The organism is Citrobacter sp. Cpo030 (assembly GCF_030333005.1).
Classification (GTDB): domain Bacteria; phylum Pseudomonadota; class Gammaproteobacteria; order Enterobacterales; family Enterobacteriaceae; genus Citrobacter; species Citrobacter portucalensis.
In genome coordinates this window covers 1-49,976 of record NZ_JAOWGT010000059.1, presented here as the reverse complement: position 1 = coordinate 49,976, position 49,976 = coordinate 1, and the positions used below count along the sequence as shown (strand labels likewise).

Annotated in this window: 38 protein-coding genes and 1 pseudogene; 25 read left to right on the top strand and 14 right to left on the bottom strand. The window is 49.6% G+C overall.

Annotated features, from left to right (window positions below; all coding sequences use genetic code 11):
• Nucleotides 1-81 precede the first annotated feature (81 nt).
• The 11 genes and pseudogenes from OGY37_RS11220 to OGY37_RS11170 form a co-directional block, all read left to right on the top strand.
• A pseudogene (locus OGY37_RS11220) lies at nt 82-1,203 on the top strand (undecaprenyl-phosphate glucose phosphotransferase); the annotation flags it as partial.
• Nucleotides 1,193-2,479 (top strand): outer membrane beta-barrel protein, encoded by a 1,287-nt coding sequence (locus tag OGY37_RS11215; protein WP_125112809.1) that lies wholly within the window; start codon nt 1,193-1,195, stop codon nt 2,477-2,479. The pseudogene OGY37_RS11220 and the gene OGY37_RS11215, both read left to right, overlap by 11 nt.
• A 1-nt stretch (nt 2,480) precedes the next feature.
• Nucleotides 2,481-3,038 carry a polysaccharide biosynthesis/export family protein gene (locus OGY37_RS11210; RefSeq protein WP_003826038.1) on the top strand — a complete coding sequence of 186 codons (558 nt, stop codon included), beginning with the start codon at nt 2,481-2,483 and terminating at the stop codon, nt 3,036-3,038.
• 2 nt (nt 3,039-3,040) lie between these two features.
• Entirely contained in the window at nt 3,041-5,170 is a 2,130-nt protein-coding gene (locus OGY37_RS11205; RefSeq protein WP_286620812.1) for a GumC family protein, read from the top strand.
• A complete protein-coding gene (locus OGY37_RS11200) occupies nt 5,167-6,378 on the top strand; it encodes a lipopolysaccharide biosynthesis protein (RefSeq protein ID WP_149608164.1) in 1,212 nt (403 codons plus the stop codon). The genes OGY37_RS11205 and OGY37_RS11200 overlap by 4 nt, the downstream gene beginning before the upstream one ends.
• Nucleotides 6,375-7,745 (top strand): hypothetical protein, encoded by a 1,371-nt coding sequence (locus OGY37_RS11195; RefSeq protein ID WP_003826045.1) that lies wholly within the window; start codon nt 6,375-6,377, stop codon nt 7,743-7,745. Before OGY37_RS11200 ends, OGY37_RS11195 begins: the two co-directional genes overlap by 4 nt.
• A gap of 4 nt (nt 7,746-7,749) precedes the next feature.
• Complete coding sequence (locus tag OGY37_RS11190; RefSeq protein ID WP_103285669.1) at nt 7,750-8,739, top strand: glycosyltransferase family 2 protein; 990 nt, start codon at nt 7,750-7,752, stop codon at nt 8,737-8,739.
• A 14-nt stretch (nt 8,740-8,753) separates the two neighbouring features.
• Nucleotides 8,754-9,965: a glycosyltransferase family 4 protein gene (locus tag OGY37_RS11185; protein ID WP_125112805.1), complete on the top strand. Its 1,212-nt coding sequence runs from the start codon at nt 8,754-8,756 to the stop codon at nt 9,963-9,965.
• 1 nt (nt 9,966) lies between these two features.
• Nucleotides 9,967-11,079: a glycosyltransferase family 4 protein gene (locus OGY37_RS11180; RefSeq protein ID WP_286620810.1), complete on the top strand. Its 1,113-nt coding sequence runs from the start codon at nt 9,967-9,969 to the stop codon at nt 11,077-11,079.
• Nucleotides 11,080-11,081: 2 nt separating this feature from the next.
• On the top strand, nt 11,082-11,489 hold the full coding sequence (locus OGY37_RS11175; protein ID WP_003826052.1) for a hypothetical protein: 408 nt from the start codon (nt 11,082-11,084) through the stop codon (nt 11,487-11,489).
• Nucleotides 11,490-11,520: 31 nt separating this feature from the next.
• A complete protein-coding gene (locus tag OGY37_RS11170) occupies nt 11,521-12,912 on the top strand; it encodes a DUF4832 domain-containing protein (RefSeq protein ID WP_286620808.1) in 1,392 nt (463 codons plus the stop codon).
• 46 nt (nt 12,913-12,958) lie between these two features.
• On the opposite strand, the gene galE is transcribed toward OGY37_RS11170, so the two are convergent.
• From galE to OGY37_RS11135, 7 genes are all read right to left on the bottom strand, one after another.
• On the bottom strand, nt 12,959-13,975 hold the full coding sequence (gene galE / locus OGY37_RS11165; protein ID WP_284969070.1) for a UDP-glucose 4-epimerase GalE: 1,017 nt from the start codon (nt 13,973-13,975) through the stop codon (nt 12,959-12,961).
• Between the two features lie 67 nt (nt 13,976-14,042).
• A complete protein-coding gene (locus OGY37_RS11160) occupies nt 14,043-14,981 on the bottom strand; it encodes a glucosamine inositolphosphorylceramide transferase family protein (RefSeq protein WP_284969071.1) in 939 nt (312 codons plus the stop codon).
• 207 nt (nt 14,982-15,188) lie between these two features.
• Nucleotides 15,189-15,824, bottom strand: coding sequence for a carbonic anhydrase (locus tag OGY37_RS11155; protein ID WP_003826059.1), 636 nt, complete (start codon nt 15,822-15,824; stop codon nt 15,189-15,191).
• A gap of 154 nt (nt 15,825-15,978) precedes the next feature.
• Nucleotides 15,979-17,151 carry a MalY/PatB family protein gene (locus OGY37_RS11150; protein ID WP_149334859.1) on the bottom strand — a complete coding sequence of 391 codons (1,173 nt, stop codon included), beginning with the start codon at nt 17,149-17,151 and terminating at the stop codon, nt 15,979-15,981.
• Nucleotides 17,152-17,274: 123 nt separating this feature from the next.
• Nucleotides 17,275-18,735 carry a Na+/H+ antiporter NhaC gene (nhaC, locus tag OGY37_RS11145; protein WP_286620805.1) on the bottom strand — a complete coding sequence of 487 codons (1,461 nt, stop codon included), beginning with the start codon at nt 18,733-18,735 and terminating at the stop codon, nt 17,275-17,277.
• Nucleotides 18,736-18,928: 193 nt separating this feature from the next.
• Entirely contained in the window at nt 18,929-19,867 is a 939-nt protein-coding gene (gene melR, locus OGY37_RS11140) for a transcriptional regulator MelR (protein WP_148361587.1), read from the bottom strand.
• A 362-nt stretch (nt 19,868-20,229) separates the two neighbouring features.
• A complete protein-coding gene (locus OGY37_RS11135; RefSeq protein WP_286620803.1) occupies nt 20,230-21,402 on the bottom strand; it encodes a hypothetical protein in 1,173 nt (390 codons plus the stop codon).
• An 842-nt stretch (nt 21,403-22,244) separates the two neighbouring features.
• On the opposite strand from OGY37_RS11135, the gene evgA reads away from it, so the two are divergent.
• Both evgA and OGY37_RS11125 read left to right on the top strand, forming a co-directional pair.
• Nucleotides 22,245-22,859 (top strand): acid-sensing system DNA-binding response regulator EvgA, encoded by a 615-nt coding sequence (evgA, locus tag OGY37_RS11130; RefSeq protein ID WP_008785570.1) that lies wholly within the window; start codon nt 22,245-22,247, stop codon nt 22,857-22,859.
• A gap of 32 nt (nt 22,860-22,891) precedes the next feature.
• Entirely contained in the window at nt 22,892-26,107 is a 3,216-nt protein-coding gene (locus OGY37_RS11125) for an ATP-binding protein (RefSeq protein ID WP_286620801.1), read from the top strand.
• 74 nt (nt 26,108-26,181) lie between these two features.
• Here OGY37_RS11125 and OGY37_RS11120 read toward each other — a convergent pair whose 3' ends face one another.
• Nucleotides 26,182-26,814, bottom strand: coding sequence for a YfdX family protein (locus OGY37_RS11120; RefSeq protein WP_003826081.1), 633 nt, complete (start codon nt 26,812-26,814; stop codon nt 26,182-26,184).
• Nucleotides 26,815-27,095: 281 nt separating this feature from the next.
• On the opposite strand from OGY37_RS11120, the gene OGY37_RS11115 reads away from it, so the two are divergent.
• Nucleotides 27,096-27,692 carry a DUF308 domain-containing protein gene (locus OGY37_RS11115; protein ID WP_123268131.1) on the top strand — a complete coding sequence of 199 codons (597 nt, stop codon included), beginning with the start codon at nt 27,096-27,098 and terminating at the stop codon, nt 27,690-27,692.
• Nucleotides 27,692-28,039: an HdeA/HdeB family chaperone gene (locus tag OGY37_RS11110; RefSeq protein WP_125112795.1), complete on the top strand. Its 348-nt coding sequence runs from the start codon at nt 27,692-27,694 to the stop codon at nt 28,037-28,039. Before OGY37_RS11115 ends, OGY37_RS11110 begins: the two co-directional genes overlap by 1 nt.
• A gap of 206 nt (nt 28,040-28,245) precedes the next feature.
• On the opposite strand, the gene OGY37_RS11105 is transcribed toward OGY37_RS11110, so the two are convergent.
• From OGY37_RS11105 to OGY37_RS11090, 4 genes are all read right to left on the bottom strand, one after another.
• A complete protein-coding gene (locus tag OGY37_RS11105; RefSeq protein ID WP_198579500.1) occupies nt 28,246-31,362 on the bottom strand; it encodes an efflux RND transporter permease subunit in 3,117 nt (1,038 codons plus the stop codon).
• Between the two features lie 28 nt (nt 31,363-31,390).
• Nucleotides 31,391-32,545: an efflux RND transporter periplasmic adaptor subunit gene (locus OGY37_RS11100; protein ID WP_003826087.1), complete on the bottom strand. Its 1,155-nt coding sequence runs from the start codon at nt 32,543-32,545 to the stop codon at nt 31,391-31,393.
• A 280-nt stretch (nt 32,546-32,825) separates the two neighbouring features.
• The gene (locus tag OGY37_RS11095) at nt 32,826-33,392 is read right to left on the bottom strand and encodes a Slp family lipoprotein (RefSeq protein ID WP_286620796.1); all 567 of its coding nucleotides are present in this window, start codon (nt 33,390-33,392) and stop codon (nt 32,826-32,828) included.
• Between the two features lie 231 nt (nt 33,393-33,623).
• Nucleotides 33,624-34,478, bottom strand: coding sequence for a MurR/RpiR family transcriptional regulator (locus OGY37_RS11090; protein ID WP_003839777.1), 855 nt, complete (start codon nt 34,476-34,478; stop codon nt 33,624-33,626).
• 293 nt (nt 34,479-34,771) lie between these two features.
• On the opposite strand from OGY37_RS11090, the gene OGY37_RS11085 reads away from it, so the two are divergent.
• The 10 genes from OGY37_RS11085 (at nt 34,772) to iolB (ending at nt 48,068) form a co-directional block, all read left to right on the top strand.
• On the top strand, nt 34,772-36,277 hold the full coding sequence (locus tag OGY37_RS11085; RefSeq protein WP_286620793.1) for a CoA-acylating methylmalonate-semialdehyde dehydrogenase: 1,506 nt from the start codon (nt 34,772-34,774) through the stop codon (nt 36,275-36,277).
• Nucleotides 36,278-36,288: 11 nt separating this feature from the next.
• Nucleotides 36,289-38,214: a 3D-(3,5/4)-trihydroxycyclohexane-1,2-dione acylhydrolase (decyclizing) gene (iolD, locus tag OGY37_RS11080; protein WP_286620791.1), complete on the top strand. Its 1,926-nt coding sequence runs from the start codon at nt 36,289-36,291 to the stop codon at nt 38,212-38,214.
• Nucleotides 38,215-38,557: 343 nt separating this feature from the next.
• Nucleotides 38,558-39,544, top strand: a complete 987-nt coding sequence (gene iolG, locus OGY37_RS11075) for an inositol 2-dehydrogenase (RefSeq protein ID WP_275398720.1) — start codon at nt 38,558-38,560, stop codon at nt 39,542-39,544.
• Between the two features lie 38 nt (nt 39,545-39,582).
• Nucleotides 39,583-40,512 carry a sugar ABC transporter substrate-binding protein gene (locus tag OGY37_RS11070; RefSeq protein ID WP_003826099.1) on the top strand — a complete coding sequence of 310 codons (930 nt, stop codon included), beginning with the start codon at nt 39,583-39,585 and terminating at the stop codon, nt 40,510-40,512.
• Between the two features lie 176 nt (nt 40,513-40,688).
• Entirely contained in the window at nt 40,689-42,236 is a 1,548-nt protein-coding gene (locus OGY37_RS11065; RefSeq protein ID WP_003839789.1) for a sugar ABC transporter ATP-binding protein, read from the top strand.
• Nucleotides 42,237-42,247: 11 nt separating this feature from the next.
• Nucleotides 42,248-43,276, top strand: coding sequence for an ABC transporter permease (locus OGY37_RS11060; RefSeq protein ID WP_003826102.1), 1,029 nt, complete (start codon nt 42,248-42,250; stop codon nt 43,274-43,276).
• 8 nt (nt 43,277-43,284) lie between these two features.
• Nucleotides 43,285-44,418, top strand: coding sequence for a Gfo/Idh/MocA family protein (locus OGY37_RS11055; RefSeq protein WP_003826104.1), 1,134 nt, complete (start codon nt 43,285-43,287; stop codon nt 44,416-44,418).
• 12 nt (nt 44,419-44,430) lie between these two features.
• Entirely contained in the window at nt 44,431-46,335 is a 1,905-nt protein-coding gene (locus OGY37_RS11050) for a bifunctional 5-dehydro-2-deoxygluconokinase/5-dehydro-2-deoxyphosphogluconate aldolase (protein WP_286620788.1), read from the top strand.
• A 14-nt stretch (nt 46,336-46,349) separates the two neighbouring features.
• Nucleotides 46,350-47,240: a myo-inosose-2 dehydratase gene (gene iolE / locus OGY37_RS11045; protein ID WP_003826107.1), complete on the top strand. Its 891-nt coding sequence runs from the start codon at nt 46,350-46,352 to the stop codon at nt 47,238-47,240.
• A gap of 9 nt (nt 47,241-47,249) precedes the next feature.
• Nucleotides 47,250-48,068, top strand: a complete 819-nt coding sequence (gene iolB, locus OGY37_RS11040; RefSeq protein WP_200922851.1) for a 5-deoxy-glucuronate isomerase — start codon at nt 47,250-47,252, stop codon at nt 48,066-48,068.
• A gap of 194 nt (nt 48,069-48,262) precedes the next feature.
• On the opposite strand, the gene OGY37_RS11035 is transcribed toward iolB, so the two are convergent.
• Both OGY37_RS11035 and OGY37_RS11030 read right to left on the bottom strand, forming a co-directional pair.
• The gene (locus OGY37_RS11035) at nt 48,263-48,619 is read right to left on the bottom strand and encodes a KPN_00521 family repetitive protein (protein WP_003826111.1); all 357 of its coding nucleotides are present in this window, start codon (nt 48,617-48,619) and stop codon (nt 48,263-48,265) included.
• A 166-nt stretch (nt 48,620-48,785) separates the two neighbouring features.
• Nucleotides 48,786-49,897 (bottom strand): IS3 family transposase gene (locus OGY37_RS11030; protein ID WP_103848104.1). Its coding sequence is split into 2 segments (ribosomal slippage): nt 48,786-49,636 and nt 49,636-49,897, totalling 1,113 coding nucleotides; the frame shifts between segments, so codons are not numbered across the junction.
• Between the last annotated feature and the right edge of the window lie 79 nt (nt 49,898-49,976).

The window sequence follows — 49,976 nt, the reverse complement described above, 5'->3', positions numbered from 1 at the left end:
TAACGCTTACCGCTCATGGGCACCTCTCTTTAAGCCATCTTAAATGACTCTGAGGTGTCTGTTAAACCCGTGGCGATTCAGGCTGAACCTGAGTCACTGGGCTACTTAGACAGACTGCCTTCCCCTTTTTATTCAGCCATTATTTACTGGTACTTCATTCCATTACCTTTTCTTTACTACATTCGTTTTTTTATTTTTAAGTATTCAACGAAAAAGAGTATACGGGTGGCGATTATTGGTCTGACCGACAATGGTCTGGCCGCAGAAACCGCGCTAATGAATGAATACGCCAATATCACATTAGATCTGGCCTTTTATGATGAGCGCGCCTTATCTCGTTGTGGCGATGTCGTTGATAAGGTTAAAAGTCCCTTTCGTGGTCCGGTTATCAATCTGGTCGAGGAAGCCAAGAAGGGAAACATAGACGAAATCTATATTGCTTTACCGATGGTTGCTTTACATCGCATTCGTCACTTTTTGGCCATGATGTCAGACACCACCGTAGATACCTATATTGTCCCTGACTTTTATACCTACAGTAACAACATGTCCAAGTTACGCTCCATCCACAATCTGCAAACTATCGGTATCTTTAGTTCACCTTTTGAGGGGGCTGGCTCGTTTATTAAGCGGGCGGAAGATTTGGTTCTTGGCAGCGTCATTATGGTGATGATTTCCTCCCTGATGCTGGCGATTGCCATTGGTATCAAACTCACGTCCCGTGGGCCTGTTTTTTTCAAACAGGACCGCTATGGCTTGAGCGGGCAAAAAATTAAGGTCTGGAAGTTTCGTTCTATGCGCGTCATGGAGAATTCCGATACGGTTATTCAGGCCACTAAAAACGATCCACGGGTAACCAAATTCGGGAGCTTTTTGCGCCGCACTTCGCTGGATGAACTTCCGCAATTTATTAATGTTTTGCAGGGAAGTATGTCGATTGTCGGTCCCAGACCTCATGCGGTTACGCATAATGAGCAGTACCGCAAACAGGTCGAAAATTACATGATTCGCCATAAAGTTAAGCCAGGGATCACTGGGCTTGCGCAGATCAACGGGTTCCGCGGGGAAATCGATGCGCTTTATAAGATGGAAAAAAGAGTTCAGTACGATATTGAGTACATTCAAAACTGGTCGTTATGGCTGGACATAAAAATTATTATTAAAACTATTTTCAAAGGATTTGTCGGTAAGAATGCATACTAAATTACTCGTTATTACCGGAATCGTGATATCGCAGTCCGCATGGGCTGATTTAACACCGAAATCACACATTGGCTTTGCGGGGATAGACTTCCAGGGCAAGGTCGCTGTGGACTATGGTTATAATGATAACGTGTCTTATCAGCCACATAGCAGCGATGCTATCGGTTCCTCGTTTCAGAGTGCTGCGCCCGTTCTGAGTATGATTGGAGAGCGTGGTCAGGATAAGTATTTGCTGATGTACTCTGGGGATTATCGTAACTACTCAAGCGATTCTGCTGATAACTACAACGATCATTTTTTCCGTTTTAACGGTGCCTGGCGTTATGGGCTCATGCATGGCTTAACCCTCAATCTGGAGGATTCGCTTGGGCATGAATCCCGCGGCCGTGATATCACCGAGGGTTTTCTACCGAGTCAGTTTGAGCAGTATGGGATTAAATCTCCGCTGACGACGAATTTTATCAATAGTGAATTGCGCTACAGCTACGGTGCGCCTGATGGTCGCGGCAAAGCGGAACTGGCGTTGTTATACAAAAAACTGACTTTCGGTAACACCTCTGATGTTCGGGACAGCAGTGAGGACTTCTACAATTATATTCAGGAACAGGAATGGCATGAAAATAGCCTGATAGCGGAAGTTTTTGACCAATACTCATCCAGAACGCGCTTTCGCTATAGCTTTATTACTAACCAGCGTCGCTATGATAACAACTCAGATAAAGACACTAATGAGTATTATTTGCTGTATGGCCTGAAGTCGCAGTTGACGGGGAAAACCAATGTCGACATGAATATTTCATGGCTGTATAAAACATTTGAAAACAACGCAAACTCGCATGATTTTAATGGTCTAAACTGGGACATAAAAGCGGAGTGGAAGCCGTTACAGCAGTCTGTTTTCACGGCCCATTCTGCGCAAAGCATTAAAGACCCATCGGAAGTTGGGGGATATATTTTAGTGACCCAGTATGGCCTTTCTTACCAGCATTTCTGGTTAGGTACTCGTTTTTCTACTTTATTGGACTACTCATTCACTTCGGAAGACTATAAAAAACAGAACAAGGATCGGCATGATAAAGATGGCGTGTTTAGCGTCACCATGAGCTATGACTACACGCCGTCGGTTAATTTTGAGATTAAATATCAGATAGATACATTAAATTCGAATAAGGATACTGACTCGTTTTATATCGGTCCCAACGACAATCAGGAAGTCATTAGAACGTTGGGTTATGATAATTCTATGATTATGCTTAAAGCTAAGGTTCAGATCTAAAATGAAAATAATAGAACTGTGCGCGGTTTTGCTATTCAGTATCCTGTTGGTCGGATGCACAGCGTCCAGCCCGCGATTAATGGACGATCCTGCTACTGTTCAGCAGGATTACCGGCTTGGGGCGGGGGATACGGTCAATATCGCTGTTCATGGTCAACCCGATATGACGATGCGGTTTATTTTGGATAAGAGCGGGGAAATTAATTTCCCGTTTGTTGGTGCTCTTAAATTACAAGATAAAACCGTTGATCAAGTGACTAAAGAATTAACTCAACGCCTGACCGGAGATTATTTTACATCTCCGATGGTGACGGTGAGTATTGCCGAGTTCCGCAAATACTATGTTTCAGGTGAGGTAAAAAGTCCAAATGGCTTCGCCTATGAGCCAGGGCTTACCGTCGAGAAATCTATTGCGCAGGCGGGTGGATTTACAGATCGTGCTGACCGAAAAGATATCAACATTCGCCTGTCAGGGAGCAATCAGTTGCTTGAGAATGTCGATTTAACGCACTCTGTTCATCCTGGGGATGTCGTGATTATTGGCATGGGGTTCTTCTGACGATGAAACTATCAATAGTGGAAAACGGCAAAAAACGAGAAAGCAGTGTCGAATTCTCCCGCTTTGCCAAAGAGCTGAAAAAGAACGCCTGGAAAATCGCGCTGGCCGGTATCGTTGCCGGGGTCGTCGCGTATCCGTTAATCAGCATGATGTCCTCAAAGTATGTTTCAACGGCGACGGTGCTGATTAAGGCGCAGGCTGATAACGTTTCTCCGTTTCCACAGGTTGATGGTTTCGATTCAACACGCAGTGGTTACTACGAAACACAATATGCGTTGATGCATTCACGTATTGTGCTGGAGCAAGCCGTACGTGATATGAAGCTGGATGAAAACCCGGAGTTTACCGGGGAAAAAGCCGGTGCTCAGGGGGCTGATAGCAATGAAAGTCGGCAACTGAGAATGGAGCAAGCGCTGAAAACGTTATCGAAAAACCTGAATGTCATCGGTATTCGCACGACGAACCTGGCTTCCATTACCTATGAATCAACTTCGCCTCAGGTTGCGGCTGATATTGCCAACGGCGTCGCGCAGGCTTTCATCAACTATACGGTGGAGCAGAAACGTCTGAAGGTGGAGAAAGCTCGCGAACTGAATTTTGAAAAAATGGAAGAGATTCAGAAGTCGATAGCTAAGCAAAAAGACGAGATGGACAGCTATCTGAAAAATGCCGGGCTGCTGACCTTCCGCGGTATCGATGGTTTTGAAACCGAGCAGTTAAGTATCGTAACTAATCGCCTGGCCGATGCGACCCAGCGTCGGGTTGCCGCTGAATCCGTCTATAACGAGGTGAACGGGGGAGGTAAGTCCCTTGAGAGTGTTATCTCGCTGCCTTCGGTCTCTAACCACGCTCAGATCCAGGATTTGCGCATCGCGTTGATTCAGGCGCAACGAACGTTGTCCGAACAGCGTAAAGTCTATGGGCCAAAAAATCCCGCCATTTTAAAAGCAGAAGCCGATGTTCAGTCGATCCAAAGCCAGACCGGGCGGGTATTGGGCGAGCTGAAAGTCGGTTTACGTCAGCAATATCTGGCGGCGCTGGCGGACGAAAAAAACTATCAACAGCAAGTGATTGAGCAGAAAGAGATCTTCCAGAAAATGGCGTCAAAACGGGATACCTGGAACAGTCAAAAGCTGTCGTTAGATAAAATGGAAGACCTGTATAAATCGCTTTATCAACGTACTCAGGAGTTGTCGCTGTCCGGCGTGAATGCCGATGCGGTGTTATACGACCCTGCGGTACCCGCGTTAAAACCGGCGAAACCGAATAAATCTTTATTGTTGCTGATGGTGGTCATGCTGGTGGTGGTGTTCAGCATCATGTATTTCATTGTCAAAGCGGCAATGGATAACTCAATCGGTACCCTTAGTCGCATGAAAAAACGGCTCAATGTTGTTCCGCTGGGTGAAATTCGTCGTTTTAGCGGAACCTCAGGGCGCGCACAGGTGCGGGATATGATCATGAAGAACCCGCTTAATGCCGATATTGTGCACGGTATCCGTACCCGGATTATGCTGGATAATCGACCTTTACAGACGCTCGCCGTGGCGTCGACGGAGCACGGTGATGGGCGTTCTTTGTTGGCGAATCTGTTAGCGAACTCTTTTAGTTTCGACCAGAAAACACTGCTTATTGATGCAGATTTCTTTAACACTGGTGGGCTCACATCCGAGCTGGCGTCAGCTACATCCGCAGGCTTAGCGGAACTGCTGCGCGGGGAGACAGAGCTTGAACAGGCGAGGATCAAACTCAGTGATAATCTCGACTTTATTCCACACGGCAAGAACACCATCTCATCTTTACTGATGCTGTCTTCGGAGCATGTTGAACTCTTAATGCGCGAGTTGAAATCGCATTATCAGCGCATCATTATTGATGTTGCTGCCGTGAATCAGAGCCAGGATGTTCAACTGATCAAACGTGCCGTCGATGGCGTTGTTTTCATTGTGAAAGCCGGGGCGGGGTCCGCGGGACAAATCGCCAACGCGCTGGATAAGATCGAGGAAAATAACGGCGTGGTGATTGGTGCGGTGCTCAATGCAGTTGAAGAAAAGGATCTTGAGACACAAGAGGGTCTGCGTTCACTGAACTTCAGTACCGATCAACTGATGGCAACGCCAGGCCGCGTATGAGTCTACTGAAGAGCGCTTCCACAATAGCCGGTTCATCAGTCATCTCGCAGTTGATTGGTGCACTGTCTATTTGGTTGATTTCACACAAGTACGATATGGCTGAAGTGGGGCTTTATGCGCTCAACTACAGCATCGCCGTGGTGGGCGCTCAGGTGTGTACCTTTGCATCACAGCTGTTAATTCCTAAACAGCAGGATGACGAACTGGTGCAGAATGTTGTGTTTTGCCTGATCCAAAGCACGATCATTGCCTTACCGTACGCTGTGCTGACCGCGTGGCTGTTTCACCAGAACATTCTGTTCCTCTATTTACTGACGCTGGCAACGGCGTGGGTTTTAATCTCGGAAAACCTGTCACTACGCACGGCTAACTTTCGTTTTCTGATCTTCCAGCGCATTTCTGTTTCTGTGGTCGTTGTACTTTCCGTCCTTCTTACGCACCATGTACAGCTGTTTTATTGGTCGTGGGCCTGCGCGACGATGGTGCTGACCATAAGCTGTATTTTGCATTCGTTTGATATTCGTTCGGTGGCGGCCAGACATCTGCGACCCGCCAGTAATTGGCATTTTTTCAAACAGAATATTCATCACATTACCAAAGTGGGCAGCGCGGAAGTGCTGGCGATGGCCAGCAGCAATTTACCTATTATGCTGATTAACTTTTGGTTCTCGGCGCTGACGGCGGGTTATTTTTCCGTGGTTAGCCGCTTTTGCCTGGCGCCGGTGGTGATCATCGGGAATGCGGTGCGCAATACTATTTTTTCTAAATGGTCTATCGACTTCAGAAATAATACCTTCAACTATCAGGAGTATACCAGGGTACGTATGCTATTGCTGGTACTAGGGGTTATCTGTACCCTTGGGGTTTTTATTTTCTATCCGATTGTGATGCGCCTTGGTTTTAGCGAAGACTGGATAAACTCCATTGAGACGTCACGCTACATGTTGCCCTATTTATTCCCGGCGCTGGCGATAAGCCCTCTGACGGTGATAGAGCTTATTTTTGGTTCCCATCGCTATTTTCTGCGTATCCAACTGGAACAGCTGGCGATTGTACTCTTCGCTTTTGTTGTGACGCCCTATTTTTATAAAGATTATGCAACGTCGGTCATCTTGTTTTCTTCACTGACATTTATTCGCTACGCCTTCATTTATCTGAAAATGAATAAGCGAGCCAATCTCCTGAAAGACAAGCCGGTGATACTATGACGCTGAATACCGGATACTATTTACAGGTTTATACCTTTGTCACGCTGATCCTGTGTGGCCTGGTGCAATACTTTACCGGCATGCAGTCAGTGCTGTGGATACCTTTTTTCCTGACCCTGTTGATGGTGGGATTATTGGTGATGCAGACGCGTGATGGCTCCTTACATTTGGATGCCCAGGAGACGATTGTCCTGGCGTTGTACTTTTCGTTTCTGGTGCTGGCTGGAGCATCGACGCTGATTCAGGGCGGGATCACAGTCGCGATTGTGGCATTTAAAAACGAAATTGCGCTGTCGCTGGTGATGATCTGTTTGCTGCTGGGCTTTTGCCGGGAATCACAGATTTACCGCGCAACGCGCTATCTGTATTGGGTGTTTTACGCACAGATTCCGGTAATGATTTATCAGGTTTTACTGGTCGTTCCCCAGCGCGTCGCGGTGCGTGGTGAAGATGAGAAATGGGACTCCGTGGTTGGCACGTTTGGCGGTGACCCCATGGGGGGCGGGAATACTGCCGCAATGGGCCTGTTTTGCCTGTTAATTATGTTGTTAAAAGTCTCAGAATATAAGCATGGACTCACCACGTTCAAATCCATGGCGCTGCATATTGTTCTCGGTATCGGGTTATGCATCATTGGTGAAGTAAAGTTTGTCATTCTGCTATCGCCTATATTCCTGGCGTGGGTGTGGCTTTCACCGAGCTACGTCAAAGACGTTAGTAAGGTCAATCTGAAGACGTTATTGGTTATTGTGGCGGGAATGCTGTTGCTTATTAGCCTGTCGATTGTGATCCTCGCGTACTATTATTCTACGGCGTTCGGTGGCGATCCATCGAAAAGCTCGTTAAGTATTTTTATCGACTCCTTAAGCTATATTTTTGATCCGAACTACATTATGTCTACCGGTGAGTTAGGGCGCTTTACGACGTTCCTGTTCTGGTTGAAAAATAACGATCTGTGGGGGCTTTCAGGAACGTTATTTGGCTACGGACTCAATGCAACTAACAGTGGTAGTACGGTGTCGCCGGGCTTTTTGAATATTATCTACAACTTAATTCTTGACTCGACTTCCCTGAGTATGCTGCTGTGGGAAGTGGGGGTGATCGGCACGTTGCTCTTTATTAGTTTATTCATTTATATCCTGAAGGTTTGTCAGCCAAAGCCATTACTGATGCTTGAGCAACTGGACCAGCAGGATCTTCAGTTGTTGAGCTTTGCACCGGCGTTTAACGCTTTTGCGATTAGTTGCTTAATTAGCTTACCTTATAGCCAGATACTGATGATTACACCGATGTTACAATTCCTGTTCTATTTATCACTAGGATCAAGTTTAGTGATTCGTCGAACCGTCCTTCGCTGCGTAGGGTAATTGTATGGACCAAAAACCGTTTATTTCAGTGAGTATTAAAACACTCAATGAATCTAAATGTATTGAGAAGACGATTGACAGTATCCGTAAGCAGCTTATTGATTATCCACACAAAATTATTGTGGCAGATAGTCTGTCAACGGATAACACCCAACAGCTTGCGATCGATAAAGGGGTGACCGTAGTGTCCTTAACTGACCCTGGCGATCGCTGCTGTGGCGTCGGGCACCAGTTAGGTTATCTGTATAGTGAAGGGGAATATCTGCTGCTGATGGACGGCGACATGGAACTGGAAGAGGGCTTTGTGGATCAGGCGGTCGCGTTTTTGCAGGCCGAACCAGAATATGCAGGCGTTGCGGGAACCGTTGAAATGGACGATGCCGTTAACTATGAATTTAAATCGCGTAAGCAACGCATTAATAAAATCTATCCACTCGGGGATAGCGATCATCTGGGTGGCGGTGGGCTGTATCGTCGGTCGGCAATTGAAAAAATTGGTTATCTTACTAACCGTAATTTGCACGCGTATGAAGAGGCTGAACTGGGCCTGCGTTTAATCGAAGCAGGCTATAAACTGCGGCGTCTGGATATTCCTTACTTCAGCCATACGTCACATACGCTGCCGACGTTTAAGATGCTGGCGCGGCGCTGGACCAGCGGTTATTACCAGGCACCGGGTGAGCTTTTGCGTTGTAGTTGGGGGAAGCCCTGGTTTTCCCAGTCATTCAACATCGTGAAGAATGAGGCGGTATTTGCGCTTTACCTTATTCTCTTATTTGTGGCGCTGCTCAGTTTAAATATCAATGTGTTTGCCGTTGCGCTTCTACCATTACTGGCGTTTGCTTTGTTGAAGATTGTGCAAAACCGCTCGTTAACAGATGGGCTGCAAAGCGTTATTAATTTAATCGTACGCTCAGCGGGGCTGATCAAAGGTATTTTTTATCCGGTACGCGATCCGCTGACTCCGCCTAACAGTAAAATCATTCATGAATAACCGGGGCAGGCGCCATGAAAGTATTATTGGTTAACAAGTTTTTTTTCATCAAAGGCGGCGCGGAAACGGTTTATTTTCAAGAGCGCGATATGCTGAAACAGGCCGGAGTGCAGGTTATTGATTTCTCTATGCAGCATGAGAATAATTTCCCCTCGGATTATACGGATTATTTCGTCAGTAATGTGGACTACCACAAAGCGAGCAATCTGCTGGGTGGTATCAAAACGGCGGTTAACTTTATTCATAATTCGCAGGCCTGCAAAAAAATGCTGGCGCTTTTAGAAAAAGAGCGCCCGGATATCGTCCACTTTCACAACATCTACCATCAGTTAACACCGGCGTTGATTAAAGTTGCGCGCAATTTTGGCTGCAAAACGGTGCTGACTGCGCATGACTATAAGATTGTGTGCCCCGCGTATTCCATGCTGCGCGACGGCAAGGTGTGTGATTCCTGTATTACCGGAACGGTTTTCAACGCCTTCAGGTATCGTTGTCAGGAAGGTTCAGCCTCAAAAAGTTTACTGCTCTCCCTGGAGGCAACCTGGCAGTACATTGCACAAAACTATCAGGCACTGGATGTGATTGTTTCACCGAGCGTTTTTTTACGCGGTGTTTTGCTGCGCACGCTGCCAAATTCGCGCATTGATGTCATCGTCAATGGCGTTGATGATAGCCGTCCCCTGGCCGAAGTAAGCGATGAAGGCTATATGCTGTACTTTGGCCGTCTGAGCCGTGAAAAGGGCGTGGCAACGTTGTTGGCAGCGCATAAAAAAATGCGGAACAGAGCGCCGCTGAAAGTTGTGGGGCACGGTCCGTTGCATGATGAATTAGCCGCCAAATACCCTGATGTTGATTTTTTAGGTTATGTGCAACAAGGGGAGGCGCTCGATAAGCTTATTAAGCATGCGCGAGCGGTGATCCTGCCTTCAGAATGCTATGAAAACTGTTCTATGGCGATATTAGAAGCGATGTCCTTAGGCAAACCGGTTATCGGGTCGCGCATCGGCGGTATACCGGAACAAATTCGTGACGGTGTCGAAGGGATTTTATTCGAACCGGGTAATGTGCATGAGTTAGCCAATGCGATGGACGCTCTGGCCGACTCGCCTGAGAAGGCGAGGAATATGGGCTTACAAGGTCGTGCACGGTTGAGTGAAAAATATGCGCTGAGTAAACATATGGATACCCTACAGGCGCTGTATAAAGAACTGCTGAGCAGGCCATAGTATGAGTAAAAAAATAACGGTTTTTGGAACGCGTGGTATTCCCGATGTATTGGGTGGTGTGGAGACACACTGTCAGAATCTTTATCCTGCCATTAAACAGCAGTTCGACGTGGATATTTGCGTGATCGCTCGCTCGCCATATGTAAATTACAAACTATCGGTATATAAAAAAGTCGAAATCTACGCGCTGTGGGCACCCAAAAAGCGCTCGCTGGAAGCTATTGTCCATTCCGTTATAGCGGCGTTTAGGACACGTATCGACCATTCGGATATTGTGCATGTCCATGCTATCGGCCCTGGCCTTGTGATCCCACTCTTACGCGTGATGGGTAAAAAGGTGGTTTTTACCCACCACGGGCCCGATTACGATCGCCAGAAATGGGGATATGTAGCCAAAAAAATATTGTTGCTGGGTGAGCGTTGGGCGGTGAGATATGCCAACGAGGTGATTGTGATTTCTGAAGTTATTAATCAACTGATCCAGAAAAAACACGGTCGCTATGATGCGCATTTAATCCACAATGGCGTGAACGAGCCGCGGTTATTATCACAGCTCACCATCGACAATACGCTCTCCCGCTTTGGGCTGCAGCCGAAAAACTACCTCGTGGTGGTTGGGCGGTTTGTGGAAGAAAAAGGGATGCATGATGCCATCGCCGCTTATCAACACAGTGGTTTGACCATACCGTTAGTACTAATTGGCGATGCGGATCATCCGACCGAATACAGCGTGCGCCTCAAAAAGCTTGCCGCCGACACGCCAGGTGTTGTGATGACTGGTTTTTTACGTGGTGACGAACTTCAGGCGGTGTTTTCGCAGGCTAAATTGTTTGTGATGCCCTCATACCATGAAGGATTGCCCATTGCGCTGCTGGAGGCAATGTCATTTTCTCTTCCGGCCGTCGTCAGTGATATTCCGGCTAACCTTGAAGTTCAACTGCCCGCCGAGGCCTATTTTAAGGTAGGAGATGTAACCGGTCTGGCTGAAAAATTAGGCCAAGGGGCAACAGCCAATAGCGTGGACTATGGTGTATATTTGCAAAACTACAATTGGCATGAAATCGCCAAAAAGACGGTTAACGTCTACCACTCCATTGATAAAGATATAGGTTAATTTTGACCAGTCCTCAAAATCGTCCTCCTGCCATCGAACGGTTTTACGCTCACCTTGATGAGCGGATAGCGGAGGAATTGACCCCTGAACAAAAAGAAGGGGTGGAAAAAGCGCTCCTTGCTACAACCCTGACTTCGCGGCATCAGATCGATATTCGCAGAAGCTTTCCTTTTTTCAGCAAGCGTTATTATCTGGTTTTTTTGTTTGGCAGAGATTTACGCCGCCAGCATCGCCAGGAATCAACCCTGTCGAGAATGTTGCTCACTTTTTTGCTGCTGATTGCCGTGCTATTCGTCACCTGCTGCATATTGCTGACGCTGTATATGATCAAATCCGCGTTAGGTATTGATGTGTTCCAAAATTTTCACGTAGGTATCTGGGACTGGTGGTTAAGTCTGAAAGACCGCTAGCGTTAACAAATTGGTGGAGGACGTCTTTGCGATGAAGCGTAAATGGGTTTGTGCGTTGTTGTGCATGTTTTTCCCGCTGACGGTTATGGCCGCATTGACGACCGTTACCCCCAAAGCATTGACGGGCCCGTTAACCAATCCGGGGATTGGCGTGGCAAGTTTTCATCAGGGATACGGTGAAACGCTGGGGCTGGCGGACTATCCCAATACCGGATTTGAATACGAGCGTTTTTACTGGCGGGATCTGGAGCCAGTCGAAGGCCAGTACAATTTTGCGTTGGTGGATGATGCCTTTAAATACGCGGCGGCACATCGCCCTGCGATGAATGTCGGGCTACGCTTTATGGCTCTGGCAGAGCCGGAAAGCGGTTCGCAAATTCCTGACTGGCTGATTAAAAAAGGCGTGAAAGGAACCTGGACGCCGGATAAAAAGACATTTGCCCCGGATTTAGACGATCCTCTGTTTATTCAATACAGTCAGCGTCTGTTGAACGCATTTGGTAAGCGCTACGATGGTAATGAGAATCTCGCGTTTGTTGATATTGGCATGGTGGGATCGTGGGGAGAATGGCATAACAGCAACTTCCCGAACCTGAAGCCATTACTGGAGCGATACACCACGGCGCAACTGGATCGCTACGTCGCGATGCACTTTTCTGCTTTTCCAGTGACGCCAAAAACCATGCTGATAAGCGGCGGTCAAAGTCTGGCGAATGCGGTGGCGCGTGGGGCAGGATGGCGTGCGGACTGTTGGGGGGACCTGCGCGTATTTTCAGACTCCTGGAACCATATGGCTGATGATTACCCCCAGCGATTGCTGGCTGCACAGCAGAGTTATTCAGGGTTCAACGACGCCTGGAAACGTGCGCCGGTGAGTCTGGAGATCTGCTCGTATATGCAGGACTGGAAGAACACCTTTCACTATACACGTGCTGAAGTGCAGGGGATTTTTGACTGGGCGGTCAAGCAGCACGCCAGTACCATTAACCTGAAATCGAGAACGATACCCAGCGACTATCGACCGATGGTCGACGATGCGCTGACCAAATTGGGCTATCGATTTCGCCTGGCGTCCCTGAGCCATGAGTCCGTGTGGGACAGCGGGCAAACGCTGACATTAAACAGTACCTGGTACAATGAGGGTATCGCACCGATTTATCTGCCTTACATGCTGGCATTCCGGGTCGTAGACAGCGCCAATAAGGCGGTGGCACAGGGGAATTCCGCGGAGGATATTCGCCGCTGGCTCCCCGGTAAGTATCAGGTCAGTTATGCGTTATCTATGCCAGGCCGACTGGCGAAAGGGCAATACGCGATTGAGGTTGCGATGCTGGATAAGTCAGGGGCGGCGAGAATTAACTTTGCCAATGAAGGGAAGCAGAGCAGCGGCTGGTACCGGGTGTCAACAATAACGGTACGCTAGTCAGACACAGCAGCGAGCCTGACCGTCAGGCTCGCTGCTGAGAACATTAAATTTGATACCCATTCGGGTTATTTTTTTGCCAGTTCCAGGTGTCACGCATCATTTCATCAAGGTTGTAGATGGCCTTCCAACCTAGCTCTTTGTATGCCAGCGATGGGTCAGACCAACATTCGGCAATATCTCCGGGTCTTCTGGCGACAAACTGATAGTTTATTTTTGTCTGCGCCGCTTTTTCAAACGCCTCAATCAGATTAATTACGGAATAACCGACACCGGTACCGAGATTAATCACTTTGTAAGCCGCGCCTTTGTTCTGGCAATCCAGCGCGGCTAAATGACCGGTCGCCAGATCCATGACGTGAATATAATCACGCACACCGGTACCATCAGGGGTTGGATAATCATTACCGTACACAGACACGGTTTCCAGCTTACCAATCGCGACCTGGGAGATATACGGAACCAGGTTATTAGGGATACCGTTAGGATCTTCACCAATCCGACCTGATGGATGGGCGCCAACCGGGTTGAAATAGCGCAGACAGGTAATGCGAAAATCGGGTCGTGCACGTGAGAAATCGGCCAGAATTTGTTCGACCATCAACTTAGACGTGCCGTACGGATTCGTGGTACCACCCGTGCGCGATTGCTCGCTCAGCGGTACGCTTTCTGGATTACCATATACCGTGGCAGATGAGCTAAAAATGAAACGATTAACGCCAGCGGCCAGCATCTCATCCAGTAAAACCAGCGTTCCGGTAACGTTGTTTTCATAGTAGGCGAGGGGCTCTTTTATCGACTCTGAAACCGATTTGAGTCCCGCAAAATGAATGACATCGGTGATGTTATGGTCGGCGAAAATGTTTTTTAATGCCTGCCTGTCGAGAACATCGGCGATATAGACAATGGGCTCTCTTCCGGTGAGTTCCGCGACCCTGTCCAGCGAGATTCTGCTGGCGTTCGCCAGATTATCGATGACTACGACATCATCGCCTCTTTCCAGTAGCGTTAACACAGTATGTGAACCAATATAACCTGCACCACCAGTGACAAGAATTGCCATACAGACTCCAGAAAAATGCTATAAACCCGAGCGATTTTCTACCAATGCCACCCGAGAATCCAGTGAATCAGTTATTTTGCCGGGTAAGGTAAGTGTTTCTGTATTTTATCATACATTTATATGCTATTTTTTTAAAGATTGCCAACAGACTGAACTTATTAACTTTTGTATCATAAACAATATAGTTATTTGAGAAGTTCAGCGTGTGGACGCCGTCACTGTGGTTGATCGACGAATTGATTTGTTCGATCAGAGTTTCAGCAAAATTAGTGTCGTTTAGTGTCACTAATTCTTTGATATAGATTGATTTTCCATAAGTTTCAGGCGTGCACTCCTGTGTAAGGAAGTACATTTTATTTTCGACCTGATAGGAGGCACCTGCACCTCGATGATGGGGATTGCTCACCTTCAATGAGGGGGTAATCCGCTGCCATTGTCCATAAATATGATCTGCTGAATGAATAATTATTTCGTTATCCATCGTGGTGGACAACAGATAACAGGTTTCATTAATTGAGATAAATACGTTGTCGGTTAATTGGGTATCAGAGATTAAAACTTTAACTTGCTTCCAGCGTGCAGGGAACTCAATTGACTGAAACAGTATTACCTCTTTTCTTTCTGAAGACTCGGGGATCATGAACAGTTGATCGTTGATATGTATCAGATAAGGGAATGACAAATGACACTGTAAGTCGTCAAAGCCTTCAAGCCTAATATCTTCAAGTTCAACCAGTTCACGGTCAAGAACGCGACATCGTAGCGTGCCTTTTGAGTTGCGAAAGCTAAGAGCTTCATAGAAAACATACAGTTTATCGTCTTTTTCAATCAGAAAAGGATCGGCCTGAAATGTATATTTCTTTTTTAACTGCTGCGCAGTGGATTTGCTTAATATCTCCAGAGTGTTGTCGGGGAATGAGTGTGTACCATTATCCTTAATAAGCATGATGTCCCACGACTCATGATAAAATAACTTATCCATTATTCTTTTTATTTTTGTTTGCATTTGCACCTGATCCTTTTTATCGCCAGCACCATGTATGAACAGCTGTTTGCGACTCAGTGAATGAGCCTGTCGCAATGTTGTATAAATGTGCGAAAACCGATGTGGAACACCAGTGGCTACTTTAAAACTAGTCGCAAGCCCGTTTTTTGTCCACTAACAGAAATAGGGAGAGGAGATGTCCAGAGCATCCTTGCTCCAGTGGGGGAATTACTCGAAATGCACCTGCGGGTTATCTGCAAGGGAAACGTAGGTTTTGCTGTTTTTATCCAGGGTACGGATTTCACCGCTTTCGATGTCATACACCCAACCGTGCAGACGAAGCGCATTATTGCGCAGCCCAACCGCGACACAAGGATGCGTTTTAATGTTGTTAAGCTGTGCGATAACGTTCTCTTCCACCATGGCATTAACTTTATCGATTGGGTTATCCCAGGTTTTTTTATCGACCACGGCTTTCGCGGCATCGGCATAGTGCAGCCAGTGAGCGACAGCGGGCATCGGATCCAGGGGCTGGCTATCGGCAATGGCTTTCATCGCGCCACAATTGGAGTGACCGCAGATGACGATATCCGTTACGCCAAGTGCGACAACCGCGTATTCGATGGTTGCGGATACACCACCCGGTTCCGGACCAAATGACGGTACGATATTACCGGCGTTGCGGATAACGAAAAGCTGTCCTGGATCTTGCTGAGTAACGAGTTCTGGTACCAGGCGGCTATCGGAACAGGAGATGAAAAGTGCCTTAGGATTCTGGCTGGATGCCAGGCTGCGGAAGAGTTCCTTGCGTTGAGGGAAAATCTCTTTTTGGAAGTTGAGGAAGCCCTCGATGATATGTTGCATAGCAGTGTCTCTTGTCTCTGTTTAAGCAGGTTATGATGAAGATCACACTTTCCAGTTTAACACCAGCCGACAGAAGGGAAAGACTTTATAGCAGTTCAGCAACATCTTTGGATAATTTTGCCCCACCGTGGCAGGGCAAATCGTGTGATGTACGCTATGCGTTTTGCCATTTCTGGTATGCCGCTTTTAGCCGGTTCATCGCTTCTACCAGTACCGGGCGTGGGCAGCCAACGTTGAGTCTCATGTGCCCCTCTCCACCGGGACCATATTGCGCCCCAGGTGACAGGCCAAGCCTGGCGTCATGCACAAAAAAAGCGCTTAGCTGCTCATCGCTGAGATCCATTTTTTCCGCATTCAGAAACAGAAGATACGACGCGCCGCCATACACAATGGAAATCAAGGGACAGTACTTTTCGATTTCACTTTTTACAAACGCTACATTGTCGGCCAGATAGGCCAATAATTTCTGGTGCCAGTCGGCGCAATGGGTAAAGGCGCTGTAAATGGCCGCCTGCTGCAATGAATGGGTCTCTGCAAGGTAGCAGTTATCCAGAAAGTGGTAGAACTGATGGCGTAATTCATCATTCTTAATAATGGCGATTCCACCCTGGATCGCCGCCGTATTGAAGGTCTTGCTGATGGAAGTAAGCACGATTGACCGACTATCTGGCGCTTCATCAACAGTAAAAAACGGCAAATGGCGCTTTCCTGGAAGGGTTAAATCACTGTGCACTTCATCAGACAGAATGATGACGCCAGCCTGCTGGCAATAGTGGCTTATTTTTTCCAACGTTTCCCGCGACCACACCATTCCACCTGGATTATGCGGTGAAGGGAACAAAAACATTTTGCACTGCTTGAGTTTCTCGCTGAAATCATGCCAGTCAAATTCATAGTGCCCGTTTTTCTCAATGAGGCGCGTCTGAATCAAATTCCTGCCGCTGGTGTTTACCAGATTAGGATAGGGATCATAGATTGGCGTACAGGTTAAAATATTATCGTCTGGACGGGTAAGCGCCATTAAAGAGAGTACGATAGTTTTTATAACACCGGGAATAAAATGTAACCAGTGTGCCTTGATATCGGCATCATACTGTTGTGCATACCAATGAATAACAGATTCTTTCCATTGTGGATAATCCAGGTTATAGCCTTGCACAGGCTGCGATACCACCGAACGCAGCGTGCTCATGATTGGCTCTGGTGTCGCAAAATCCATATCTGCAATCCACAGCGGTAATACATCGGTGGTACCGTACATCTGTTGTAATTGCCCGTATTTGCGACAATTAACATCCCTTGTGACAATATCATCAAACAAAGACATTGTTGACTCCTGGAAAGTCTCTGAAAATAGTATAAGCAACGCAAAAGCGAAGAATGTTTATGTATATCTAATGGATATATTTAATTTACCCTGGTGATAGCTAAGATTTAGCTATTTAGTAGTTTATGATTTTTGCTCAACCATATTCTCAGTGGCTTCATTGGGCTCATATTTAGCAATGCCAATACCGGTTGCCGCCCACAGTAGGGCAAAGATGACGCCGCTGTAACAGAGGATTGCCCAGGGCAAATAATCAAGCGTGGCAACGCCCAGCATAGTGGCGCAATAAACGCCTGAGGCAGACCAGGGGATAATCGGTTCGACAACGGTTCCGGCATCTTCAGTGGTTCGCGAGAGGTTTTTTGCCGCAAGACCTCGTTTTTTGTACTCCTCTTTAAAGGCATCACCGCACAGCAGCAACGGTAAGGTCCCATTTGCCGTGCAGGCACAGATGGTAAATGTCGTCACAATCGTGGTAGCCACCAGGCGGAATGTGGATTTAACGCCTTTTGTCAGCGCGTTTATCACGGTGTGCAGAGAGCCTGTCGCACTCATTGCCCCGGCAAAGCTAAAGGCGCTGAAAACGGTAACGAAGCTGCTAAACATTGAAATAGCGCCGCCTCGCTCCAGTAAGCGGGAAACATCGGAAGACAGTGTCGGCAGATTATCTCCGGTAAGCATTGCGAGCTTAAAGCCACTGACAACGGATTCGCCGACAGAGGATGCCGTGAATTGCTGAAAGACTAACGCCAAAATCATTGAGACTATCGTAGATAAAAAGAGCATCGGAATGGGCGGTCTTTTTGACAGTGAGCCATATAAAACGATGATCGGCGGGAGTAGCAGCAGAATATTAAAGTGATAAATCTGACCAATAGAATTCATCAAGTTGGTAATGTTTTCTGGCGCGCTGGACGAGGCATCAATGCCCATGCCCATATAGCTGTAAACGACGCAGCAAATAATAAAACCCGGGCCGGTAGTCCACAGCAGGTGGCCGATATGCGTGTACAGGTTTACCCCGGCAGCCAGTGCAGCCATGTTGGTTGAATCAGAAACCGGTGAGAGCTTATCACCAAACCAGCAGCCTGAAACAATAGCACCAGCGGCAATAGGCAGCGAGACATTCAGACCAATCGCTACGCCAATCATGGCAATACCAACGGTCCCGATAGAACCCCAGGAGGTACCGGTGCATACTGAGATCAGTGCTCCCAGCATAAATGCCGAGATATAGAAATACTGCGGGTTAATCCACTTCAGACCATAATAAATCATCATTGGAATAGTGCCTGACACCATCCATGCGCCAATTAAGAAACCGATACTGGCGACGATTAAAATGACCGGCAGCGCTTCAGATATTTTATTACAAATAGATTGTAGAATGTCATCCCACGTATAGCCGTGAGCGATGGCGATAAACGAGGCGGTTGCCGTTCCCATCAGGATCATGGGCTCAGCACGAATATTGAAGATAAAATATCCGACACTAATCCCGCCCAGCATGACTACCATGGGTAAAACTGACCAAAAGAAAGACAATGGCTTTCTGTTGTTGGCGGTGCAGTTATTTAATTCCATAATTCCATCCCAATCGTTAATGGTTGAACACGTCAAATAAATACCTGCTACAGGTCACTCATGTCTGAGTGACATAGTTGCCAGAGCTCATGGCTGAACCCTATTTTATTAACTGCTGCAGATTATATTTTTTGACCTGCTATTCTGGTGCTTATATTTTAGTAGTAAGGTAAGAGAACGTTTGGCGAATAAATTACCCCTCGGTATAAGGTGAATGATTCCGGCGTTGTTGACTCAGTTTGCGATACTGCTGCGGCGGCATGCCGACGTATTTATGGAACGAGCTGTAAAATCGACTGCTGGAGCGAAAACCTGCAATTGTAGCGATATCCAGAATTGTTTTATCCGTATCGCTGAGTAAAGCCCGAACATGGTTGATGCGCATCGCGGTAATATACTGTTTCATCGTCAGTTGCATCACCCGATGAAAAATACCCATCGCATAATTGGGATTGAGCTTAACGTGTTCGGCAATAGCATCAACCGTAAGCTGTTTGTCGCAGTTGGCGGCAATAAACTCCAGCATCTGGCTGACGTAAAACTGTGAATGTCTTGAAATACTGTTTTTCTGGGTGCGCGACGTTTTGTTACCCAGTACCGGCCGCCAGCCAGCGAGGCTAAAGCGCTTGAGCATTAGCGCGATTTCATCAATGGCTAACTGGCGAATTTGTTCGTTATCGCTATTGAGTTCATTCTGCCAACGCTGCACTTCAAACGCGCTCAGCTGCTGCGAAGCCAACGAAGTAATCACCATCCCGTGGGTCACGTGATTAATCAGTTCCCTGTCCAGCGGCCAGGACAAAAACAGATGCATCGGTAAGTTGAAGATAGCCATCTGTTTACAGTGCCCGGCATCCGTGAGTTGGTGGGGAGTACAGGCCCAGAACAAGGTGATAAAACCCTGTTTGCTCTTCACCACTTCGTCATTAAAAAGATACTCCACATCACCATCAAATGGTACGTTCACCTCAACCTGGCCATGCCAGTGGCTGTAGGTCATGGCCAGCGGCGCCCGTAGTTCGACATCCATACGCTGATACTCTGAATAGAGCGCCAGCGGACTTCGCGACTTTTTCTCATAGCTGCGACACATATGTGGGTCGAGCGGCAGCTGCGGGGTACTTTTTGCCATTATGGTTGGGTTCCTGGATAGTGATTCCGGCCATGGGGTAACGCCAAAGCATGAACATAGCTTAACCGAAAAAAAACGTCGTTTTCTCTCCATTTTCGCGAAATTATTCCCAAAAACTCAGATCCTGTGCCTGTCACTTGCCAATCTGAGATATCGGGAATGGTGAGCTTTAATCTTAAAAGCGCTCAATCATAAGGGACGTTGCTGTACCTGACGGGGGTTGCGCGGCCATTGTCGTTTTTCTACCGTCAGCGGCGGTGAGCAGGTAAGGGGGAAGATGGCTGTCTCTTGTGGCTCTGCTGTTCCAGAGCCACATTAAGGATGACGGAAATAAGTGATTTAGAGCCTATCCCATTAGGCTCTTAGTGGAAACTCAGGAATCGGTTGGAAAGAAATGCAGAGGATCTTTTAATCGTTTTCTCTAAGGAAAACAGTATAGGATTTTGTAAACTACAAAAATGAGATGTTTTGTTATCTCTTTTATCTATAACAGGAAAGGGGTAAAAAACCTTATTTTTAGGGAAGCATTCTGTATAAATGCTCATATGGTTTAATACTTCGCTGTTCAATGGTTTGGCCTTGTTACATATCTCGTTGGCGAATGCACTGCATTTGCTGCAATTACAACGACATGCAGAATAGTCAGTCGAGATGAGGGAATCATTATTGCCAATATTAAATCCTAACTTTCCTCGCCGGATATAAGCATCCATTATTCCACTGGCTTCATATTTTAGCAGTAATCCCTCCCGTTCACTCCGCGTTAAAGATGGCGATAATATATAACTCAGCAACAAGGTGGTTCTTTCATTTATGGATGGATATATATTTAACTTGTTGATCTGTTTCGTCTTAATGATGAAATAGGACGCGATGACAAAGCCAAGGCATCGAGCGGTGCTCATCTGCAGATCCCAGTTGTCTTTTTGTACGGTATATTCGTATGTTACAGGCATGAGTGAATGTTCGTACGCTAAAAAGTCGGCAATAAACTCCATGGTCCTGATATACGGAAGTTGGTTGCCATTCATCTTGATGTATTGATGTTGGTAACACATCAAATGAACCAATTCATGAAAGAAAACAAAGTTCATAAAAGATCGGGCGGTGTTAAGAGAAACCTCTACTGAATGTATGTCAACGCGATTGGCTATAATGCATAGTGCTGTATCGGCTAAGGCTGTGTGTTTAAATATGGAGGCAAGATCGAGACTGATGTTTAAGTTGTATACTCCCGCAACAATAATTACCCATGAATAGAATCTGTGATTAATTGCAATATATGCAATATCTTCGTGGATAACTATCTGGATTAATGGTTCATTTTCGTTAACAAAACCCCATACGGTTTTGTTCACCGGGATGAGTGAGTCTTTACCCAGCCATGCTTCGATCATCAAATCCAGCTCAGTAAATGAGTACCATGTAATATCGGTATCAATATCTTCAGGTGAACACCAGGATTGATAAGGCCATGCGTCAGGCATTGTGTCAGGGAATACAACATTGTTTAATGATTCTCGTATTTGATTCATTTTGCTATACGCCATCAATCAATTGCTTTGCTTACTACCAGAAGCGAAACGTAAGTTGCTGTTCTGGTAACCTATTTTTCTCCTTAGAATGTGAAAGTGGTGCTTTTAACGTTGGCCGGTTTTTCTTCCCGCCAGGTTGTGCCAGTGTACGATCCCTCTGTGTTTACAGTTTCTCCAAAATTCAGGTTAGTAAAATTGTTATCACCCGAAAGTATGAAAAAATGCGCTATCTTATTTTTTTAGCAGCGCATCGATGTAACCTGGAAATTTGAAAGTGCGCTGTTTCTGCTTTATTTAAGCATAAAGACAAGTGTAGGATAATTTCATATAGAAATAAAATTAACAAAAAACGGTCGTAGGCAACGTATTGAAAAATAATATTTGTTTGTAATGTAAAGTTGCTGGCATAGAAATATGCATGGGAATGTTCAACGTAAGCGGCTATTTGATGGCGGCTTTCCACTATGCCACCCTAACGGAATGTTCGTCAGATGAGGGGCATTTTCCGTATTTTTACGGTTCTAATGATTACTACGCTATTGATATTAATAACTTTGTTAAGAATGAACCCTAATAAATGAAAGGCCTGTCCTACATGTGTAGGAATTTTCCTTTACGTTGTGTTAATGATTTGATATTCACAAAGGTTCAAAGTTTAATTTTTGTAAATCAAAATGTTATTTTTATGATTTATTCATTCGAATTATGAAAAAATAATAAAATATACGCGTGGCTATGCTAGAATTTTCCTCTTAAAGTCTTGCGTTTATAAAACATAATATTGAAGACTCATCTGCTCTATAGCCATCGCCTCTCTTTATTTATCGGGATTCTTATACGCAATGAACGCGATAATCGTTGACGATCACCCATTGGCTCGCATTGCCATCCGCAACTTACTCGATACCAATGGTATCGCTGTGACCACCGAACTCGACAGTGGGGATCAAGTGGTTCAAACCGTTGAAAAAACCAAACCGGAGCTGTTGATTATCGATGTGGATATTCCGGGTATCAGTGGCATCGAAGTGCTGGAGCAGCTGAGAAAGCGGCACTATGCTGGTGTAATCATTATCATTTCAGCCAAAAATGAATTTTTTTACGGCAAACGTAGCGCCGAATACGGTGCCAACGGATTTGTGAGTAAAAAAGAAGGTATGAATAATATTCTTGCCGCAATCGAAGCAGCAAAAAATGGCTATAGCTATTTTCCCTTTTCCCTTGAGCATTTTACTGGTTCATCCGTCAGCGAGCAGGATAAGCTTGATACGTTGTCGAACCAGGAAATGAGAGTATTGCGTTATATCCTTAATGGCATGGATTACAGCACAATTGCCAGCAAAATGAATATCAGTAATAAAACGGTAAGTACCTATAAAAGCCGGTTGATGGAAAAATTAGATTGTTCATCATTAATGGAAATTTATGATTATGCGCAGAGAAATAAAATAGGATAGAGTAATGCTGGAACGCTTTTTTATTTTTTTTGATGGTCATCTTTACCATCGGGTTGTCTACGGGTGTAAGCTCAGCTCGGCAAGTTGAGCTAAAAAGTAACTATAATACCTCAGTGCAAAATATCGGCTTGAACAGGGAAGAAACAAACTGGTTAGCGCATAAAAAAACCTTGGTTGTTGGCACCTGGTTACCGGAAGTCTCCCCCATTGTTTATCAAAATAGCGGTGAATATTATCGGGGCGTCAACGCGGATTACCTTGCGTTAATGCAAAAGAACCTCAATCTAAAAATCATTATAAAGCAGTATGATAATGAGCAAGAGGCGCAGGCCGCGCTCGCCAATAACGATGTTGATACGCTGATAACCCAACTGTCACGACGCCAGGATGTTGGCGGAAATCTGTTGCGCACTTCGGCATTGCTGACCACATGGCCGACGCTTGTAACATCGCTAAAAAACACTCTGCTGCCGCTGACCACGAACCATCAGGTTAGCGTCGCGTGTGTGCGGGATTGCCCTTTTCTCGATGTTATCCAGGGGGCTTTTCCTGAGGCTAAAGTCTCATTTTATGACGACGAGTATCAGGCTATGGCGTCGGTAGTGAATGGCGATAACCAATATTATATTGGTAACAATATCACCAGCAGTCATTGTATCTCTCGATACTTCTCACAATCACTGGTTATTACGCACTACTTTGATAAGCAAGAACAATATAATTATTTTGTCGTTAACGAAGATCAGCCTGTATTAAGAAATATTCTTGATGGTTTCATTACGTCAATCAGTAATGAAATTCATATGCAAGTCATGCAGAACTGGCTGAACCGCGGCAACCTTGCCTATCTGAATGCGCCTATTCCTTTCACCGATCAGGAAAAAGCGTGGTTGAAGAAAAAGCATGTTATCCGCATTTTAATCAACCCAGATTACTCGCCCTATACGCTGGTCGATCGCAGTGGTGAGTTACGCGGTATTGTTGGTGATTTGCTGAATATTATTCATCTGCAAACGGGGCTCGATTTTGAACCCATTTTAGCTAGCTCCAAAAGTGAGCAGACAAAGCAAATAAGCGGCGAACAGTGGGATATGTATCCCACTATCACGCTAACTCATCAAAACCCGAGCAATTCGGCCTTTAGCGATCCGCTGATGAATGTGGCATTTGTGATGATCACTTCCCGTGAGGAAACCGCCAATTCGCTACTGGAGAAGCCGATACGCATTGCTTTGCCTGCCGGGCATGTGCTGGAAAGCGAGCTGAAGCAACGCTATCCGCAGGCCACTTGGGTGAATGCGGATACTGGCAGTGTTGCGATGGCCATGGTCAAGGAAGGCAGCGTTGATGCGGCAATCGCTACCGAATTGTCGGCAAGATTTATGGTCGATCATTACTACCAGAAAAATATGCACTTTTTTAGGCTTCCAGATATGCCTGGTGCGTCGGTAAGTTTTGCAATCTCTCCCCGCGAGCCGATGTTGAAGTCTGTTATGGATAAAGCGCTACAGGCCATACCGCCACGTGAAATTTTGCAGATGACGGAGAGGTGGTCGAAAATTTCCAATACGCAGGTCGATTTCTGGAGTCGATATAGCAAACAGTTCTATCAACTGGGGATATTCGCGCTGCTGCTGATAGCAATTAGCCTGATCTGGGGGATCTCACTCTCCCGTGAGGTAAATAAAAGGAAACAATCGCAGCGGCTACTGGAAGAGCAGCTTCATCTCAAAGAAGCATTATCTCAAGAACTGGAAAACGAAAAGAATAAAGCGATTGAAGCAACCAAGGCCAAAAGTCGCTTTCTGGCGAGTATGAGCCATGAGTTACGTACTCCGGTAAGTTCGATTGTTGGCTTTGTGGAATTACTGTCGAGTTCAGAACTCAGCCCGGCACAGCGAAAAGAGGCGATTGCCCTTACCGGGGCGACGGCCCAGTCATTGCTTGGGCTGATCGGTAAGATTCTGGATGTGGATAAGATTGAGTCTGGTAAATACCAGGTTGTTCCTCAATGGACAGATCTCTCGCAGCTCATTGAATTGCAGTGTCACTCTTTCGATGCTTTAGCCAGACAGAAAAGCATTACGCTTGCCTGCGTTAGCCAGTTGCCAGCAAACGAGCGGGTATTTGTCGATCAGCAGGCTTTGCGGCAAATTCTCACCAACCTGGTGGGTAATGCGTTGAAGTTTACCGAGCAGGGCAGCATTCATGTAACGGCCCGTTTGACGCCTGATGGGGAGAATCACGGTACCCTGACCATCGCCATTAGCGACACCGGTTGCGGGATTAGTGAAGAGGAGCAGGCGGGGTTGTTTCAGCGTTACGCTCAGGGGCGGTGTGGGCGTCAACAAACCGGTTCTGGTCTGGGGTTATTTATCTGTAAAGAACTGGTGACGCTGATGGGCGGGACGCTGGAGTTGATGAGCGTCCCGTTGCAAGGAACCACGTTTACCATAACGCTGCCGGTTGAAACGGCTCGACAGTCAATTGTATCGGATGGCGATGCGCCAGGTACTCTGTTACCGCTGCCGTGTCTGTCTATTTTGATAGCTGACGATAATCCAACCAATCGCCTGCTGCTCAAGCGACAGTTGAATGCCATTGGCTACAGTGTGGATGAAGCGTGTGATGGGGAGGAAGCAGAAGCCAAACTGGCGAAAAAATCGTACGATCTGCTGATAACCGATGTAAATATGCCGAAAAAAGACGGGTTTGATCTCGCGGCTTCGCTACGTCGTCAACAGCCGAATTTACAAATATGGGGACTGACGGCCAGCGCACTTCCACAGTCACGCGATCGATGCCTACAAAATGGTATGAATTTGTGCCTGTTCAAACCTGTGTCGATTCAGACACTGACCCATGAATTGAGTAAAATCGAAACCGGTTATTCGTCTCCTTGTACAATCCGGCATTTGAAATTCAATGTGTTGACGGAAAATACCGGCGGCGATCGCGCACTCATGAACGAGATTCTCGAGACATTTCGCGAGGCAACGCTGAATGATATACAAGCGGCTGAGAAAGCCGTTTTGCAAGATGAGCCTCAGCTGTTTTTGCGAGCCCTTCACCGGTTGCATGGCTCGGCGCAAATTCTGGGTATCACTGCGCTACAGAGCCTGTGCGAACCTTTTGAATCCAGACGACATGACGATCTTCCTCTGGCAGTACGCGAGGAGGCATTGCAGAAGATTATTGCTGTTATGCGGGAAATTGAGATTGAGATAGACAGTCTGATTAGCCATTAATCCCCCTGATCGGGTGGCCGTAGCTGCCCGATCAGGAGAGAAAGTCCTGGTTCAACACTCCGTAGTGCTGAGTACTACTGGCCTGCGCCGATCATCTCGCTATCGACTACAATGCCATCTTCAGCACCTTTTAACACAAGGTTTGCTTCATAGTATTTACCGGAAGTCAGCAGTTTTTGCGCGCTGGCAACGGCTTTACGAGTCTGATTCAGAGGCATCAGGTATTGGGTCTGAAGCACGCTGATACCAGCCAGTTGCAGAGTATCAACTGCACCTTTCCAGTCGCCTTTGGCCATTTTGCCATTCGCTGTTTTGATAGCGGATTCTTTGGCCGGAGTCGCAATATAGTCTTCTGACAGCGCGACCGTAGCGTTAATAACCACGTACTGATCGTCAATCATCTTGGCTTTAGGCGCAGCTTTTACAAATTTCGCCCAATCTTTGCTGTCGCCTGCCAGCAGGGAAGCCGCGTCATCGGTTAATTTTTTAGCGCTGTCAGGCTGTCCATGAAACAGGGCCAGACGAGCAAGCTGAATATCACGCATCGCATTTGCACCTTGCACTGCGACCTGCATAACATCGGCAGCTTCTTTTTGTACATTTGCGGTAGCAGCTTGCGCCGGAGTGGTTGTGGTAGCAGTAGCAGCCATCACCGGTGCTGAACCCATCATGGTTGCAAGCACACCCGCAAGAATAATCTTTTTCATTACTTTCTCCTGAATAAATTTGGTATATGTCACCAAACGCAATAAGCATATTAAATAATGTTAAAGAGAGGAATCAGAGCCAAGATAGAATAATGACCGTTTAATCCTACACGTGTCAGATGTCTGACATGTGTAGGAATATACGCATAGCGACATTCTCTTGTTCTTATATACGCTTCCTTAGTGGAAGTCTTATCATTCCACTGTAAGTAACATATGTTGAGTGAGTAATAATTCTTATGTCAACAGGTTACATTGCGTTTATGTATAACGGAGGATGTATGTTTGTTTTTAATCAGCGTAGCCTGAGAGCGTTTAATGAAAAAACACTCGTTCATTATAAAAAGCACGCGACGATTATGGCGGTGTTGATGTTGATTTGTGGCATCTGCTGCTTGATTTATCCGATTGCTGCAGGTGTTTATTTAAGCTATGCAACCGGTTTTATGTTCCTGGTATGTGGTTTCTATTCTATTTATAGCCTGTTTAGCTCAGGTAAAAAGCAATTGAAAGCCAAATTTACTTATGCCTTTTTTGCTATCGCGTGGTTACTGCTGGGTTACTGTTTCCTCGTGAATCCTGTGATAGGCATGAATTCACTGGCAATGGTATTTTGCTGCCTGTTTATTCTGGGGGGTATTTTTCGTATCGCCTCTGGGGTCAAACTGTTCCGTAGTCCGGGTTATGGATGGAACATTTTCATTGGTATTTTTGACCTGCTTATTGCCGGCGTATGGCTGAATATGGATCCCGACAGATCGTATGTATTTACCTCAATCTTTATTGGTGTCGAGATGATCTTTAGTTCTTTAGCTTTTATCAGTCTACGTAGAAATGCGACGCTGGTAAAAAATGATAAGCTCGCCGATAAAAATTAATGCTACTTCTGGAGCGCATAGTGAATATTAAGATGATGGTTTCTGCAGCTATTCTTGTGACCTCTATTATGGCGCCAATGACTCGTGCTTTGGCTACTCAGGCAACGGAAGCTGCGCCACAAGATATGACCTGTAAAGAATTTGTTGATATGAGTCAGCAATACAAGACGGCAATTGCCTTTGTGATTGTTAATAAAAATTCGGACTTTAAAGGCGATGATTATGTTCCCCTGCATGAGGTGGAAACGGAAGCTGTACCGAAAATGGTTAAAATGTGCCATCAGCATCCGAATACAAAACTGGGTGAACTGGCTGTAAATCTGAAAGGTTCCGGTCTGCACTATTGATTAACCGTTTTGATAGCCTGGCATTCGTTAGAACTGACAACCTCTGTACCTACCCCAGTCGTTCCCTACAAAAAATCCGCGTAATGTTGACCCTGCTATCCACGAGAAATTCTCTGGATAGCCGTGCCCGCTAATAACCGTAGACCTGACAAACGAAGCCCTATCCCTGGGATTTAATAATCTAAACCCAGGGATAGGGCAGGGGATCAGCGTCGAGCTTTAAATCGCGCTAACATATTTTCAACGAGTACAAAGAACACTGGTACAAAATAGATTGCCAGTACCGTCGCGGCCAGCATCCCTCCGATAACCCCCGTACCGACGGCATTTTGTGCACCAGAGCCCGCGCCGTTGCTTATTGCCAGCGGAATAACCCCCAGGATGAAGGCCAGTGAGGTCATCAGAATTGGACGTAAGCGCATTTGCGCGGCTTCCACTGCAGCTTCAAGCGGCGTTTTCCCTTCTTTCTGCATAATCTCGACGGCAAACTCGACGATCAGAATGGCGTTTTTAGCCGACAGCCCCATGGTGGTGAGCAGGCCTACCTGGAAATAAACATCATTGCTCAGGCCGCGCAGATCGGTAGCCAGTAAAGCGCCGACCACCCCGATTGGCACAACCAGCATCACCGAGAACGGGATCGACCAGCTTTCATACAGTGCCGCCAGCGCCAGAAACACGACGATCAGCGAAATGCCGTACAGCATTGGTGCCTGGTTTGTGGATAGCGCCTCCTGATAAGACAGACCGGTCCAGGCATAGCCGACGCCTGCGGGCAGTTTATTAATCAGCGATGCCATAAATTTCATCGCATCACCACTGCTTTTCCCTTCAACCGGCTGGCCCAGAATTTCCATTGCGGGTTGACCGTTGTAGCGTTCAAGGCGAGGAGAACCGTAGGTCCACTCGGTGGATGAGTAGGCGGAAAGCGGCGTCATTGCGCCGGAGGCGTTACGTACGTACCAGTGGTTGATATTGTCCGGCAACATACGGAACGGCGTATCGGCCTGGACATACACTTTTTTTACGCGCCCCTGGTTCAGGAAATCATTAACATAGCGACTACCAAACGCGGTGGAGATGGTCTGATTAATATCTGATAACGCAACGCCCATAGCTTCAGCCTTTTTGGCGTTGACGTGAATGCGGAACATCGGTGTATCTTCCAGGCCGTTCGGACGTACCCCGTCAACCTCACCGGATGACTGGTTGGCCAAAGCCAGAAGCTGGTTCCGCGCCTGCATCATTTTCTCATGCCCAAGATTACCGTTATCCAGTAGCTCCATATCAAAACCTGAAGCCGTCCCCAGTTCCGCGACCGCGGGTAAATTGAACGGATAAACGACGGCATTATTGATGGTGCTTAAGGCCATCATTGCCCGTCGAATAATGGCGGTAACCGAGTTTTCTTCGCCAACGCGTTCTGACCAGGGCTTCAGGCTGATAAACGCCAGACCGTTGTTTTGTCCCTGGCCGCTGAAACCAAATCCGCCAACGGTGAAAACAGAAGCGACGTTTTTCTGTTCTTTTGTCAGGTAGTAGTCGGTTATTTCTCCGAGCACTTTGCTGGTGTTCACCATCGTTGAACCCGAAGGCAATTGTGCCGTGGTCATGAATACCCCCTGATCTTCTTCAGGCAGAAAGGAGGTCGGAGTGCGTAAAAACAGCACAATCATGCCCGCGCCAATGACTAAATAGACGACCATATAACGGCCTGTGCGACGTAGCAGTGTACGGGTGCTGTCCGTGTAGTGCTGAGTGCATTTCTCCATGAAGTGATTGAAACGGGTAAACAGAAAATGTGTATTTGCCTTTTCTCCCTCGTGAGATTTTAACAGCATGGCGCAAAGTGCTGGCGTCAGGCTCATTGCCACAAATACCGACAGCAGCATGGAAGAGATTAAGGTGATGGAAAACTGACGGAAAATTTCACCCGTTGCTCCGCTCATAAACGCCATCGGCATAAATACGGCGGATAACACGACGGCAATACCAACCAGCGCCCTCTGGAGTTGGCCCATTGCTTTATGCGTTGCCGCTTTTGGGGACAAGTGCTCTTCAGCAATAATACGTTCTACGTTCTCAACCACCACGATGGCATCATCGACCAACAGCCCTATCGCCAGCACCATGCCAAACATCGTGAGCGTGTTAATCGAAAAACCGGCGACGTCGAGTATTGCAAAGGTGCCGAGGATAACCACCGGAACGGCGATAGTGGGGATAAGCGTCGCGCGGAAACTCTGCAAAAACAGATACATGACGAGGAATACCAGAATGATTGCCTCGATCAAAGTATGAAAAACACCCTGTATCGAAATCTCGATAAACGGCGTGGTGTCATAGGGATAAACGGTTTTCATACTGGCCGGAAACCAGGCCGATAATCTGTTCAGCTCTTGTTTGACCGCCTGGGACGTAGCCAGGGCATTGGCGCCAGCGGCAAGTTTAATCGCAATCCCGGCGGCGGGTTTGCCGTTGTAACGTGCAACCGTTGCATAATTTTCCGCACCCAGCTCAATGCGCGCGACATCGCGCAGCAGAACCTGAGAACCATCTTGCTGAACTTTAAGGAAGATCTTGCCAAATTCATCGGTCGTTTGCAGACGCGTCTGGACGATTATCGACGCATTTAACTGCTGATCGGCTGACTGAGGCATGCCCCCCAATTGCCCGCCAGATATCTGATTATTCTGCACTTTGAGCTGGGTAATGACGTCCTCGGGAGTGAGGTTATACTTGTCGAGCTTTTGCGGATCCAACCAGATGCGCATGGCGTATTGAGAACCGAATAACTGCACGCTCCCCACCCCGGCAGTGCGGCTTAGCGGATCTTTAATGTTCGAGGCCACATAGTCGGCAATATCATATTGGCTCAGGCTGTTATTATCAGAGATAAAACCGGCGACCATTAATATATTGCTGCTGGATTTATCAACGCTGATCCCTTGCTGTTGTACTTCCTGCGGCAAGGAAGGCATCGCCAGCTGTAGTTTATTCTGTACCTGAACCTGCGCAATATCGGGTGACGTACCCGTTTTGAAGGTCAGGATAATCGAGGCATTACCTGCCGCATCGCTGGTGGATGACATATACATCAGGCCATCAAGACCATTCATATTCTGTTCAATCACCTGGGTGACGGAGTCTTCAACGGTCTTTGCGTCAGCCCCTGGGTAGGCAGCGCTGATGGTAATGGTTGGGGGCGCAATTTGTGGATATTGGGCGACAGGCAGGTTCATTATCGCGATACCGCCCGTAAACATCATGATAATAGCGAGCACCCAGGCGAAAACCGGGCGCTCAATAAAAAAGTTGGCCATGAAGAAAGTGTCCTTAATGCCTGAAATATTACTGTTCAGCTACCGTGTCAGATGTGTTCAGTTTTGAAGGGAGGACCCGGGCTTTGATTCCTGGACGAATTCTTTGTAATCCGGACACAATGACCCGATCGCCAGGACGTAATCCCGCGGTCACTAACCATTGATTACCAACGGCCTTAACTGCGTTTATTTCACGCAGTTGCACTACGTTTTCCTGGTCAAGGATCAGCGCGGTGGCTTTTCCTTGCTCGTTATGCGTAATTCCTTGCTGGGGGACCATCAACACGTTTTGTTGACTGCCTTCGTCCAGCAACGCCGTGACATACATACCGGGTAAAATTTCACCTTCAGGATTGGGAAATACGGCGCGCAGGGTTACCGAACCGGTGGTCTCATCAACAGCGGGATCGGAAAACTCAAGCGTACCGGTATGGCGATAGGGCTTGCCGTTTTCCAGCATCAGCTCAACCGGAATTTTGCCTTGTTGCTGGGCGATTTGGCCGTTGGCTTTCTCTTCTTTCAGGCGTAAGAAGTCCTGTACTGACTGGGTTAAATCAACATAAATCGGATCTAATCTCTGAACGGTGACCAGCGCGTTTTCCTGATTGGCAGTAACCAGGGCACCCACGGTCACGGAGGATTTACCGCTGATGCCATCAATGGGCGAGGTAACATTGGCGTATCGAAGATTGATGGTGGCTTGTTCAAGATCCGCTTTAGCGACGGCAACATTGGCTTGCGCTTCATTAAGCTGTGTACGCGTCGTGTCATAGTCCTGGCGGCTGACGTAATTAGATTTTATTAATGCTGACTGCCGATTGAGTGTCAGACGAACATTATTGGCGGTAGCCTGTGCCTTTGCCAACGCGCCTTTGGCTGAGTCCAGCCGTGCCTGCAGCGGGGCAGGATCAATTTGATACAGTGATTCTCCTTTGCTGACTTTATCGCCTTCAACAAAGTTGCGTTTTATGATGATCCCACCAACCTGAGGGCGGATTTCGGCGATCTCGAACGCAAGCGCGCGACCCGGAAGTTCACTTTTAATATTTACTGAGGAGGGCGCTAAGGTAACAACGCCGACCTCGGGCTCCATGGCGGTTTTTACTGCAGGTTTATTATCACAGGCGGTGATGATGACGCTACTAAAGAATAATGGTATCAACAGTAAGCATTTTCTGTTCATAGTAATCCCTGAATAATGTGTAAACACAAATGTTCTTTTATTGCATGCAGGGTGGGGGAGTTGTCGGTAAATAAAAAAAGATGGTCAGGCATGAGAAGGGTAAAGCCCATTTCTTCGCTAAAGAATTAGCGGTTAAAAATTATATGTAACAGGAAGAATGCATGTTAAGCGAAGGATCTCATGAAGCAGGATGGCGCAATAAGATAAACACGGGGTGATGAGAGGGGGTGTTTGCCAACACCTGACTCCGGAATATAGTCGCGCCATCTTACCTCTGGGATTATTTCACTAGCTCCGGAGTTACCTGAGTGACTGTATTGGCGTAGTAAGGCGCTCCCCACATCGGCTCAGGCCAGAATGCGCCGTAACCATAATCCCACATGTTATAGGTGGTGTTGACAGACTCAGTTAAATGCCAAACCTGGATTCCTTGTAAATCAACTTTAACAAAGTTGTACGGGACTTTGTTGATGAATCCTGACTCATCTCCTTGAATTTTTCCCAAAATAGTCACGAAATGGTTTCTGTAGTTTACCGGATCGAGGAAACCTTTCTGCTGGGCAAGAATACGTCCCTGATAGCTCGCGTCTATTTGTGGCTTAGCAGAGTCGTTCAGTGGCAGAACGGCGATTTCCAGCAACGTATCTTTTTTGGTGTTAATCACATTGATGACTTTACCGCCAAAACGGGCCTGCTGACCGGTATATAAACCGGGCTGGTTATGCACGGAGATAAAGTTTTTTTGGATATCGGGTTGATTATTACCTTTGATATTCTCAGGAATGGAAGCACATGATGCCAGGGTGAAAGCAAGGGCAATAATCATCAACCCTTTTGTATTTTTCATTTTACTTTCCTGCTTAAAAAAGACAGGTCTATAGTAAACCTTTGCGTATTATTGTCAGCATGCGCATTGTTGATTATCTAATATTAATATAATTGTAGCTTATGGTAATAACGGATTGTATTTTATCTGGTCGCTGAATGAGGGCGATATTTTCAACGACCATAAAAGTAACGGCAGAGATCACGCTGGCGGGAATGTAATAAAGCGGATCGTCAATTTTCGCGGCGCTCATCACCCGACAGAATGACCGCGTTCATTACTTCCGTCGCCCAGACGGTAGGCCAGCGCCACCACTAACGACTGCACCAGGCACAGCGTCGCTGACTGGGAGCGAAACGCGTCGACCTGCGCCTCTTTCACCACAAAGCAGAGATCGCTGAATGTGGCCAGCGGGCTTATCTGGCTGTCGGTAATCACAATCTGGCGCGCGCCGGCATTGGCCGCAGTTTCGCTGACCATCACCGTTTCTTCCGCATAAGGCGAGAAGCTGATCGACACCACGATATCGCGCGCTTTGATGCGGTTAATCTGCTCGCGCAGCATTCCGCCCATTCCGTCGAGCAAAATAGGGCGACACTCAAGATGGCTCAGGGCGTAGGTGAGATAGGCCGCTACGCTAAACGAACGACGCAGACCTGCAATGTAAATGGTGTCGGCTTCTGCCAGCAATTGTACGGCGCGTTCCAGCATTTCAGGTTCGGCACGGGCTGCCAGCTGCTGGAGCGCCTGGGTATTCGAACGGGCGAACTCCTGCAGGATATCGAGCGGGGTTTCCGGTACGGCTTCGCTTTCCATCTCACGGAACATGCGCGCGCGGTCGCTGTAGCTGGCGGTTTCCTCTACCAGGTTCATACGAAACAGCTGTTTCATTTCGTTGAAGCCGGTGAAGTCAAAAGCATTGGCGAAGCGGATCAGCGTAGAGGGTGGTACTCCGGCTCGTTCAGCAATGACGGCAACCGTATCAAAGGCCACGCTATTGGTATTATCCAGCACATAGCGGGACACCTGCTGCAACCTCTTACTCAGGCTATCGTAGCGATCGCGGATTTGCTGCTGCAGCTCGTTCAGGCTGGTTGCTGTTGTCATTTTACCTCCTGGTACATAGTTTTATGATTCTAAACGCAAAACCGCGTCTTTGAAATGTCACTCATTCATCTGGCTGTAAAAACGAAACAAAAGCTTCAGGCTTGCCGTTCGCTGAAACGTTCTGCCAGTGCACGCTAATCATGCGATTCCGCTTGTTAACATAAAAACCCATCCTTGATCACATTAATCATTATTTATTTTATTTCAACTTAAAATGGAATGTTTGTTTCATATATAGTACACAGATAACAGTGTTCAGGTAACAGTCACGTATCAACAGCGAGAGGTTAAGGATGGAGACAGTAGCGAATTTTATCCACGGCGAATGTGTCACCGGTTCAGGCCAGCGCGTTCAGGCAATCTTCAACCCGGCCACCGGCGAGCAGATCCGCCAGGTGGTGATGAGTACGACACAGGAAACCGAGCAGGCTATTGCGGCAGCGCACGACGCATTCCCCGGTTGGGCGCGTCATTCTCCGTTAAAACGTGCGCGAGTGATGTTCCGCTTTAAGGCGCTGTTGGAAGAAAACATGGAGAGGCTGGCTCGCATCATCAGCGAAGAGCATGGCAAGGTATTCTCTGACGCAGTTGGTGAACTGACCCGCGGCCTGGAAGTGGTGGAGTTTGCCTGCGGCATCCCACATCTGCAAAAGGGCGAACACTCAGCCAACGTAGGTACCGGCGTTGATAGCCATTCGCTGATGCAACCGCTCGGGGTTTGCGTCGGGATCACGCCGTTTAACTTTCCGGCAATGGTACCGATGTGGATGTTCCCCATCGCGCTGGCAACCGGGAATACCTTCGTGCTGAAACCCTCAGAAAAAGACCCTTCTCTCGCCCTGGCTCTGGCCAAACTGCTGCAAGAAGCCGGATTGCCAGACGGCGTGTTCAACGTTGTGCAGGGGGACAAAGAGTCCGTTGACGTGCTGTTAACTGACCCGCGTGTGCAGGCCGTGAGCTTTGTCGGCTCTACGCCGATTGCGGAATACATTTATCAGACGGCATCGGCCCACGGTAAGCGTTGCCAGGCGTTAGGTGGCGCTAAAAATCACTGCATTTTAATGCCGGATGCCGACATGGATATGGCAACCAATGCCATTATGGGGGCCGCTTACGGTGCGGCGGGTGAACGCTGTATGGCACTCTCCGTGGTGTTGGCGGTAGGGGACAAAACGGCAGATGAGCTGTGCTCGCGACTGGAAAAACAGATTGCGGCGCTGCGTGTCGGGCCGGGGCTTGATCAGACACCGGAAAATGAAATGGGGCCGCTTATCTCCTCTGTACATCGTAATAAAGTGCTCGGTTATATCGACAGTGGGGAATCGCAGGGGGCCAGCCTGCGCGTGGATGGTCGGCGTTTTAGCGTTAAAGGCCATGAGCAGGGCTATTTTGTCGGGCCGACCCTGTTCGATAACGTCACGCCGGAAATGACCATTTATAAAGAGGAGATTTTTGGGCCGGTGCTTTCTGTGGTGCGCGTAGCAGATTACAGCAGCGCGGTGGAACTGATTAACCGTCATGAATATGGTAACGGCACGGCAATTTTCACGCGCGACGGCGGCTGTGTGCGTCGCTTCTGCGAAGAAGTGCAGGCGGGCATGGTGGGCGTAAACGTGCCTATTCCGGTGCCGATGGCGTTCCACAGTTTTGGCGGCTGGAAGCGGTCCATTTTTGGTGCGCTTAACGTTCATGGTAACGATGGCGTACGCTTCTACACCCGGATGAAAACCGTCACCGCACGCTGGCCGGAGATGCTGCAGGACACAGGGGCCGCGTTCTCCATGCCAACGCTGGGCTGACAGGAGGGTTTATGCAAACCGAACGTATGACCATGGCTCAGGCGCTGGTCAAATTCCTTAATCAACAATATGTCTGTGTCGATGGCGAGGAAACGCCCTTTGTCGAGGGCGTCGCCACCATCTTTGGTCACGGTAACGTGCTGGGCATTGGCCAGGCGCTGGAGCAGGCACCCGGTCATTTGCAGGTGATGCAGGGATGTAATGAGCAGGGAATTGCGCACATGGCGACCGGATTCGCCAAACAGCATCGGCGCCAGCGTATTTTTGCCGTGACGTCATCGGTTGGGCCGGGAGCGGCAAACATGGTGACCGCCGCAGCAACCGCGACGGCGAACCGTATTCCGCTGTTGCTGTTGCCTGGCGATGTCTATGCCAGTCGTCAGCCGGACCCGGTATTGCAGCAAATTGAGCAATACCATGACCTTGGCATCAGTACCAACGACTGCTTCCGCCCGGTCTCGCGATACTGGGACCGGATTAACCGCCCGGAGCAGTTAATGAGCGCGATGCTAAACGCGATGCGAACGCTTACTGACCCCGCAGATACTGGTGCCGTAACTATTTGCCTGCCACAGGATGTGCAGGGAGAAGCCTGGGACTATCCGCAGAGCTTCTTTGCGCGCCGCGTTCATTTGATCGAACGTCGCCCGCCCGACCCGCAGCGTCTGGCGATGGCGCGGGCGCTGATTGCCCGCAAACGCCGTCCGCTGGTGGTATGCGGCGGCGGGGTACGCTACTCCGGCGCGCATGAGGCGTTTCGTACGTTTGTTGAAACGCTGCAACTGCCGTTTGCCGAAACTCAGGCCGGAAAGGGCGCGCTGGTTAGTGACCACCCACTTAACCTCGGAGGCATTGGGGTAACTGGAGGGATGGCAGCGAATCAGCTCGTACCGCAAGCCGATCTGGTGATCGGCATCGGTACGCGCCTCACCGACTTTACCACCGGTTCGAAAGCGCTGTTTTCTCATCCGGAGGTTGAGTTCCTGCTGCTGAACGTGGCGGAGTTTGACGCACTGAAGCTTGATGCCACTGCGCTTATCGCCGACGCCCGTACCGGGCTTACGGCATTAACTGAAACACTGAAAGACTACCGCAGCGATTGGGGGAAGGTGGTCGCGCAGGCGCAAGAGGCCTGGCGCGATGAGTGCCAACGTTTATGGGAGCGCGACTGGCGTCCCGATGACGAACCCGAAGTGGCTGGGCATCTTGACGCTCAGTTGGTGGAATATGGCGACACGCTAAACACCCGGCTGACCCAGACGAAGGTGCTGGGACTTATCAATCAGCACATTGAAGATAACGCTATCGTCGTGGGGGCCGCCGGATCGCTGCCTGGCGATTTACAGCGTATCTGGCAGGTCAAAACCCCGGACAGCTATCACCTGGAATACGGTTACTCCTGTATGGGCTATGAGATTGCGGCTGCTATTGGAGCCAGGCTGGCGAAGCCGCAGCAGCCGGTATATGCCATGGTGGGGGATGGCTCGTACATGATGCTGCATTCCGAACTACAAACCGCCGTTCAGGAGGGGATAAAAGTCACTATCCTGCTGTTTGATAACGCCAGCTTCGGGTGTATTAACAACCTGCAGATGGGGCATGGGATGGGGAGTTTCGGTACGGAAAACCGTCACCGTAACCCGCAAACCGGACGGTTGGATGGGCCGCTGGTGAAGGTCGATTTTGCCAAAAACGCGGAAAGCTACGGCTGTCGGGCATGGCGTGTACATGACGAGCAAAGCCTGCTGACGGCGCTGGAAGCCTCGCGTGCGCATTCGGGGCCTGTGCTGCTGGATATCAAAGTCCTGCCGAAAACCATGACCCACGACTATGCCGCCTGGTGGCGCACTGGCGATGCGCAGGTGGCGGAATCTCCGTCGGTGCGAAAAGCGGCTGAGCAGACGTTTGAGCAGGTGAAAAACGCACGTCAGTACTAAAAGCGATTAATGCCGGATGGCGCCGCGCTTATCCGGCCTACAGCGGACTCCACCCCCAGGCCGGATAAGGCGTTAGCTCCGTCATCCGGCAACCTGCGACAACGAAATTTTCATTTCATTTTTCCTTTTTCTTCATCCATCGCCTCCTTCCTGAACGGAAGGGGGCTAATTCCTTCATCTTTCCCGTCTTTATGTTGTGATATTGATAACAAATTTTATCTCGATCATCTCAAAAGTGTTAACTTGCACTCAAAAACATAATTTTCACTATTTATAAAAATGAAATAAATGTTTTATTTAAAGGGTCGTTAGTTCATCGCATTCACCAACACCGGGAGCCGTTATGTTTAACATTGCTTTACTGGGCGCTGGCCGAATTGGCCAGGTACATGCAGCTAACATTGCCAGTCACAGTGCTACTACCCTCTGGTCCGTCGTCGACCCGAATCAGGAATTTGCCACCCGTCTTGCCACACAGTACCAGGCTCGTCTGCAAAGCCTGGATGAGGTGATGACGGACCCTAACGTTCACGCCGTGCTGATCGCCTCCGCGACTGATACCCACGCGGATCTGATTGAAATGGCCGCCCGCCACGGCAAAGCCATCTTCTGTGAAAAGCCGGTCCACCTGGATCTGGCCCGCGTACGCGACTGTCTGAAAGTGGTCAAAGAGTACGACGTACCGTTGTTTATCGGTTTCAACCGCCGCTTCGATCCGCAGTTTCGCCGTGTGAAAACTGACGCACTGGCCGGGCGTATCGGTAAGCCGGAATCGCTGCTGATCATTTCCCGCGATCCGTCGCCGCCGCCAGCGGAATATGTGCGTGTGTCCGGCGGTATGTTCCGCGATATGACCATCCACGATTTTGATATGGCGCGCTTTATCATGGGCGAAGAGCCAGTTTCGGTGTATGCCCAGGGCAGCAATCTGGTGGATCCGGCGATTGGCGAAGCGGGCGATATCGATACCGCGTTCATCGTACTGAAATATGCCTCCGGCGCGATGGCGACCATCGTCAACAGCCGCCGTTCTTCTTACGGATACGATCAGCGCCTTGAGCTGCACGGCTCTGAAGGACTGCTGTGCGCGGGCAACATTCTCGAAAACCAGGTGCAGCACTACGCGAAGACCGGCTGCACCAGCGCGTTACCTGAACATTTCTTCTTGCAGCGTTATAAATCGGCCTATGCCGCGGAATGGGAACACTTTGTTGCGGTACTGCGCGGCGAAGCGGTCCCTGATTGCAGCGGGGACGATGGCGAGCGTGCGCTGTATCTGGCGGATAAAGCGCTGGAGTCACTGCATAGCCAACGTGAAGTTCTCCTCTGATTGTCACCACAACCTACCCTACACAGAGAGACATAATAATGAAAAAACTGATCTTAGCTGTCCTCATCGCCATGACATCCGGGGCAGCCATTGCTGAAAATGAGCAAATTGTTTTCAGTACGCCAAACCTGGCGATGCCATTTGAAGTTCACATGCAGCGCACGGCGGTGAAAGCCGCAAAAGAAATGGGCGTGAATTTACAGGTCCTGGACGGGCAGGGTAGCTCGCCAAAACAGGTCGCTGACTTGGAAAATGCCATAACTCGTGGCGCACAGGGCTTTATTGTTTCACCAAACGATGTCAACGCGGTGTCCAGCGCGGTAGATGAAATTCAGGATGCCAAACTGCCCGTTGTTACCCTTGACCGCTCCGTTGACAGCCAGAAAAAAGTGCCGCACTTCGGCGCGAACAACTACAAAGGCGGCCAGGCGATTGGCGACTTTGTCAAAACCAAATTCCCTGACGGGGCAGACATTATTCTGCTGACCGGCCAGCCAGGCTCCTCCTCCAACATTGAACGTACTAAAGGCATTCGCGACAGCCTGAAGGCGGGTGGTGAAAAGTACAAGATCGTTGCCGATCAGACCGGTAACTGGATGCGTTCTGAAGGGATGCGCATTGTCGAAAGCGTTCTGCCTTCGTTGCCGAAGCGTCCGCAGGTGATCCTCTCCGCTAACGACGATATGGCGCTGGGCGCGATTGAAGCGTTACAGGGACAAGGACTGAAACCGGGTGAAGTTCTGGTCACGGGCTTCGATGCTGTGCCGGAAGCACTGGCGCGTGTGCGCGACGGCTGGCTGGCAGTGACGGCGGATCAGCGTCCTGGCTTTGCGGTGAAAACGGCCATGAGCCAGTTGGTGAATAACGTCCGTGAGAAGACTGCGATCACCGGGGCTGACTACCCGCCAACGCTTATCACCAAAGAGAATTTGCAGCAGGCCGAGCGTATTAACGAAGCCGGTAACTGATTTATACACGTCATCCTTCAAGCTGCCTCTGTGTTGGCTGCATCTGCTCACCCCAGTCACTTACTTGAGTAAGCTCCTGGGGATTCTCAGACTTGCCGCCTTGATGCAACTTGAATGATTTTGTGTATATCTGGAGCCGCCGTTACGGCGGCTCACTCTAAAGGAGGAGCAGACCGATGTCGCAACCCTTACTGAAAGTGACCGACCTGGCGAAAAGCTTTTCCGGCGTTTGGGCGTTGAGCAGCGCACAGCTGACCGTCGGAGCAGGCGAAATTCATGCGCTGTTAGGTGAGAACGGTGCCGGAAAATCGACCCTGCTGAAAGCGCTGGCGGGCGCACAGCCGCAAACACGCGGGGATATTTGGTTCAACGGCGAAACATTGCCGGTAGAAGACTCTCCGGTTGAGCGGCAGAACAAGGGCATTATCACGATTTATCAGGAATTTAATCTGCTGCCCAATATGACCGTCGCCGAGAATATGTTCCTCGGACGCGAACCGCGCAAACGCAATCTGATTGTTGACGAAAAGGCGGTAAATCAGGAAGCGCAGGTGATTCTGGATTACCTGCAACTGAACGTTGCGCCAACCACGGCCGTGGCCCGACTGAGCGTGGCGCAGCAGCAGATGGTGGAAATTGCGCGGGCGCTGACGCTGAACGCAAAGCTGATCATCATGGATGAACCTTCCGCCGCGCTGAGCGACAGCGAAGTGGAAAGCCTGCACCGTGTGGTGCGGGAACTTAAAGGTCGTGGCGTGAGCATTATCTACGTCACCCATCGCCTGCATGAAGTTTTTCAACTCTGCGACCAGTTCACCGTTTTCCAGGATGGACGATTTACCGGGAATGGCGCGGTTGCACAGACCACCGTAGAACAGCTGATCCGCCTGATGGTAGGGCGCGATGTGGCCTTTAATCGCCGCCCGGCCAGCGAAACTCACCATGAAGATAAACCTGTGCGTCTGGCGGTGAAGGGGCTTAGCCGCGAAAAACCGCCGCTGGATCCGCATGGCATCGCGCTGCACGACATTAGCTTCCACGTGCATGCTGGCGAAGTGTTAGGCATTGCCGGACTGGTGGGGGCCGGGCGTACCGAAGTGGCCCGCTGCTTGTTTGGCGCCGACGGTTTTACTTCCGGCAGCTTTGAACTTGATGGCGTGCCATATCAGCCGCGCGATCCGCTGTTTGCGCTGGATCAGGGGCTGGCGCTGGTACCGGAAGATCGCAAAAAAGAGGGCGCGGTGCTTGGGCTGTCGATCCGCGACAACCTGTCGCTCTCCAGCCTCTCGTCACTGCTGCACTGGCGCTGGTTCGTGAATACCCGCAAAGAGGATGCCCTGATCGAGTCTTACCGCCAGGCGCTGCAGATCAAAATGGTCAACAGCGCGCAGGAGGTGCGCAAGCTCTCCGGCGGGAATCAGCAAAAAGTGATCCTCGCGCGCTGCATGGCGCTTAATCCTCGGGTGCTGATCGTGGATGAACCAACGCGCGGCATCGATGTTGGCACCAAATCAGAAGTCCATCAGGTGCTGTTTGATATGGCGAAAAAGGGCGTGGCGGTGATCGTGATCTCCTCCGATCTGCCGGAAGTTATGGCGGTTTCCGATCGGATCATCACGTTGAGTGAAGGCCGGGTGACTGGCGAGATCCACGGCGATGACGCCAACGAAGAGCGGCTAATGACGATGATGGCCATCAACCACAACGCCCTGAATGCGGCATAACGGAGTGATTCATGACGCAGATTATTTCTAAAACGCAGGTTCCTGCCAAACGCGGCGGACGTCTTGATCCCATTGCCTTTTTTGAGCGCTTTGGGGTACTGATTTTCATGATCCTGCTGCTGATTTTCTTTCAGTTGCAGAACAGCAATTTTCTTTCTGAACGCAATATTTTCAACATCCTGACCGAAGTCTCCATCTACGGGATCATGGCTGTCGGGATGACATTTGTCATTCTGACCGCCGGGATTGATCTGTCGGTGGGGTCAATCCTGGCGGTCTGCGCTATGACCGCCGCGTATGTGATTAAGGGCGACAACTTCACCACCGTCGACCCGAACGCCTGGGGGGGCATGAGCTGGCTGATTGGCCTTGGTATCTGTATGGCGATGGGCACCGCGATTGGTTTTCTGCATGGCCTCGGCGTGACCCGCCTGCGTCTGCCGCCGTTTATCGTCACCCTCGGCGGGATGACGATCTGGCGCGGCCTGACGCTGGTGATTAACGACGGCGCACCGATTGCCGGTTTCGACGCGGGATACCGCTGGTGGGGACGCGGCGAACTGCTCGGTATCTCCATTCCAATCTGGATATTCGCGCTGGTGGCGGTAGGTGGTTATCTGGCGCTGCATAAAACCCGCTGGGGGCGCTTTGTGTACGCCATCGGCGGCAACCCGGAAGCGGCGCGTCTGGCAGGGGTCAACGTGAAGCGCGTGCTGGTGAGCGTTTACGTACTGATTGGCTGTCTGGCGGGGCTGGCGGGCTTCATCCTCAGCGCACGTTTGGGAAGCGCAGAAGCGGTTGCCGGGATCTCGTTTGAGCTGCGCGTCATCGCTTCGGTGGTCATTGGCGGCACCTCGCTGATGGGCGGCTATGGGCGTATCGGCGGCACTATTATCGGCTCGATCATCATGGGCATCCTGATTAACGGTCTGGTGCTGATGAACGTCTCGGCTTACTACCAACAAATTATTACCGGCTTAATTATCGTTCTGGCGGTGGCGTTCGATACCTACGCCAAGAGCCGTCGCGGCGCATTGTGAGGATCATGATGAAAGAAGTTCGTATTGGATTGATTGGCACCGGGTATATCGGCAAGGCGCATGCCATTGCCTATGCTCAGGCCCCGACGGTATTCAACCTGCGCGGCAAACTGGTGCGCGAAATGGTGGCGGAAGTCACGCCGGAGCTGGCCGCCGAGCGGGCGCAGGCGTTTGGCTTCAACCGCTCAACCGGAGACTGGCGTGCGCTGGTGGCTGACCCGGCCATTGATGTCGTGGATATCTGTTCTCCTAATCATCTGCACAAAGAGATGGCGCTGGAAGCGATTCGCCATGGCAAGCATGTGTACTCAGAAAAGCCGTTGGCGCTGAACGCCCACGACGCGCGTGAAATGGTTGAAGCAGCACAGCGGGCAGGAGTGAAAACGCTGGTGGGGTTCAACTATATGAAGAACCCAACGGCGCAGCTGGCGAAAGAGATCATTGCGTGCGGAGAAATTGGTGAGGTGATCCATTTCTACGGCACCCACAACGAAGACTACATGGCCGATCCGCTTGCGCCGATCCACTGGCACTGTTTTAAAGAAACGGCAGGTTTGGGAGCGCTTGGCGATCTGGCGGCGCATATCGTCAATATGGCGCAGTACCTGGTTGGGGATATTCAGCAGGTCTGCGGCGACCTGAAGATCGTGGTGCCACAGCGTCCGGCGAAAGTCGGTTCCTCGCAAATGGTGACGGTAGAGAACGAAGATCAGGCCCACGCGATGGTGCGCTTTGCAGGCGGTGCGCAAGGGGTGATTGAAACCTCCCGCGTTGCCTGTGGCCGCAAGATGGGGTTGTCGTATGTGATTACCGGGACCAAAGGAACCATCAGTTTTACCCAGGAGCGCATGGCTGAGCTGAAGCTCTATCTGCATGACGATCCGGTCAACCGTCAGGGGTTTCGCACTTTACTGGTTGGCCCGGCGCACCCGGACTACGGCGCGTTTTGCATGGGAGCCGGGCATGGTATCGGCTTTAACGACCAGAAAACTGTGGAAGTACGCGACCTGGTGGACGGCATTGCCGCCGATGCACCGATGTGGCCGGACTTTGAAGAAGGCTGGAAGGTGTCGCGCGTGCTTGACGCTATCGCACTCTCGCACCAGGAAGGCCGCTGGCTGAACGTGAACGACATTGTCTGAAGAGGTATCAACGTGGAAAAGCAGTTTGATGTGATATGCATGGGCCGCGTGGCGGTTGACCTCTACAGTCAGCAAATTGGCGCGCGCCTGGAAGATGTGTCGAGCTTTGCCAAATACCTTGGTGGTTCGTCCGGCAACGTGGCTTACGGCACGGCACGCCAGGGACTGCGTTCTTCAATGCTGGCGCGGGTTGGCGACGAACATATGGGGCGTTTCCTGCGTGAAGAATTAAACCAGGTAGGCTGCGATACCAGCCATCTGATTACCGATAAAGACCGCCTGACGGCGCTGGTGCTACTCGGCATTAAAGAGCGGGACACCTTCCCACTGATTTTTTACCGTGATAACTGCGCGGATATGGCGATTACCGCCAGCGATGTTGATGAACAGTACATCGCTTCTGCTCGTTGTCTTGCCATCACCGGGACGCATCTTTCTCATCCGCAAACCCGCGAGGCGGTGTTGACGGCGCTCAAATACGCCCGGCTTCACGGCGTGCGCACGGCGCTGGATATCGACTATCGCCCGGTACTGTGGGGGCTTACTTCCTTAGGCGACGGCGAAACGCGTTTTATCGCCGCCGGTCAGGTCACCCGCCAGTTGCAGGAGGTGCTGCATCTTTTTGATGTGATTGTCGGCACCGAGGAGGAGTTTCATATCGCGGGCGGCAGTACCGATACGCTGCAGGCGTTGGCGCAGGTTCGCGGCGTGAGTAACGCGACGCTGGTCTGCAAGCGCGGTGCACTCGGCAGCTCGGTGTATACCGACGCGATCCCGCCCCGGCTGGACGATGGCCTGACGGTCACCGGCGTACGCGTAGAGGTGCTGAACGTGCTGGGGGCGGGGGATGCGTTTATGTCCGGTCTGCTGCGCGGCTATCTCAACGATGAGGGATGGGAGCAGGCGTGCCGCTATGCCAACGCCTGCGGTGCGCTGGTGGTGTCGCGTCACGGCTGTGCGCCGGCAATGCCGAGCAAAATTGAACTTGATGATTATCTTTCTCGCGCCGCAGAGGTTCCTCGTCCGGATCTCGATCCGCATCTCAACCATTTGCATCGCGTGACGACTCGCCGCCGCACATGGCCGGAGCTATGCGTAATGGCCTTCGATCACCGTAGCCAACTGGAAGAGATGGCGTTGCAGTGCGGCGCGTCTTTGAAGCGTATTCCGGCATTGAAACAGCTTATTTTGCAGGCCAGCCGTGAAGCGGCGAACAGTGCCGAGCTGGAAGGTAAAGCCGGACTGCTGTGCGATGGCACGTTTGGTCAGGATGCGCTGAATGCGATAACCGGAGAGGGCTGGTGGATTGGTCGCCCTATCGAACTGCCGGGGTCGCGCCCGCTGGAGATGGAACACGGCAATATAGGCTCGCAGCTCATTAGTTGGCCGCAGGAACATGTGGTGAAGTGTCTGGTCTTTTTCCATCCGGAAGATGCCCACGCGTTGCGCCTGGAACAAGAACAGAAAATCTCTGAGGTGTACCGCGCCTGTTGCCAGTCCGGTCATGAGCTGCTGCTGGAGGTGATTTTACCGGCCAGTATGCCGCGCAGTGATGAACTGTATCTGCGCGCCATTTCCCGCTTCTACAACTTAGGGATCTACCCCGACTGGTGGAAACTCCCACCGCTGACTTCTGCTGGCTGGACGGCGTTGAGTGACATTATCGAACGGCGCGATCCGCACTGCCGTGGCGTGGTGATCCTGGGCCTGGACGCACCGGCAGAGCAACTGCGTGCTGATTTTAAAGCGGCTGCGGGTCATGGGGTGGTGAAAGGATTTGCCGTGGGACGCACGCTGTTCGGCGACGCTTCCCGCGCGTGGTTGAAACACGATATTGACGATGCGCAGCTGGTGGCGCGCATTAAAGATAACTACCTGCAGCTTATCGCCTGGTGGCGCGAGCGCGGACAAGCATAATTCAGGAGAAGATGATGACGGTACAATTAGGTATTAATCCACTGACATGGACGAATGACGATCTTCCTTCACTGGGCGCTGAGACGTCGCTTGATACGTGTCTGAGCGAGGGCAAAGAGGCTGGATTTGCTGGTTTCGAACTGGGTAATAAATTCCCGCGCGAGGCGCGACTGCTCGGCCCCATTTTGCAGCGCCACGACCTGCAACTGGTTTCCGGCTGGTACTCCGGACGTCTGCTGGAACGCAGCGTGGAGGAGGAGATTGCCGCCGTGCAGTCACATCTGACGTTACTGCGCGAACTGGGAGCGAAGGTGCTGGTCTTTGCCGAAGTCAGTGGCTGCATTCACGGCGAGCAGCAGACGCCGGTACATCTGCGTCCGCGCTTCCCGCAAGAGCGCTGGCAAGAGTACGGTGAAAAGCTCACCGAGTTTGCGCGTTACACCCAGCAGCAGGGGGTACAGATTGCCTATCACCACCACATGGGAACGGTGATTGAATCTGCTGAAGATGTGGATAATCTGATGACGTATACCGGTGATGAGGTTGGCTTGTTGCTCGATACCGGGCATTTGACCTTTGCGGGTGCCGATCCGTTGGCTGTGGCGCAGCGCTGGGCATCACGTATCAACCATGTTCACTGCAAAGACGTACGTGCCGACGTGCTGGCGGATGTCAAAAACCGCAAAACCAGCTTCCTCGATGCGGTGCTGAGCGGCGTCTTTACCGTGCCGGGAGATGGCTGCGTTGACTATCCGCCAATCATGGCATTGCTGAAGGCGAACCAGTATCAGGGGTGGTTGGTGGTGGAGGCGGAGCAGGATCCAGCTATAGCGCATCCGCTGACGTATGCGCGTCTGGGCTATAACAACCTTAGCCGTCTGGCACGGGATGCCGGGCTTATCTGAGGAGGTGATATGTCACGTTTATTATCACGCTGGCAGCAGCCGGACGCGCAAGGGTGTACGCAGTCAGTGACGCCGGAAAGCGCCGGTTGGGGATATGTTGGCTTTAGAGCGTATGAACTGGAGGAAGGGCAGCAGCTTACGCTGCCCGCCGTCAGCGAAGAACGTTGTCTGGTATTGGTTGCCGGACGCGCGACCGTCACTACGCCGGGCGCAACTTTTACGGATATTGGTGAGCGGATGAGCCCGTTCGAACGGATCAAACCGTGGGCGGTTTATGTCACTGCTGGTGAAACCATACAGGTTCAGGCGGTGACCAGACTGGAGCTGGCAGTCTGCGCTGCGCCGGGGAAAGGCACGCACCCAACGCGGCTGATCGCACCTAAGGATATCGACGGGGAAGCGCGTGGCAAAGGTCACAACCAGCGTTATGTGCATAACATCTTACCGGAAGATAAACCCGCAGATAGCCTGCTGGTGGTGGAGGTGTGGACCAACGAAGGTTGTACCAGTTCTTACCCAAGCCATAAACATGACACCGATAATCCCCCGCAGGAAACCTATCTGGAGGAGACTTACTACCATCGCCTCAACCCGCCGCAGGGATTCTGTATGCAACGGGTCTACACCGACGACCGGTCGCTTGACGAGTGTATGGCAGTCTATAACCGCGACGTGGTGATGGTGCCGAAAGGGTATCACCCGGTGGCAACCCTGGCGGGATATGACAGTTACTACCTTAACGTAATGGCCGGCCCGGTTCGCAAATGGATGTTTACCTGGGAAGATGAACATGCGTGGATTAACAGGGAATATCCGGTTGATAAGTAAGGATGAAAGCGTTTGGCGAGAGTGAAACAGGATTTGCTGTCGCCACTCGTGGAGTTAGGGGCTGTGCGTTACAGTGGCCCTGATCTGGTTTAACTTTAGAAACAGATTGCGATGAGGCCCGATGCTTGATTGCGGCTTATTCCTAATAATAAAAAACCGCTTTCGCGGTTTTTTATTATTCAATGTTTGGAAGATTATTCGCTGACTTTTTTCTCAACGGAGGCAGCACCTTCTTTAGTCTTATTCCAGCCTTTCTCGGTACCTTCTTTTGTTGCATTCCAACCTTTTTCAGTACCTTCTTTGGTTGTATTCCAGGCTTTTTGTGAACCTTCACTCACCTTGCTGCTCAGGTCATCTTGTTTACCTTCAGCAGCATGTTTGGCTTTTAATTTTTGCTCTTCGCCCTGATTCTGCGCCTGATGCAGTTTTTCTTTTGCAGTATTGGCGTTTTCGTGTGCGGCGGCTACATCATTATCGGTTGCGTGTGTTGTTGCGGCAATAACCGGAGAAGCCAGCAGAATTGCAGATAATGCGATAATTGTCTTTTTCATAATATCCTCGCTTAGCGTTATAAGTTATTAGCGTGGTTAAGCATGGCATACAAACGAAGCGCTGGCTTTAGGAAAAAACTGTAAATGCTGATAACGGTATTTATCTATTTTGTGCAATTGCGAGTAATTAATACGTTTTTTTTGTTGGGGTGTAAATAGACCCGTTTTAGTTCCAGGCATTTTTTGAGATCCCGGCCAAATGATTGTGTTGCCGATATTCCTCCGGCGTCATATTGTTCAGTGATTCATGCGGGCGTTCACAGTTATATTCTGACACCCATCTTTCCGTGATTTCCCGCACTTCATTCAGCGTTCTGAACAGATAAAAATCGAGTATTTCTGTACGGTATGTTCGGTTAAAGCGCTCAATAAAAGCGTTCTGCGTCGGCTTACCCGGCTGAATAAATTCCAGTTTTACTGCATGTTGCTCTGCCCATTCAGCCAGTGCAAGTGAGATAAATTCCGGACCATTATCCATGCGTAGCATGACCGGATAGCCGCGATTTGCCGCGATCCTGTCGAGTACACGGACCACGCGCAAAGCTGGCAGATTCAGATCGATTTCAATCGACAATGCCTCACGGTTAAAGTCATCAACGACATTGAACGTGCGAAAACGACGGCCACAGACCAGAGCATCATGCATAAAATCGACAGACCAGCTCTGGTTCAGCGCTTCCGGTGTGGCCAGTGGCGAGGGATTACGCACCGGCAACCGTTGTTTGCCTTTACGGCGAAAATTCAGCTTCAGCAGACAATAAATACGATGGATCCTTTTGTGATTCCACGGGTATCCCTGCCGCCGCAGAACCTGGAAAAGTTTTGGAAAACCGTACCGTGGGTATCGCTCTGCCACTGCCTGTAACGCGACAATAACGGGTTCGTCACGCGTGGTATCCGGACGGTAATGGTAAACCGTTCTGCTCAGGTTCAGACTCCGGCAGGCCTGACGGATACTGAGTCCAAATGTCGTTATCAGATGAGTGACCAGCTCACGCTTAAAGGCTGGTTTTAAAGCTTTTTTTCGATAACGTCTTTCAGCGCCCGGTTCTCAAGGCTCAGGTCGGCAAACATCTGTTTGAGACGTCGATTCTCGTCCTCAAGATCCTTGATCTTTTTAATATCAGAAGCCTCCATGCCGCCGTATCTGGACTTCCAGTTGTAGTAGGTGGCTTCAGAGATACCGGCCTCCCGGCAGACATCTTTAACGGTTCGTCCGGCTTCAACCGATTTAATTACAGCAATGATCTGATGCTCAGTAAAACGGGCTTTACGCATAGCGATCTCCTTTGTTGGCAGAGTGATTATGCCGGAGGGTCTCTAAATGTGAATGGCACGATTATGCGGGATACTTACA

Bases quoted from the DNA above. Each gene is read 5' to 3' on its own strand.
- iolE (WP_003826107.1), top strand. From the start codon at position 46,350: ATGACGGTACAATTAGGTATTAATCCACTGACATGGACGAATGACGAT.
- OGY37_RS11060 (WP_003826102.1), top strand. From the start codon at position 42,248: ATGACGCAGATTATTTCTAAAACGCAGGTTCCTGCCAAACGCGGCGGA.
- OGY37_RS11190 (WP_103285669.1), top strand. From the start codon at position 7,750: ATGGACCAAAAACCGTTTATTTCAGTGAGTATTAAAACACTCAATGAA.
- OGY37_RS11215 (WP_125112809.1), top strand. From the start codon at position 1,193: ATGCATACTAAATTACTCGTTATTACCGGAATCGTGATATCGCAGTCC.
- OGY37_RS11110 (WP_125112795.1), top strand. From the start codon at position 27,692: ATGCTACTTCTGGAGCGCATAGTGAATATTAAGATGATGGTTTCTGCA.
- OGY37_RS11085 (WP_286620793.1), top strand. From the start codon at position 34,772: ATGGAGACAGTAGCGAATTTTATCCACGGCGAATGTGTCACCGGTTCA.
- melR (WP_148361587.1), bottom strand. From the start codon at position 19,867: ATGGCAAAAAGTACCCCGCAGCTGCCGCTCGACCCACATATGTGTCGC.
- OGY37_RS11160 (WP_284969071.1), bottom strand. From the start codon at position 14,981: ATGCAAACAAAAATAAAAAGAATAATGGATAAGTTATTTTATCATGAG.
- iolD (WP_286620791.1), top strand. From the start codon at position 36,289: ATGCAAACCGAACGTATGACCATGGCTCAGGCGCTGGTCAAATTCCTT.
- OGY37_RS11105 (WP_198579500.1), bottom strand. From the start codon at position 31,362: ATGGCCAACTTTTTTATTGAGCGCCCGGTTTTCGCCTGGGTGCTCGCT.
- nhaC (WP_286620805.1), bottom strand. From the start codon at position 18,735: ATGGAATTAAATAACTGCACCGCCAACAACAGAAAGCCATTGTCTTTC.
- OGY37_RS11150 (WP_149334859.1), bottom strand. From the start codon at position 17,151: ATGTCTTTGTTTGATGATATTGTCACAAGGGATGTTAATTGTCGCAAA.
- OGY37_RS11210 (WP_003826038.1), top strand. From the start codon at position 2,481: ATGAAAATAATAGAACTGTGCGCGGTTTTGCTATTCAGTATCCTGTTG.
- galE (WP_284969070.1), bottom strand. From the start codon at position 13,975: ATGGCAATTCTTGTCACTGGTGGTGCAGGTTATATTGGTTCACATACT.
- OGY37_RS11135 (WP_286620803.1), bottom strand. From the start codon at position 21,402: ATGAATCAAATACGAGAATCATTAAACAATGTTGTATTCCCTGACACA.
- OGY37_RS11200 (WP_149608164.1), top strand. From the start codon at position 5,167: ATGAGTCTACTGAAGAGCGCTTCCACAATAGCCGGTTCATCAGTCATC.
- OGY37_RS11035 (WP_003826111.1), bottom strand. From the start codon at position 48,619: ATGAAAAAGACAATTATCGCATTATCTGCAATTCTGCTGGCTTCTCCG.
- OGY37_RS11185 (WP_125112805.1), top strand. From the start codon at position 8,754: ATGAAAGTATTATTGGTTAACAAGTTTTTTTTCATCAAAGGCGGCGCG.
- OGY37_RS11180 (WP_286620810.1), top strand. From the start codon at position 9,967: ATGAGTAAAAAAATAACGGTTTTTGGAACGCGTGGTATTCCCGATGTA.
- iolG (WP_275398720.1), top strand. From the start codon at position 38,558: ATGTTTAACATTGCTTTACTGGGCGCTGGCCGAATTGGCCAGGTACAT.
- OGY37_RS11195 (WP_003826045.1), top strand. From the start codon at position 6,375: ATGACGCTGAATACCGGATACTATTTACAGGTTTATACCTTTGTCACG.
- OGY37_RS11120 (WP_003826081.1), bottom strand. From the start codon at position 26,814: ATGAAAAAGATTATTCTTGCGGGTGTGCTTGCAACCATGATGGGTTCA.
- OGY37_RS11170 (WP_286620808.1), top strand. From the start codon at position 11,521: ATGAAGCGTAAATGGGTTTGTGCGTTGTTGTGCATGTTTTTCCCGCTG.
- OGY37_RS11055 (WP_003826104.1), top strand. From the start codon at position 43,285: ATGAAAGAAGTTCGTATTGGATTGATTGGCACCGGGTATATCGGCAAG.
- OGY37_RS11100 (WP_003826087.1), bottom strand. From the start codon at position 32,545: ATGAACAGAAAATGCTTACTGTTGATACCATTATTCTTTAGTAGCGTC.
- OGY37_RS11095 (WP_286620796.1), bottom strand. From the start codon at position 33,392: ATGAAAAATACAAAAGGGTTGATGATTATTGCCCTTGCTTTCACCCTG.
- OGY37_RS11070 (WP_003826099.1), top strand. From the start codon at position 39,583: ATGAAAAAACTGATCTTAGCTGTCCTCATCGCCATGACATCCGGGGCA.
- OGY37_RS11125 (WP_286620801.1), top strand. From the start codon at position 22,892: ATGGTCATCTTTACCATCGGGTTGTCTACGGGTGTAAGCTCAGCTCGG.
- OGY37_RS11115 (WP_123268131.1), top strand. From the start codon at position 27,096: ATGTTTGTTTTTAATCAGCGTAGCCTGAGAGCGTTTAATGAAAAAACA.
- OGY37_RS11065 (WP_003839789.1), top strand. From the start codon at position 40,689: ATGTCGCAACCCTTACTGAAAGTGACCGACCTGGCGAAAAGCTTTTCC.
- OGY37_RS11155 (WP_003826059.1), bottom strand. From the start codon at position 15,824: ATGCAACATATCATCGAGGGCTTCCTCAACTTCCAAAAAGAGATTTTC.
- iolB (WP_200922851.1), top strand. From the start codon at position 47,250: ATGTCACGTTTATTATCACGCTGGCAGCAGCCGGACGCGCAAGGGTGT.
- OGY37_RS11090 (WP_003839777.1), bottom strand. From the start codon at position 34,478: ATGACAACAGCAACCAGCCTGAACGAGCTGCAGCAGCAAATCCGCGAT.
- OGY37_RS11205 (WP_286620812.1), top strand. From the start codon at position 3,041: ATGAAACTATCAATAGTGGAAAACGGCAAAAAACGAGAAAGCAGTGTC.
- evgA (WP_008785570.1), top strand. From the start codon at position 22,245: ATGAACGCGATAATCGTTGACGATCACCCATTGGCTCGCATTGCCATC.